This window comes from Paenibacillus sp. (genome assembly GCF_031177825.1).
In the GTDB taxonomy this organism is placed as follows: Bacteria; Bacillota; Bacilli; order Paenibacillales; family YIM-B00363; genus Paenibacillus_AE.
In genome coordinates this window covers 400209-442107 of the sequence record NZ_JAPSKE010000002.1, presented here as the reverse complement: position 1 = coordinate 442107, position 41899 = coordinate 400209, and the positions used below count along the sequence as shown (strand labels likewise).

Sequence of the window (41899 nt, the reverse complement as noted above, 5' to 3'; positions counted from 1 at the left end):
GGAACCTCCAATACGGCGAGATCGCGAAAATTTTCCGCGGCGGCTGCATCATCCGCGCGCGGTTCCTGCAGAACATTACGGACGCGTACAACCGCGATCCGGAGCTGAAGAACCTGCTGCTCGACGACTACTTCAAGAATGCGGTCGAGAAGTACCAGGACGCTTGGCGGAACGTCGTCGCGACGGCCGTGCAGCGCGGCATCCCGACGCCGTCGTTCTCGTCGGCGCTGGCGTATTACGACTCGTACCGGACGGAGCGGCTGCCGGCGAACCTGCTGCAGGCGCAGCGCGACTACTTCGGCGCGCACACGTTCGAGCGCGTGGATAAGGACGGGACGTTCCACTACGAGTGGATGGCCGAATAAGGGGAGGTACGGGAGATGGCGAAGCCTTTTCTGAATGACGACTTTATGCTGCACAACCCGACGGCGAAGGCGCTGTACCGAGAATACGCGGCGTCCATGCCGATCATCGATTACCATTGCCACCTGAGCCCGCAGGAAATTTGGGAAAACAAGCAGTATAAGAACATTACCGAGCTGTGGCTGTACGGCGATCATTACAAGTGGCGCGCGATGCGGGCCAACGGCTACGACGAATCGTTCATTACGGGCGATGCGAGCGACTACGATAAATTCCTCGCGTACGCCGCGACGGTGCCGATGACGATCGGCAACCCGCTGTACCACTGGACGCACCTCGAGTTGAAGCGCTACTTCGGCGTCGACGAGCTGCTGAACGAGAAGACGGCCCCGGCGATCTGGGAGAAAGTGAACGCCCTCCTCGCCGGCGAAGGCTTTCGCGCGCGCGACTACATCGTGAAATCGGACGTGAAGGTGATCTGCACGACGGACGATCCGATCGATTCGCTCGAATACCATCGATTGATCAAGGCCGACAAGACGTTCGACGTCGCCGTATTCCCGGCGTTCCGCCCGGATAAGGCGTTCGGCATCGATAAGCCGACGTACGTCGATTACGTCGGCAAGCTGTCGGCCGCGAGCGGCGTCGACATCCGGTCGTACGACGATCTTCTGGCGGCGCTCGAGTCTCGCATCGATTTTTTCCATGCCAACGACTGCCGCGTCTCCGACCACGGGCTCGATTACTTGCCGTACGCCCCGGCGACGAAGGAGGACGCCTCGGCGATCTTCGCGAAGGCGATGGCCGGCCGGCCGATCTCGTTCCAAGAGGAACAGCAGTTCAAGACGGTTACGCTCGTCTTCCTCGGCAAGCAGTACGCGGCGCGCGGTTGGGTCATGCAATACCATATCAACGCGCTGCGCAACAACAACACGCGCATGTTCGAGGCGCTCGGACCGGACACCGGCTTCGACTCGATCAATGACGCCCGATTGGCGGAGCCGCTGTCCCGTCTGCTCGACGCGATTCACAGCGACGGGGGGCTGCCGAAGACGATCCTGTATTCGCTCAATCCGGTGCAAAACCATATCATCGGCGCGATGATCGGCAACTTCCAAGGCGGAGGCGTCCCGGGCAAAATCCAGTTCGGCTCCGGCTGGTGGTTCAACGATACGAAGGAAGGCATGATCGCCCAGATGAAGGCGCTCGCGGAGCTCGGATTGCTCAGCCGCTTCGTCGGCATGCTGACCGATTCGCGCAGCTTCCTGTCGTACACGCGGCACGAGTACTTCCGCCGCATCCTGTGCAATTTGCTCGGCGAGTGGGTCGAGGCGGGCGAGTTCCCGGACGATCGGGAGCTGCTCGGCGAGATCGTACAGAACATCTGCTACAATAACGCGAAGAACTATTTCCCGTTCCCGACGGCCTAATCGGATCTCCTATTCAAACAAAGAACGGCGCCCCCGGAGCAATCCGCGGGACGCCGTTTGTTTTTCTGAACGGGAATTTTTCCACGTAAGAAGGAGGTTTTCCCGTTCGGTAAACGGATGCCGCCTCCTCGCCCGCTTAAACGATAACGGAGGGGCGCGGCTACTTCGCTCCCTGCTTGCCCCGGAACGGATTGCGGAATCCGACCTCCATCGAGCGAGACGGGAATGCATCCTTCGCGAAGATGCCTTCCTGCCACTTCTGATACACGTAGATGATCAAGGAGATGCCCATCATCAACAAGAACACATGAACGTCGTTCAAGCGGACGAGGCGATAGACGCGGCCTTCGAACAGATTATCGAAGACGAATGCCTGCAGCGCGTCGACGGCGGCGTTCGTAGCCAGGTACATCCAGAAGTTTCGGTACGTGAAAAAGAAAATCCAGATCGTTCCGACGGCGAAGGTGCCGTAGACGAATGACACGTTCGTGATATACCCCCAAGGCACGATCCACTCGAGCATCTTCCACCACTTTAACGCGTGAGCGATTTCGAACACGACGGTTACAATCAGGACGGTGAATACGGCCACGGGCATATATCGTTTGATGACGTTTTTCTTCAGGAAAAACAAGGAAAACCAAGGGACGACGAGCGCGATCCAAAGCAGGAATTTATCGGTCATGGCGGATTACCCTTCTTGTAGCGAAATAGTTTTTGCGACATAGTTTTTCCATTGAATGTAAGACTATTCGCGAAGAGAAGGTTGCCGCGCGACGCTTCCCGCTTGCGCGCTCGGAGTTATTGCTCGGCCGAATAAACAATCCGGGCGTCTGCCCAGTAGGCCTTCCTTCCCGAACAAGCAGTCGAGATCCGCGGATCGTGCTTTCGCTTGTTCGCCGAATCGGGCGGAGTGTACAATGAAGGGAACGACAGCAGGACGAGCCGAAGCGCATCACATGATTTCCCACAAAGCTGCGATACGTTGTCCGCAATCGTCCGCTATCGTCTAGACATGGGGAACGAACGCGGTTCTCCGAAACCTAGACGATGATCGGAGTGTTGCAGAATGGAAGTACGTAAGAACCGGAATTGGAAAACGATGCTCGCCGCCGCCGCGCTGCTCGGCGTCACCGCGACGAGCGTCAACGGAGCTTCGGCCGCGGAGGATACGTCTCCCGGACGGTCGAGCTTGTCCGTGGACGCGGTCCAGGCGGTCGTTCCGGCGGATGGCGCGCCGGTCGTGCGCAGCTTCGTCGGGGCGGCGGGGAACTTGCTGGCGGAGCCGGCGCACGAGCGGCTGTATTGGAAGCTGCTGGCCGCGACGTACGCGCCGGAGCTCGCGGACGAGTGGGCGACCGCGCTGGCGGAACGCAAGGAAATCGAAGCGAAGCTGCCGAAGGGGAAGCCGTACGTCGTCATGCTGCGCGAAGGCGAAGCGAAGGCGGAGATCGCCGAGCCGTTCACTCTGGAATTCAGCGAGAACGGCCGGACGCTCCGCATGTCCGGCAAGCCCGGGGCGCTCGCGCTCCCGCCTCTGCCGGAAGGCGAAGGGGACGTCGTCTTGAACCGCGAGCCGACGGAGGAAACGCAGCGCCGCATCGAGTTGGCCGCGGCGGTGGAAGCGGAGGACGGGGCGGCGATCGCCGCGCTGCTGCCGCAGCTGCTGGAAGATTTCCGGAAGCGGACCGAGTCGCTGCGGACGATGGTCGAGACGCTGGACGAGGCGTCGCAGGCGCAGGAATAACATTACCTATATCGAGCTGGAACGTCTTAGCCGAAGCGGCGCGAACCGCTTCGGCTTCGCGCGCGTCGAGGAGGAGCTGCCGATGTACCGTATCTATTTGGTGGAAGACGAAGAACCCTTAAGCCATGTGTTGTCCGCGTATCTGGAGCAGGAAGGATGGACCGTCCGGGCGTTCGCGGACGGGGCTTCCGCGCTGGAGCGCATTTCGGATCGTCCCGACTTATGGGTGCTTGACATTATGCTGCCGGGCGGGGTGGACGGCTATCGGCTGCTGCGCGACATCAAAGCCGACCGCCCGCTGCTGCCGGTCGTCTTCATCTCCGCGCGGGATGCGGACATCGACCGGGTCCTCGGCCTCGAGCTCGGAAGCGACGATTACGTGGCGAAGCCGTTCCTGCCGAGGGAGCTCGTCGTTCGCGTGCGCAAGCTGCTGGAACGCGTGTACGGAAAGACGGACGAGCGGGACGGATCGAACGGGCGGCCGGCGAGGGCGATCTCGCTGCCCCCGTACACGATCGACGAACGGTCGCGGACGGTAAGAGACGAAGCGGGGGGGACGTACGAGTTGACGTCGAAGGAGTTCGACCTGCTGCTCTACTTCGCGTCGCACGGCGGCCAGGTGCTGAAGCGGGAGCAAGTGCTCGATGCGGTATGGGGCGGCGATTATTTCGGATCCGACCGGGTGGTGGACGACCTCGTCCGCAGGCTGCGTCGCAGGCTGCCGTCCCTTCGACTGGAGACCGTGTACGGATTCGGATACCGGGTGGTGAGAGGATGAATCGTCGTCGGTTTCCGTTGTCCTTGAAGCTGTGGGGCGTCTTCGCGGGACTGACCCTCGTCGTCTTCGCGCTGCTCGCCGTCTTTCTGCCTTGGCTGCTGAGGGGCTTCTTCACCGATCAAATCTACGATATGCTCGTCGACTCGCAATCGAATATGCAGCTTCGGGTGTCCGCGTCCGTTCCGTTAGACGTCGCCGGGGAGCTAGGCCGGTTGTCGACGAACGCCGTGCCGGCGGAGCCGGCGGACGTCGGGGAGACGTCTTCGCGGATCGAAATCAACGTCCGGCCGAGCGTCTCGATATCGTCGGGCATCGTCGTCGCCGGTACGGAGGATCGCGTCATCCGCGTCTCCCCGGACGATCGGACGATCCGGATCTCGCCGGGGGACGCGCCGACGACCTCCGCGGCGCCGGTCATTCATCACTTCGTGCTGGAGCCGTCCGCGTCGGCCGATCCGATCGTCGCCGCGATCGAGCGGAACGCCGAGGCGCAGGAGGCGCCCGTCCAGCAGTACACGCTGAACGTCGAAGACCGGCATCTGTTCTACGTCGTCCGCAAGGAGACGGTCGACGAGAAAACGAATTATATCGTGTCTTACGCCTGGGGCAATTACCGGAACGACCTGGTGAGAGGGATGTACGGCAGGCTGCTGCTGCTCATGATCGGCATCATCGTCGCGAGCTGGCTGCCTTGCCTGCTGCTCGCCCGTTATTTGACGCGCCCGCTCGTCGAGATGGAGCGTCACGTCGGCCGGCTGGCCGAGCGGGACTGGCACGAGCCGCTGCCGGCGCACGCGAGCCGAACGGACGAGATCGGACGGCTGGCGCGGGCGATCGAGACGATGCGGGAGCGGCTCGTGCGGCAGGACGAGGCGCAGCAGTTTTATCTGCACAATGTGTCCCACGAGCTGAAGACGCCCGTGATGGTCATCCGCAGCTACGCGCAGTCGATTCGCGACGGCATCTTCCCGAAGGGAGATCTCGAGGGGAGTCTGGGCGTCATCATGAAAGAGGCGGAGCGGCTGGAGCGCCGCGTCCGCGACTTGCTGCTGCTGAACAAGCTGACGTATTTCGCGTCCCGGAACGGGGCGTCCAAGCGCGAAGGGGCCCCTTCCCAAGCGAAGCCGGAGCCGTTCTCCCTCGCGCCGATCGTTCGCGAGACGATCGAACGGCTGCGGGTGCGGCGGCCCGGCGTCGTCTGGGACGTGAACGTCGATCCGCGCGCCATGCTGTCCGGCGACGTCGAGCAGTGGGGCATCGCGTTCGAAAATTTGCTCGACAACCAAATTCGCTACGCTAGGTCGAAGATTCGTCTCGACGCGGAGCCGGCGTCCGGCGGCGTCTGCCGCGTGCGCATCGCGAACGACGGGCCGCCGCTGGAGGGCGGAGCGGAGGAGCGGCTGTTCGAGCCGTTCGCCTCCGGCGCCGGCGGGCAGTTCGGCCTCGGACTCGCGATCGTGCGGCAGATCGCCGCGAATCACGGCATGTCCGTTCGCGCGGCGAACGAGGAAGAAGGAGCGGCGTTCTACTTGGAGCCGGCGGACGCCCGCCGGAAGGCCGGTTGAGCGTGGACGTCGCGCCGGCTTTTCACGAGCCTCGGTGCGCCGATGATCCGGAACTCTTCTGCGCGTACTGGAACAGATCGGCCAGCCACTTGCTTAGCAATCCGCCGACGAGGTAGAGAAGGAAGAGTTGAAAATAGTTGGATTCGACGAAACGGAACAGCTCCAGGTAGGACAGGAGAGGTTTGAACAAAAAGGTAAAGGCGGCCGCAAGCAATCCGATGTAAAGATAGTAATTTTTCCTGCGATTCAGCGTCCATTGATACACGAACATATAGGCGACGGGAATCAAGGCCGCGTCTAACCCGAAGCTGAAAGGGAACAACGGCGAGAGATTGTACGGGTATTCCCACATCCGGTGGGACGTCGCGTACATGTCGACGTAAACGGCGATCATATGCGTCGCCAAGCCGTAAAATCCGAGCCGGAACGCGCGCTTGCGATCCATGAAAAGGACCAGCGCCAGGAGCGGCAGCGCGAAAATCGCGACAATGAACCAAAATTGCCATGTGTCGTATCCGGAATAGGACTTCCAATACGCGGACCATTCATGGGTTAATGCGGAGGATCGATTCGTCAACTCTCTCAGGAGCTCCGACTGTTTATCCGGCATGTGCTTCGCCTTCCTTTTCTACTGCGTTTATGCTTTCGCCAAAGCGACCTGGTCCACCGCCTGCGGGGGCTTCTCCAACCAACCGTTCTTAATCATCAGATTGGCTCCGTCGTCCGCGTAATTGGCGATCTCCAAGGATAACCTGCTGTAGGCGGTCGCCAAATCCGCTCTAGGACTTACCGACGTGGAAGATCCGTATTGTCCCCAAGCGGATGCGATCAATACGGTAATATGATACGTCATCAGCTTGTCCGAAAACGGCGGCGTCGTCGCGTCCGTCACTTCCGTATCCCACGTCGCGGGGACCGGCAGGTGTTCTCTTTTCAAGAACGATCCGAACACTTCTACATGCTTCTGGGCCATGTCGCGCCCTCTCTCGAAATATCGGCGGACTTCCTTGTCTCTCGCCGTCTGGCTAAACCCCATAATTAACGGCTTGCCCAACAGATTGCGTTCGATGTTGTAAGTCAAGTTGCTGATTTCCTGTCCTAGGAGAGGTCTCTCCCTCCCGATGTTCAGGAAATTGCCGAGGAAGTTCTGATCATGCACGAATTCGACTTGCCGAGGCTTGGGGATTTCCGGCGATCGGAGGTGCAACCCCTTTTCCAACAACGATTCCAGAGACCTATTGAATAGCTCCGTCGCGGATGCCATGCACTCGGAATAATAGGCGCGGATATCCGCTCTGGACGAGGTGGCGAGGGCAAAACTGTAGGCGGTGAGACCGAATTTCCCCATATTTCCTATGTACAAAAGGAAGAACGTATCCGAGTACAGACGCGGCGCATTCAGGTCTACGTCTTTGTCCGTAAAGCCTTGGGGAACGGGGCATTCTTCTTCCGTAAGGAGATGCGCGACGCGCCGTACATGCTTCGCGGACAAGTCGTAGGCATATTGCAGGACGCTTCGGATTTGCGGATCTTGCGCATGGGCGAGGAAATACGAAAGCGTGCAGACCGATAGGGAGTCGTTCATGTAGGACGTCCAGAGATTCGCCATTTCGCCGGAGGTCAACCGGATGCGGCGTTCTTGTACCGCCTCGTTCATGGGAGTTCGTTCCTTTCTTGAACCGATGTCGTCTTTTGCGATTAGGATGTACAAAGTTGCGCGATATATCCAATATTTATCATCGGATTTGCGAATCGCGTTCGCGGAGAGGTAGTATATAGCTATGTAGAAGCGAACGGAGGTCCGGACCATGAGTCGACGTTATCGCATTACGAGAGAATTCCAACAAGACGTTCCGTCGCCGCGAACGATCTCCTTGGAGGAGTGCAAGGCGTACTTCTCCTCGAAGCCCGACTTTACGTATACACCGGTGTATACGGTGACGGGCACTGGCGGCGCCGCGACGATGTCGATCGAAGGAGACTTCTTCCTCTGGAGCTTCGGCGACGCGCCGATTCCGTTCCGTCATTACGACGGGGATCTCTATGTGTCGGGCGCCAACGACGCGGTCATCCCGAAGATGCTGGAGGTCGCGAGCGAGCTGAAAGCGGACGTGTCGGACGGGTAGGAAACGAGAAAGCGGCAATCCGGGACGAGAGGTCCGGGATTGCCGCTTTTTTTCGCATATGTTTACCACTCTCTCGACAACCCCGCGATCGGGGGATGCCACTTCGCGGTCGTGCCGGTCGCGAGCGCCTCCCCGATGAGCTTCCGCTCTCGCTGGCTGCGGAGCACGTCGACTTCGATCCGGTCGAAGTCGACGAGGCCGTGCAGCCGCTCGCGAAGCCGGGCCGCAGTATGCTGCAGCGCCGGGTCGTCGATCGCGTTCCGGCGCTCGTCGGGGTCGAACTCCAGATCGAAGAGCAGCGGCTCGTGCCCCTGCACGTGCACGTACTTGAATCGCCCTTGGCGCACGAACGCCATCGGCCGGAGCGCGCCCTCCCCGTAATATTCGCAGACGACCTCGTCCTTCCATTCCGCGCCTTCGCGGACGAGCACCGGAAGGAAGCTGCTGCCGTCGGTTTCCCCGATTCGCTCCGCATCCGGCACTCCCGCCAGGTCCAGGAACGTAGCCGTCAGGTCGACGAGCGAGACGGCTTCCCGCGCGACCGCGCCGGCGCGGAACCGCCCTGGGCAGGACAGCACCAGCGGCACCTTCGCGGAAGGGTCGAAGTAGGTCCGCTTGAACCACATGCCGCGCTCCCCGAGCATCTCGCCGTGATCGCTCGTCAGCGCGACGACGGTGTCGTCGAGGAGCCGCAGCCGCGCCAGCTCGTCCACGAGCTGGCCGACCTTGTCGTCGACGTACGTCACCATGCCGTAATACGCTCGGCGATTCGCGATGAGCTCCTCCTCCGTCAGCGGGAACGCGTCCGCCTCGTGATGCTTCTGGATCCATTGGTCGAACGGGTGCATCTCCTCCGGAGCCGTCGCGGGGACGCGCGGCGCGGGGACGTCCGCGTCCTTGTACATGTTCCAATACTTCTCCGTAATGACGAACGGATCGTGCGGGTGGAAGAAGGAGGCGCATAAGAAGAACGGCCTCCGTTCCTCCGCGGGCACCCCGCCGAGGTCGCGGATCTTCTCCAGTGCGCGGCTCGCGACCTTCTCGTCGTACGCGAGATGATTGTTCCACGTCTCGAGCCCCGCGCGCGCCTTCAGCCGCCGAACCCCGGTTCCCGGATTCGGGTATGCTCCCCGCGACCAGTCGGGCGTCAACTCGAAGCCGGTCGCGTGGATATCGCGCGTGAGCCGATGTTCGAAGCCGTGAAGCTGATCCGGCCCGACGAAATGCATCTTTCCGGAAAGGATCGTCTCGTAGCCGGCTCTGCGCAGCGTATGGAGGAACGTCGGCGTCGACGCCGGCAGCTCCGATCCGTTGTCGTATGCGGCGATGCGGCTCGGCAGCTTCCCGGTGACGAACGAAGCGCGGGACGGCGCGCACAGCGGCGAATTGCAATAGGCGTTCGAGAAGGCGACGCCTTCTCGAACGAGCTTATCGATGTTCGGCGTCTTCACGACCGGATGGCCGAGCGCGCCGATGCAGTCGTATGCCATCTGATCGACCATAATCATAACGATATTCGGGGAACGACGGGCCATGGGAGGACCTCCTTCAGGAAACGTTCGGATCGGTGACCCGATCATACCACAAAAAGGCGCATATTCGCGATAAGAATCCCACAACATCTCACAATCGCCCCTTCGCGGAAGCAATAGAAAACCCCCGGGCTCCATGCCCGGGGGTTCGTCATCCGTTATACCGCTGCGCCCGTCGCTTTCGGTTCGCCGGTCGGCGAGCCGGAGCCGCCTCCATGCTTGAACAGCGGAACGAGCAGCATCGTGCCGAAGGCGAACAAGATACCGCCGAATGCGTACACCGCGAACAGCGATACCGCGTCCATGATGACGCCGGCCGCCGACATGCCGACGACCATCATCCCCATGAACATCGGGTTGAGCACGCCGTTGACGCGCCCGACGAACGATTCCTCCGTGTTTTGCAAGATCATCGTGTTGATCCCGATGTGAATGCAAGGGAAGAACAGCCCGTTCAGCACCTGGAAGCCTATCGTGAGCGGAACGCTGGTGGACCAGCCGATACCGACGGTGCACGCCGCGCCGGCGATCATGCCGAGCGCGAGCAGCTTCGGAGCGGATATTTTCTTCGAGAGGGCGAAGATAAAGCCCCCGCCGACGAGCATCGCGGCGCCGTTCGCCGCCAGCAGCCATTGCAGGAATCCCTTATCCATGCCGAGATTGTCGGTCGTCACGAACAGCATCAGCGGTTGGATGAGACCGACGGCGAGGCCGGCGAGCGCGAACGTGCCGCCGAGCGTCTTTAGCGCCTTGCGCTGGAAGACGTAACCGAAACCTTCCTTGAATTCGCGTTTGAAATTTTTGTCGGCCGCCGCTTCGGCTGGAACGACGACGTCCTTCGGCAGGAACGACAATGCCAGCGCGGACAAGAGGAACATCGTGCCCATAACGCCGATCGAGACGAAGATGCCGTAGTTTTGGTATACGAACGTTCCGATCATCGGGCCGATGACCATAAATATGGCCATAAGCGTCTGGAACATCGCCATGACCGGCTGCAGCTGCGATTCCGGTACGTGGCGCTTCAGCAGCTTCATCGCGGACGGCATCGAAAACTGGGACAGGATGGCCGAGACGAGCGTGGCGAAGAAGATCGTCTGCCAAGAGCCGAACATGAGCGTCAGCAGCACGACGAAGACGGACACGGCCGACAGCAGGTCGCACCAAACCATCGTGCGCTTCGGACGCCACCGGTCGGCGAACGTGCCGCCGATGAACGAAAACAGGAAGATCGGGGCGAATTCGGCGACGGAGATGAGCGAGACGTACTTCGGGTTGTCGTGCGTGATGTCCGTGACGTAGAGCAAGATCGCGAAGTTGCGCACCCAGATGCCGAGCTGCAGCAGCAGGTTGGAGGCGATGATCGCCTGGACGTACGGGTTGCGGAACATCGAGCTCGCCGGCTTCGAAGCCGACGGCCCGCCCGAAGCTGGGAGCTCCGGTTGTTGGGGGGTATGCATGGTTTCACTCCTTGAAATATTTTGTTTCTGTGTCATGCGCGAGATGCGGTGTTCCTATTGTAATGAATGACGGTAGGGGAAGGTCAAGCAGAAAGTTTAATATAACGATTTTTTCTGCAATGAAGACGCAAGTCGTCAAAGAAAACGGCGAAGCGTAATCGCTTCGCCGCAAGCCTTCGTCAGATCACTCTCTTCGCCGAGATGAAGCGGTCCGTCCAATTTTTGTCGAGCTGCGTCACGGTGACGCCGATGCCGACGCGGAACGTGTGCAGCACCTTGCCGCCGCCGACGTAGATGGCCACATGCCCCACGCGGTCGACGCCTTCCTTGTTCGCGCGCTTCGGCGTCGTAAAGAACAGTAAATCCCCCTTGCGTAAATCCTCGAACGCGACGGTCTTTCCAAGCCCGCTCTGCTGCCGCGAATTGCGAGGCATGTCCATGCCGTGCATCTCGTACAAATAATTCACGAACGATGAGCAGTCGAACGTTGCCGTCTGCCCGAGATCGGCGTCGAACTCGTACGGCGTGCCGAGGTAGGCGAGACCTGCCTCGATGATCGAATCGGCGGTCCGCTCCCAGGCGGGACGCTCTGCGAAAGGCACGTAATCGGTGACGTTCGTTCGGGCGTACCCGATCCGCCCGTCGGCGACGACCTTCAGCCAGCCGCCGGCTTCGGACAACACGACGACCGATTGCCCGGCTTTGAGTCCGCTTGCGACGACGGCGCCCTTCTCGTCCATGTTTTGGTATAACGCCGCGTTCTTGACGAGCTTCGCCGACACCGTATAGGAAGCGTTCGGGTACTTGCCCGGCACGTCCGACACGGGGTCGTCGTCGTTCTCCGAATCGACGAGCGTCGCGGTGGACGTCTTCCCGTCCCATTGCACCGTCAAGCCGAGCGCCTCGGCGGCCATGCGGATCGGTATGTAGGTCGTTCCTTTATAATTCATGCTGCCCGGTACGCGTTCCGTGCCGTTATGGAACGTCGCGCTTGCCGAGAACGACTGCCCGTTCGCCGACCAACGGAACGGCGCGAGCACCGCTTCGACCGCTGCCGGGGCCGCCGATGCGACGAAGCTCGTTCCGCCGACCGCGACGACCAGTACCGCCGCGGCGCCTGTCATCCATTTCCTCATGCTGCATCATCTCCCACACTCCTAGACTTACATCGATAGGGAAAAGTTTCGCGAAATAGGGTGGGAATTGTTTCCAAAACGGGCGATGTCGGCTCGATTCGTGCTATGATGAAGGAGCGAAACCTCGAAATCATGGAGCGTAAAGATGAAAGTATTCCTTCGCCACAGCGCGAGAGATTTGCAGCGCGTCTGGAAGCAGATCCTCGTGTTCGAGTCGATCTATATGGCGGCGACCAGCTTGTTGTTCGTGCCGGCGCTCGCCTTCCTCTTCAATCGAATCCTGCTCGCGTCCGGCGGCAACCTGCTGCTGAACGGCGACGTGTACCGATTGGCGCTCAGCCTGAAGGGAGGGGCCGTGCTCGCCGTCGTCGGCTTCGCGGCCGGGCTGATCGCGTTTCTCGAATTCGGCACGGTCATCGTCGTCGCGCAGCAACGCTTATTCGGCCGCGACACGTACCTCTCCGACGCCTTCGCCACGGCGGCTCGCGCCTTGCCCCGACTGCTCGGACTCGGCTTCATTCAGTGGGTGCTGCTGCTGTTCACCTTCTCGCCTTGGGTCGATACGCCGCTCGCCGGACTGTTGCTCGGCAGCGTGAACGTGCCGATCGTGCTCGTGAATCATCTATACGAATCTAAGTTTCTCTTATTCTTGTATTCCCTCGCGCTGGCCGCCGCGGCATATTTATTCCTGCGGTGCATCTTCGCGATGCATTACATTTTGATCGAAGGCCGGACGACGGCGCACGCGATCCGGAACAGCTTCGCGTTGACTCGCAGGAACATGGGCACCTTGATCGTTCATATCGCGCTATTGAACGCGATCCTGTACGCGGCCGCGGCGATGGCCGTGTACGGGGCTACGTTCGCGATCGAGCGATGGGAATCGCCGCTCCGTTTCGTCGTCGCCGACTGGTACGTTCCCGTCGCGAGCTTGCTGGCGCTCTTGTTCGCCATGCTGACCGTACCGGTCAATCTCGTCGTGCTGACGAGGTTGTTCTACGTCATGCGCCGAGCGGCGGGGGTTCCGTTCGAGAACCGCCTCCGGCTCGTCCGCAGCCGCTTGCTGCGGCATCTCGAGTTCGCGCTCAAGCGGTACTTCCGCACGCGGACCGTGCGATACGGGATCGCGCTCTTCGCGCTCGTCTACGCCGCGGGCGTGCTCGCGCTGCATCAATCGTACGCCGACCGCCTCATCTATTTGGATTGGCACGTGAAGGTGATCGCGCATCGCGGAGACCTCCACGCCGCGCCGGAAAATACGATCGCGAGCATACGCGCCGCCATCGATAGCGGCGTCGACGCGGTGGAGATCGACGTACAGCTGTCGAAGGACGGCGTCGTCGTGTTGAACCACGACTATACGCTCGAACGGATGGCGGGCGTACCGCTCGGCGTCCACGAGCTGACGTATCCGGAGCTGGTCGCGCTGGAAGTGAAGGGCGCATGGACGGGCATGCCGACGGAGCGCATCGCGACGCTGGAGGAGGCGCTGCAGGAAGCGAAGGGACGTACGAAGCTCGTCATCGAGCTTAAGCCCTACGGCGACGCGGACGCCTTGGCGCGAACGACGGCGGAGCTCGTCGCGGCGGCGGAGATGGTTGCCGAGGTGTATCTTCAATCGTTCGAATACGAGGTGCTGCAGACCGCCAAGCGCGTCGTTCCGGAGCTGAAGACGGGACAAATTTTGTTCGCGGCCGCGGGAGACGTCTCGTCCCTTGATGTAGATTTCTATACGATCAGCCAGACGATGCTCTCCGAACGATTCATCGAACGGGCGCACCGGCTCGACCGGGAGGTATGGGTGTGGACGGTGAACATCGAGCGCAACATGCGCGAAGTGCTGAAATACGACGTAGACGGCGTCATTACGGATTTTCCGGATAAGCTGCAGCAAATCGTCGGCGTCGAATAAGCCCGAATCGGCGAGGGGGGTTGCATTCTTGCCCGATGATCGTATAGAATAAGTCAAAGCAAAATCGTTCATCGCTATGATCGGAAACAGTAGCGTGCAAGCAGTCGGAGCAGAGAGTCGGCGGGTGGTGCGAGCCGAACCGAGGTTTACGCGCGAATTACGTCCGGGAGCATCTCGCCGCGAAACCGCCGAAGGCGGAAGTGCGAGACGGGGGTCGCCGTTATCCGACATGAGAGTGGAAGACGAAGGCGGCTTCATGCGGCGCGTCGTTTTCAAGCAGGGTGGTAACGCGATGACTCGTCCCTTGATAGGGGGCGGGTCTTTTTTGCGTATCAACATAACATCTGACGATAAGGGAGTGAGTGTCATGGCGAACGACATCGCGAACAGACAGACGACGGATTTATTGGTGGACTTGGAGTACCGCGGACTGATTCAGCAATCGACGAATCGCGAAGCGCTGGACGAGAAGCTGAAGAAGGAGCGGGTCGCCTTGTACAGCGGCTTCGATCCGACGGCGGACAGTCTCCATATCGGACACTTGCTTCCGGTCCTGACGTTGGTTCGCTTTCAGAAAGCCGGGCATCTGCCGATCGCGTTGGTCGGCGGCGGCACGGGCCTGATCGGCGACCCGAGCGGCAGATCGACGGAACGGTCGCTGAATACCGACGACATCGTCGCGCAATGGACGGACCGTTTGAAGGGACAGCTGTCGCGGTTTCTCGATTTCGAATCGAAGGACAATCCGGCGAAGCTGGTAAGCAATTACGAATGGCTGAAGCCGCTTGACGCGATCTCGTTCCTGCGGGACGTCGGCAAGTACTTCACCGTGAACTACATGCTGGCGAAGGATTCGGTCCAATCGCGCCTCGCGAACGGCATCTCCTTCACGGAGTTCAGCTACATGATTTTGCAGGCGTACGATTTCTACAAGCTGCAGCAGGACCACGGCTGCTCGCTCCAAATCGGCGGCAGCGACCAGTGGGGCAACATTACGGCGGGCCTCGATCTCATCGGCAAGCTCGGCGGGGGCGACGCGTTCGGCCTCACGCTGCCGCTCGTCACGAAGAGCGACGGCAAGAAGTTCGGCAAGTCCGAGTCGGGCGCGATCTGGCTCGATCGGACGAAGACGCCGGTGTACCAGTTCTACCAGTTCTGGATCAATACGGACGATGCGGACGTGGTGAAGTTCCTGAAGTACTTCACGTTCTTGTCTCCGGAAGAGATCGCGGCGCTCGAGGAAGACGTGAAGACGCGTCCGGAGCAGCGGAACGCCCAGCGCACGTTGGCGCAAGAGGTGACGCGCCTCGTGCACGGGCAGGAAGCGCTCGACAGCGCGGAGAACATTACGCGGGCGCTGTTCTCGGGCGACTTCGCGTCGCTTAGCGAAGCGGACCTCGTCGAGGCGCTCGCCGAGATGCCGACGACGACGTTCGAAGGCCAGGCGGAGACGAGTCTGATCGATCTGGTCGTCGCGGTCGGCGCGGCGCCGTCCCGCCGTCAGGCGAAGCAGGACATCGAGAGCGGCGCGGTGCACGTCAACGGGCAGAAGCAGACGGCGATCGACTTCGTCGTCGGTCCGGAGCAGCGGTTGTACGGCACGTACGTCGTGCTGCGGCGCGGGAAGAAAAACTACTACCTGGCGAAGTTTCATTGACGAAGAAGGAGCTGGCCCCAAGTCTTTAAAGACGGGGACAGCTCCTTTTTTTGTTGACCGCCGGGGCGCTAAAGCAGCAATTTATCGACTTTACATACATAGATTTGCGATGCGTATGAATACGAGGTACAATAGTTGCAAATGGATCTGGCGAGGGTGTGACGAATGCGCATAAACAAAGAGCTTCTGAAGGGAAGCACGGGCACGCTGCTATTGAAGTTGCTGGATAAGGAAGATCAGTACGGCTATCAGTTGGTCAAGGAGCTGGAGCGACAGTCGGACGGTACGTTTGCACTGAAGGAAGGGACGTTATACCCGCTGCTGCACGGCATGGAGGCCGAACGGTGGGTGGAGTCGTACTGGGAGGAAGCCGAGGGGCGTAAGCGCAAGTATTATCGAATTACGGAGAGCGGCCGACGGCAACTGGAGGAGAAGCAGCGCGAATGGCGGCTGTTTCGCGGCGCGGTCGATCGGGTGCTGGGGGAGGGATCGGTTTGAACGGTATCCATCCCGACCTTCGGCGTTATGTCGAGGAGATCGCGCGCCAGCTCCAAGCGAAGGAATGTCGGGACGAAATTATGGAGGAGCTGTCCGGCCATCTCGAAGAGCTTATGGAGTCCCGGAAGGCGGAGGGGGCGAACGACGAAGAAGCGGCGCGGTGGGCCGTCGCGCAGATGGGCGAGACGCGGGAAGTCGCGCACGGTCTGAATCGAGTGCATCGTCCACGGGTGCCATGGTCGATGCTGGGCGCATTGGCGGCGGTGCTCGCGATCGCGATCGTCAGCTTGTTTTCGGTGCAGACCAGCTTCCAGGGAAGAGGCGGCATGGAAGGAGTCGACTTCGTCGGACGCCATGCTTTGTTTATCGGGATCGGTTCAGTGCTCCTCTTCGCGTTCAGTCTCATCCGGTACCGACGGTTGCTGTGCGCTCCATTGGCGCTGTACGGCGCGACGGTCGCTCTCATGGCAGCTGCCTTCGTTTGGGGACCGCAAATCAACGGCGCCTCCAAGTATCTACAAGTAGGCCCGATTCTCCTGAACGTCATGCAGGCTAGTCCGTATTTGCTGATCGTTTCGGCGGCGGGGGCGCTGGTTCGGAGCCAGGACCGTTGGCGGGACGTCATCCGGCATACCGTCTGCTTTACGGCGGTTCCGATTGCCTTGCTCGTGAAGGCTCCGTCCTTCTCGGATCTGTTCCTGTATTCGTCGGCGTACGCCTTCCTGCTGCTCGTTTCCGGCAAAAGCCGGCGGTGGGCCGCAGCGCATATCCTCCTGTCGGCGGGAGCTTTCGCCGCTTATCTCGCAGCTTCCTGGCACGGTCGGCTCCGGCTGGAAGCGTACTTGGACCGTTACGACGCCTCCTCGGATGCGGCTTATATGTACATTAAGATCGATGAAGCGCTTCGTTCCGCCGGATGGCTTGGACACGGATTCGGCGCGGCGGCGCGTCAACTCCCGTATATTTATTCGGAAACGATTCTAACCTACCTGATTTACAGCCTCGGCTGGGCATTCGGCCTTCTCTCGCTGCTGGTTATCGCGTGGTTCGTCGCGCTATTGATTCGTGCGGCGTCGTCGGTGAAGGATCCATTCGGCAGGCTGCTTGCCGTCGGTCTCGGAGCCGTGTTGACGATCCAATTCGTCTGGAGCATCGGGATGTCGCTCGGTTTGCTGCCGATCATCGGGGTTACGTTGCCGCTGATCAGTTACGGCGGAAGCGCGCTGTTGGCGCAATTCGCGGCGATCGGCATCATTTGCGGCGTATACGTAAGGAAAGATATGGTGCCGTTCGCCGCCTCGCATTGAGCGTGTGGAAGAGCGCACGAAAGAAGGCCGCCGAAGGACTTCCCGAATACGGGAAATTCCTCGGAGGCCTTTGACGTTACAACGCCTTGTCGTCGATGCCGCGCAGCCAGCCGTCGATGTCGCCGATGATCGACGAGACGCAGCCGTCTTCGAACGGCGAACGCAGGCCCGCGAGCCGCACGAGCGAAGTGAACGATTCGCTGCCGCCGGCGCGGCACAGGGTGACGTAGCTCGCCCACGCCTCGCCGCGATCGTCGTTCGCGCGCTTCCAATATTGCAGCGCGCAAATTTGCGCCAGCGTGTAATCGATATAATAGAACGGGCTCTTGAAAATGTGCTGCTGCTGATGCCAAAACCCGCCGCGCGCGAGGAACGGCATATCGTCGTAGTCGCGATTCGGCAAGTATTTCCGCTCGATGTCCCGCCAAGCCGCCTTCCGCTCCGCCGGCGTCATCTCCGGATTCGCGTACACGACATGCTGGAATTCGTCGACCGCGACGCCGTACGGGATGAACGTGATCGCTCCGGCCAGATGCGAGAACTTGTATTTCGCCGTATCCTCGAGGAAGAACGACTCCATCCACGGCCACGCGAAAAATTCCATGCTCATGGAATGGATTTCGCAGGCGTCGAGCGTCGGGTGAATGTATTCCGGCACGGCGAAGTCCCGGCTTAAGTATGCCTGGAAGGCGTGCCCCGCCTCGTGCGTGAGCACGTCGACGTCGTGCGCGGTGCCGTTGAAGTTCGAGAAGATGAACGGCGCCTTATGCGTTCCGATGAACGAGCAGTAGCCTCCGACGCGCTTCCCCTTCTTGCTTTCCAAATCCATCAAGCCGCCTTCGAGCATAAATCCGAAAAATTCGTCCGTCTCCGGGGACATGTCGGCGTACATCGCCTTGGCTCGCTCCACGATCCATGCCGGGTCGCCCTTCGGCTTCGGATCGCCGCTGAGGAACGAGATGCCGTCGTAATACCTCAGCTTGTCGAGGCCGAGCCGTTCCCGGCGGCGTTCGTGCAGCGCGGAAGCGACCGGCACGATATGCTCCAGCACCTGCTTGCGGAAGGCCGCGACCTGCTCGGGACCGTAATCGGTGCGGTCCATGCGCGCGTACGCGAGCGCCGTGAAGTCGCGGAAGCCGAGCTTCCGCGCGATGTTCGTGCGCAGCTTCACGAGGTCGTCGTAGATCGCATCGACCGTCTCCTCGTTCGACTCGAAGAAGGCGTACCGGGCGTCGGCGGCGCGCCTCCGCGTATCGCGGTCCGTCGATTGAAGGTACGGCGCGAGCTGCGAGAGCGTCCGCTCCTCGCCGTCGAATTCGATGCGGGCCGAGGCGACGAGCTTGATGTATTCGCTGACCTTCTTATTTTCTTCTTTCAGCTCTTCGACGATCGACGGATCGAACGTCTTCAGCGCCAGCTCGGCGGCGTCGAACAGCTGACGTCCCCACTGCGCCTCCAGCTGCGGCCGATAGGTCGACGCGATCAGCGACTTATAGAAGTCAGTAATGAGTCCTTGGTAGACGGGGGACTGTTCGTCGATGAACTCCTGTTCCCCCTTATAATACGGGTCCGTCGTGTCGATCGTATGCCGGATGCGCGCGATCGCGAGCATCGAGGACACCTCCACCCGTGCGGCGTTGATCGCCTCGAAGGCGGCGGCCGCCGACTCGAGCGTCTCGGCGCGCTCGAACGCGTCGAGCAGCGTACGGAATCGGTTCTCTAATGCGGCGAGATCGGGGCGGACGTACGGATACTCTTGAAATTTCATGAACGTTCCTCGCTTCCCTGGGAAAGAGTGTAAGGCGAATCGCGAATCTGCGTATAAGTATACCGATTTCTCCGCCGCTAGACCAACCCTTGCCAAGATTCCTTGCGGACTTGCGACGGCGATTTCCCCATTCGCTGCTTGAACATTCTGGCGAAATGGTACGACGTCTTGAACCCGCACCGCGACGCGATCTCGCCGACGGACAGCCCCGTGTGAACGAGCATGTCGTTCGCGGCGAGCACGCGGTACTGCCACACGTACCGCATCGGCGTCGTGTTTTCGTGCCGCTTGAACAACCGGACGAGATGCTCGGGCGAGACGCCGGCCGCCTTCGCCAGCTCGTCGAGCGTCAGCTCTTCGCCGTAGCGCCGATGCGCGGCCGCCTTCGCCGCCGTCACCGATTCGTGCACGGCGGCCGCTCTCGGCGAGCGCGACGCCATCTCGGCGAACATCCGTACGGCGGCGAGCCCGAGCGCCTTCGCGACGTCGTCGGTCAGCCGCTGCTTGTCCCGAAGCGACAGCAGCAGGTCCGCGAGCCGATTGAACTCTTCCGTCAGCGGTTGGACGCGGGGGAGCGGCTCGAGCAGGCGCGCGGCTGCCGCGGCGTCCGCCACCTCGACGGCGATCCAGCGATGCCACGTCGGCTTCGTTCGGTGGAACGCGAACGTCTCCGTCCGGCCGGGCAACAGCATCGCGACGTGGCCCGGCGGGCAGTCGAGCGAAGCGCCGTCGATCTCGACCCGCATCGTCCCGGTATGGAGCAGGACGAACTGCACGTCGAGCTGGAGGCGCGGGCCGAACGTGCCTCCGGGATTGTAGATGACGGTGCCGGGGGAGGCGCCGCGGACATGTTCCATAGGGAACGGCTCCATTCGCATCCTCCTCGTCGCCGATGATCAATTCTAGACACAATCATATCAGATGCAGCCATTGTTCGTCTGCGAGTTCTTCCTTATGATGAATGCAAACGAATCCGGGAGAGGGGTATCGGTCATGCAGAAAGAAGCGGTATTTCCGGCTAGAATGGAGCCGTTGTCAGAGGAACAGGTGGAGTTCTTCCACGAGCATGGCTATGTCTTAGTGAAAAGAGGCTGCAGCGCGGATTTGATCGATGCCTTCAACGGACACATCCGGGACATTCGCTCCGGGGACGACATCCCCGAGTGGGCGCTGCCGCGGAAGGGAGGCGGACCGGTGCAGGAGAAGGATCGGTTCTCGGTCCGTCTCTTTAACCCGCATATCCACGACGGCTTCTCCCGTCAGGTCATGAAGCTTCCGATCGTCCGCGGCGCGCTGGCGCAGGTGATGGGGGATGAGGCGGTTTGCGTCCAGAGCATGTACTTCTATAAGGAGCCGGGCTCCCCGGGGCAGGCGGCGCATCAGGATTACTATTATATTAAGGACGACCCGAAGTCGATGGTGGCGGCTTGGATCGCGATGGAGGAGCTGGTGGACGAGGAGAACGGCTGCCTCTGGGTCATCCCCGGGACGCATCGTCTCGGACTGCTGCCCCACGGGAGCGTGACGAATCTGGAGGAGCACGAAGCGTGGACGCACCAAACCGAAGGGGTCGACTTGCGCAACCAGATTCCGGTCGTGATGGAAAAGGGGGACATTCTCTTTTTCCACGAGCTTCTTATTCATTCTTCCAACAAAAACCGCAGCAAGGACCGCTGGCGCCGCTCGTACGTGTGCCATTACATCCGGCACGATTCCACCGTGCTGCACCGGGAGGATCTGCGGGTGAAGTATCCGTTGTATTGACCGGCCGCAAGAAAGAAGCCCGCTCGGAGCGATTCGCTCCGAGCGGGCTTTGTTTACGCTTCGGGTCGCATAACCTGCGGCGACCGGGTACCGTCTTGCAAAGACGGCAAAGACGTTTCTCCTTGAATATGGTATTCTTTTTCCAAGGAGGTTGGGTCATGACATTGCATTCGTTGCTCGTGAAGGACGCCATTCAGATCGTGTACGACGACGCGAAGCGTCACGTCCTGCTGGAGCTGTCGTCGGGCGGCTACCGGGAACGGTACGTGGCGACGCATATCGACGATCCGGGCGAGATCGACGACATCGTGGCCGCGCTGCTCGAAGCGAAGCGGCGGCTCGCGGGGAACGCGTAGCCGGAATTATTTTCGGGTATGGATGACCTCCGACACGACGAACGCCAGGTCGTCGTTGCCGAAGACGGACAGCATATTCAGCACCGTCTCGTCCGCGATATCGCCGGCTTCCTCCTTGGGGACGGTCAACTCGAGCGCCGCGAGCAGCTCGGGATTGTTTTTCTGTCCGGGGTACGCCCGCTCGTACAACGCCTGAGGGTCGAGACCGCGGTTTATGCTCCATTGCGCGAACGCCAAAATCATCATTCGCTCGTCCTTGCGGTAATTTTCTATGATTTGATCTTCCAGTTCTTTGCGGTTCATTGATACGGGCTCCTTCGTCGCGGTAATATAGGTTCATATATTATAGACACGCGATTGGAGTTAACACAATGATCAAGAATGAAAAAATCAAGGCGTCGGAAGTGGCGCTGACCGGCGTCGACGGGGAAGACCTCGGCGTCATGAAGACGACGGAGGCGCTCGCGCTGGCGAAGCGGCTGAAAGTCGATCTCGTTTGCGAATCGCTGTTCAGCAGCCCGCCGCCGTGCCGGTTGATCGGCGCGGGCGCGGCTCGGGACGCGAAGCAGCGGGAGAAGCGGAAGGAGCGCGCGTCGAAGGTGAAGGAGATTCGCCTCACTCCTACAATCGAAGCGCATGACTTCGATACGAAGAAGACGCAGGCCGAACGCATCTTGAAGAGCGGGGACGCCGCGCTGTTCGTCGTGAAGCTGTCGGGCGCGAAGGAGGGCGAGGCGGCGAAGCGGCTGCTGGAGGATTTGATCAAGGCGCTCGCGCCGTTCGGCGCGAAGAAGACGGGCATCCAGCTTAGCGGCAAGCAGGCTGCGGTGCAGCTGGACCCGAAGACGGATTGAGTAATTTCTATATAAGGAAGCGAGGCGTCCGTAGCGCATGTCGAATAGAATCGTAAATACGTTCGTGAAGGTGTCGGCCGACTGTCCGGCGGAGCGCGGGATCGTGCCCGTGTCCAAGAAGGAAACGAAAACCGCGCATGAGGTGCAATACGAAATTCTGTCGGAGCATCCGTATACGTACGACCTCGACGGGCTGATCGTCGAGACGTACATCCGACATAAGCTTGCCGGGGAACCCGTCGACGAGGCGAGGCGAGCCCAGGTGCGGGACGAGCTCCTGTCGAAGGGCCAGCCGTGCATGCGGGCGTCGATGCTGCCGAAGAAATTCGGATGGGGCGTCCATTACGACGAAGCCGGCCGCATCGCGATCGTTCCGATGGAGTCGGAGGAATACCAAAAGTTCTTGGAACGCGCGGATTTGAAGCAAGAGTTCGCGATGCGAAACAAGAAGGCGGGGAGCGCGAAATGATGAACGCAGAAAGATTAGGCCGCACGATCGAAGCGATTCGCCGGAACGTCGGGGCCGTCGTCGTCGGGAAGGCGGAGACGGTCGATTTATTGCTTGCGGCGCTGCTCGCGAACGGGCATGCGCTCTTGGAAGACGTGCCGGGCACGGGGAAGACGCTGCTCGCGAAGACGCTCTCCCGCTCGCTCGGCTGCGACTTCAAGCGAATCCAGTTTACGCCCGACTTGCTGCCGTCCGATGTAAGCGGAATCAATTTTTATAACCAAAAGAGCGGGGAATTCGAGTTTCGTCCCGGACCGTTGTTTACGAACATCCTGCTTGCGGACGAGATTAACCGCGCGACGCCGCGGACGCAGTCGAGTCTCTTGGAATGTATGGAGGAGCGGCAAATTACGATCGACGGCGTGACGCATCGGCTTACGGCGCCGTTCCTCGTCATCGCGACGCAAAACCCCGTCGACAACCAAGGGACGTTCCCGCTGCCGGAAGCGCAGCTCGACCGGTTTCTAATGCGCATTCCCGTCGGGTATCCGTCGCATGCGGAGTCGCTGTCGATGCTGCACCGGTTCCGCGAGGACAACCCGCTCGAGACGCTCGAGCCGGTCGCTACCGCCGCCGACGTCGTCGAAGCGCAGCGGTTCTCGCGTTCCGTCGCCATCCGGGAGGAGCTGCTCGATTACATCGTGCGCCTCGCCGAGGCGACGCGCGCCGACGCGGACGTCCTGCTCGGCGTCAGCCCTCGCGGCTGCCAAGCGTTGATGCGGGCGTCGCAGGCGCACGCGGCCGTCAAGGGACGGGACTACGTCTCGCCGGACGACGTCAAGGCGGTCGCGGTGCCGGTGCTTGCGCACCGCATCTTGACCCGCGGCGCGGCGCGCTCGCGCGATTCGGGCGGCGCCGACGTCGTACGGAAGTTGTTGAACGGCCTGGAAGTGCCGTCCGAGCCGGCGCCGTCGGCCCGAGGGTAGCGAGCGATGCTCGCCTGGATGTTGGTCAACGCGGTCGTCCTGCTCGGACTGATCGCATGGGTGTACGGTAAGTTCTCTTTAAATCATGTCGGATACGCGCGGTTTTTCTCGAAGCACGCGGTGTTCGCGGGAGAAGAAATCGAGATGGTCGAACGGATCGTCAACCGCAAGCTGCTGCCGCTGCCTTGGGTGCGGCTCGAGTCGATGATGGCGCAAGGGCTCGTCTTCGGCGAACAGCAAAATCTCGACATTCGCGGCGGGGAGAAGTTCCAAAACCATATCAGCCTCTTCAGCCTGCGTTCGTATCGCCAGATCGTCAGGCGCCACCGCGTCGTCGCCGCGAGGCGCGGATATTACGTGCTCGATTCCGCGACGATGACGGCGGGCGACCCGGTCGGCTTGACGCGGCCGTCGCGCCGGTTCCCGCTGGCGCTTACGCTGACCGTCTATCCGGAGGTCGTTCCGATGCGCGAGGTGCCGCTGCCCGCCCATAGCTGGCTCGGCGACGTGACGGTGCGGCGCTGGATCGTCGAAGACCCGTTCCTGACCGCCGGCACGCGCGAATACCGTTCGGGCGACGCGCTTCGGTCCGTGAACTGGAAGGCGACGGCGCGGACGGGGCGGATGCAGGTGCATCGGAACGATTACACGGCGGACCATCGGCTCATGATCTGCATCAACCTGGAGACGCACGACCGCATGTGGAGCGCCGTGCTCGAGCCGGAGCGCATCGAACGGGCGATCAGCTACGCGGCGTCCGTCGCCGTCTACGCGATGCGGCAGGGCGTCGAGACGGGGCTGCTCTCGAACGGTTGGACGTTCGGCGGACCGAAGCTCCCGGTGCGTCACGATCCGGGCGGCGGCGAAGCGCAGCTGACCGCGCTGCTCGAGACGATGGCGAAGCTGCAGCTCGAGACGGCGGTGACGATGCATGCGCTGTTCGACGACGAATTGTCGGGAGACCCGTCGGACACGGACTACTTGATCATTTCTTGCCATCGCGGAGCCGAGCTCGAGGAGCGCGTCGACGCGCTGCGCCGCCGAGGCAACGGCGTAGAATGGCTCTACGTCGAGGGAGAGGGGGACCGTCGTCGATGAACGCGATCTTGCGTCTGCGAACGTTGTGGATCTCCTCTTCTATCGAGCTGCTGCTGCTGCTTCCCGTATGGCTTGCGTTGTACGCTTGGCTTCGTCCGCCCGGGGTCGCGTGGGCCGCGGTCGGGATCGCGGCTGCGTCCTTCGCGGGCGCGGCGGCGAGCTTGCGCTGGAATCGCCGGTGGCAGCAGCTTGGGCTCGGGCTGTTGATCGGAGCGGCTTTCTTCGGATCGCTCCTGCTCGCGGGCGCCGACGAACGGCTCGCCGCCGTCGGGGCGGGCGTAGGCTTCATCGCGGCGCTGCAGGGGTTGACCGTTCGGGAACGGAACGAAGCCCCGCAATGGCTGTGGTACGGCTTGGCGCTTTATTTCGTCGCCGCGATCGTTTACCCGCGCGTCGACGCGCTGCGGGATACGGTGACGGCGCTCACGATCGGCGGCGCCGTCAGCCTCGCGGTCGCGTTGTTCGCATCGAACGGCACGTTCCTGCGCGGCGCGTCGCTCGCTTCGAGCCGTACGCGAAGCGTGCCGGCGACGCTGCGGCGGCATAACCGCGCCATGATGGCCGCGGTGCTGCTCGTCGTCATCGCGCTGACCGCCGCTTTCGGGAACGCGTTCGGCAAGCTGTTATTCGCGTTCTTCCGATGGCTGTTCGGCCTGTTGCCGAACGAAGCGCCGGCGGAAGAGGCGCCCGCGCCCGAGCCGCCGCCGCAGACGATGCCGGAAGGACTGCCGGCGGCCGAGGGGGAGCCCGGGTTATGGGCGCAAATCCTCGACATCATCGGGTATGCGATCGGCATCGCGGCGGCGCTTGCGCTGCTGTTCTGGCTCGGGAGATGGCTGTACCGCAACGCCGGCGAGCTTCTTCGCGAATGGCTGCGCAGACTGGCGGCGTTCCTGACCCGGTCGGGCCGCGCGCCGGAAGACGCGGCTTACGTGGACGAAGAGACGACCGTCTTCTCCTGGGAGTCAGCATTCAAGCGCGTCCGCGAATCTTGGCTCGGCCGCCTCGTCGCGCGCAGCCGCGCCGAGCGGTGGGAGGATCAGCGCACGAACGCGGAGCGGGTGCGGTACTTGTACCGCCGTTGGCTGCGGACGGCGGTCGACGCCGGATACGAGTCGCGCCGCCATCTAACGCCCCGCGAAACGGAGGCGGACGTGATCGCCTGGGCGGCTTCTCGGCCTACCGGTCGAAGCGGGATGCCGGCGAGCGACGGGGACAAGGCATCGGCGCTCGTCGAGCTGTACGACCGCGTGCGGTACGGCGACGCCGTTCCGAGCGACGGGGACGTCGAACGTACGCGCCGCTCGCTCGAGTCCAAAAAGTAGAGTTCTAAGTCTTCGCGCACCGCTTATCGACCTTATGCTTGACGGCGGTTCGTATTTCCGCGCAGGCAGGACGTTCGGTATCCGAGGTTTAAGTATTCCTTGGAAGGAATATTCCCGTTAATGTATATTATGAACATCAGGTCTGCAAGTATCATCTATTACTCTTGAGAGGCGGCTTACTCCTATGGAAACAGAAAAGAAAGTAACGATCACCGTAGAAACCACAGTACATACCCCGGTCGAAGAAGCGTGGAAGCACTGGACGGAGCCGCAGCATATCGTGAAGTGGTCTTTCGCCTCGGAGGAATGGCACGCGCCTAGAGCCGAGAACGATGTAAGAGTCGGAGGAAGCTTCGTTACGAGAATGGAAGCGAAGGACGGCAGCTTCGGATTCGATTTCGGCGGCGTATATGACGACGTAAGAGTCAACGAGCATCTCGCTTACACGCTCGGAGACGGACGAAAGGTCACGATCGATTTCATTCGCCAAGGAAACGACACGAAGATCGTGGAAACATTCGAAGCGGAAGGCACCAATCCCGTCGAAATGCAACAAGCAGGCTGGCAGGCGTTCATGGACAACTTTAAAAAATATAGCGAATCCTCCAAGTAAGGATATAAATAGGGACCGCCTCAAGTCGAATGACTTGAGGCGGTCCCTTCGTTCCATCGAAGAGAAGGTTACAAGCGGAAGCGGGAGGAGGCGTCCTTCAGCTGCCGCGCCAGATCGGCAAGCGAGCGAGCCGACTGCTCCATCGTCTCCATGACGGCGAGCTGCTCCTGCGAGGCGTCGGAAATTTCCTGCGTCGCCGCGGCGGATTTGGAAGAGATGTCCGCGATCTCCTGGATCGACGCGGCGATTTCCTCGGAGCCGGCCGACATCTGCTCCGACGCGGCCGTCGTCTCCTCCACTTGGCCGAGCACGAGCCGCGCCGCGGCGTCGATCGTGCGGAACGACTCGCCCGTCCGGACGACGAGCTCGGCGCTCTCCTGCACCTCGCGCTCGCTCGCCGTCATCGACGCGACACAATACTGGATGTCGTCGCGAATCTTCTCGATCACCTGGCGAATGTCGTCGGTCGAGCGGTCGGACTGTTCGGCCAGCTTCTTGATCTCGCCGGCGACGACGCCGAAGCCGCGGCCGTGTTCTCCGGCGCGAGCGGCTTCGATGCTCGCGTTAAGCGAGAGCAGGTTCGTCAGGCGCGCGATGTCCGAGATCAGCTCCAAGATCGTCGCGATCTCCTCCGAGCGCCGTTCAAGCCCGTGGATCGTCGACGAAAGCTCGCGCACCGCGCCGACCGCCTTCTCGATCTGCCGCACGGCTCGTTCGACGGCTTCGACGCCGTTAGCGGCGGTAGACGTCGCTTGTACGGAAGAGTCGTACGCGACGGACGACGTCTCGGCGATGCGCTGGATGCCCGAGGTCATCTCCTCCATGGCGCGCGCGCTTTGCGCCGCGGCGGCGGACTGGGAGTCTACGCCGTGCGCGATATTGCGGATCGACAGCGCAACGCCGCGCGTCGCCTGCGCCGACTGACCGGCGGAAGCGGCCAGCCGATGAGAGGCGTCAAGGACGTTCGCAGCGCCGTTCGACACCTGCGACACGAGCGCCCGAAGATTGATCGCCATCGTGTTCGTATCCTCCGCGAGGAGGCCGGATTCGTCGCGCCGCTTCACGCGAAGCGGCGGGGCGTTCAGCTCGCCTTGGGCGATGCGGCGCAGCTGCGCGGAGACGAGCGAGATCGGGCTTGTTATGTAATAGGCGAACGCGACGGTCGCCGCGAGACCGACGACGAGCGCGACGGCGACGGTGACGGCGATCGCCTGCTCGATACGCTGTTGTCCTTCGTTAAAATCCTGAATATACGAGCCGGCGCTGACGATCCATCCCCAGTGAGGTTCTTTCTCCGCGTAGGTAATCTTCATCGCTTCCTCGGTTACGCCTTCGCCCGGCAGCGGCCAAGCATACTCGGTAAAGCCGCCGCCGTTCTGCGCCTTGGCGATCAAGTCTTGAATAAAGAAGAACCCGTCCGAAGATTGCTCCTCCCATAAGCTTTGCCCTTCGCGCTTCGGGTGGGCGACCGCCGTGCCGTCGTCGGCGAGCACGAAGAAGTACCCGTTCGCCCCGAGATCGAGGTTTGCGTTGATGGGCCGCGTACCGTCCGCTTGGCGGGTCCCGAGGAGCATGTCTTTCATCTGGGATTGCGCTTGTTCGAGCGGCAGCAACCCGGACTTCACTTGTTTGTCCAATAGTCCGATCGACTCGACGACGAGACGAACGTTGTTCTTCAGATTGTCTTCCATCAGGGCGTCCGTTTCCGTCATCGTGGTTTGGAAGGCGATCGTGCCTAACGATAGCGTGGGGACGGCCATGAGCAGAATGGAGACGATCAACAATTTCCAGCGAAGCGAAAAGCGGGGGCGTAAGGCTTGCATGCAACGGTTCTCTCCCTTAGGTTGGATACATTTTCCTAACAGTATAATAGATCGATAGGCCCGATAGAAGAGGGGGGATATGAATATTTTATTGCGTTAACAGTCCGACAAAAGGATTGACAGGCGATGGAAACGAATGCGAAAATGTACACGTGTACATTCAATCGTCGGGAGGGATGGCTTACGTCGAAACGCAAACAAGTGGCGGAGCTCGCCGGCGTATCCGAAGCTACCGTGTCTCGCGTCATGAGCGGCGTCGGCCCGATTCGCGAGGAGACGAAGCGCCGGGTTCTCGAAGCCGCGGACCGGCTCGGGTATACGCCCAGCGCGATCGCCCGCAGCTTCGTGACGCAGCGAAGCGGGAACGTCGGCGTGATGCTCCCGGTCGTGCCGAAGGTGCACCTGTTTTCCGCGTATTATTTTTCCGAAATATTATCCGGGATCGGCCATGCCGTAGAGAAGCGCGGATACCACCTTCTCCTGCAGTTCCGGCAAGCGGATGCGGCGCCCGACTATGAAAGCGCCTTCCGCATGCGCAAGGTCGACGGCTGCCTCATCCTCGGCGCCAAGTCGGACGTATCCGAAGCCCGCGCGCTGCGGAAGCTGCACGAGCGAGGCTGGCCGTTCTGCGTCGTCGGCCAGCGGTTCGACGAGCCGTACGACCAGGTCGACGCGGACCACAGGGAAGGCGGGCGACTCGTCGCCGAGCATCTGCTCGACTCCGGGCGAAAGCGCATCGCGCTCGTGAACGGGCCGGCGTCGTTCTCGAACAGCGTCGACCGGCGGGACGGCTTCGTCGAGCGGCTTCGTTCGGGCGGCGTCCGGTTCGACGAATCGCTCGAGTTCACGGGCAATTACAGCCGCAAGAGCGGGTATGCGTTAGCCGAGACTTTGTACGAGCGCAGGAAGGAATTCGATGCGGTGTTCGCAGCGAACGACCGGATGGCGATCGGCTTGATGCAGGGGTTGAAGGAGCGAGGCTTGCGGGCGGGAGCGGACTACGCCTTGGTCGGCTACGACGATTCGGACGCGTCCCGGACGACCGATCCGCCGCTCTCGACGGTGCATGTGCCCTTCTTCGAGATGGGCTTCCGCGCGGCCGAGCGTCTGCTCGACGCTATCGCGGGAGACGCGGAAGGGGCCGGGCCGAGCGCGCAGCGACTCGAGACGAGGTTTGTGACGCGGGAATCTTCCCGCTTGTCATAAAGGAATCATTTTTCCAGAGGAGGAATGCGTTGTGGGCGAAATTCGCGTAGGCATGATCGGGTATAAGTTTATGGGGAAGGCGCATAGTCACGCGTACCGGGATTTGCCGATGTTTTTCCCGGAGACGACGAAGCCGGTCATGGCCGCCTTGTGCGGCCGCGACGAAGCCGGCGTAAGCGCGGCGGCGAAGCAGTTCGGCTGGGACGGCTATACGACGGATTGGCGGGAGCTCGTGAAGCGGGACGATATCGACTTGATCGACATCAACGCGCCGAGCGACGCGCACAAGGACATCGCCATCGCGGCGGCGGCGGCCGGGAAGCATCTGTTTTGCGAGAAGCCGCTCGCGCTGACGCTGGCCGACTCCCGCGAGATGCTGCAGGCGGCGGAGCAAGCGGGCGTGAAGCATATGGTCGGCTTCAACTACCGGTTCGCGCCGGCGGTGCAGCTCGCGAAGAAGCTGGTGGACGAAGGCCGGCTCGGTCGCATCTTCCACTTCCGCGCGTGGTTTCTGCAGGATTGGATCATCGATCCGGACTTCCCGCTCGTCTGGCGGCTGCAGAAGGAAGTGGCCGGCTCGGGCTCGCATGGCGATCTCGGGGCGCACCTCATCGATCTCGCGCACTACCTCGTCGGCGATATGAACGAGGTGATCGGCATGAACGAGACGTTCATTAAGGAGCGCCCGATGCCGTCCTCGATGACGGGCCTCAGCGCGAAGGGCAGCAAGGACGCGCCGCGCGGCCCGGTCACCGTCGACGACGCGACGCTGTTCATGACGAAGTTCGCGAACGGCGCTCTCGGCAGCTTCGAAGCGACGCGCTTCGCTGCGGGACACCGCTGCACGAACTCGTTCGAGATCAACGGCAGCAAGGGCAGCGTCAAGTTCGACTTCGAGCGGATGAACGAGCTGCAGGTGTACTTCACGGACGATGCCGACGACGTGCAAGGCTTCCGCCGCGTCCTGGCGACGGATCCGTCCCATGCGTACGCCGCTGCGTGGTGGCCTCCGGGTCACACGATCGGTTACGAGCATACGTTCATCCACGAGGTGCACGAGCTGATGGAAGCGTTCCGCGAAAATCGCCAGCCGGTGCCGAACTTCCACGACGGCGTGAAGTGCCAGTCGGTGCTGGAAGCGGTAGACCGATCCATCGACGAACGTCGTTGGGTAGCGATCGAAGAGATGTAATCCGGCGTTCGGCGTTTTCGACAATACGGAGGAGGAACCATACCATGGGCACGAAGAAAGCGTTAATCGTCTGGGGCGGCTGGCTCGGACACCAACCGGAGGAAGTCGCAGGCTTGTATAAGGGGATTCTCGAGCCGGAGGGCTTCGAGGTCGAAGTGTCGGATACGCTCGACGCGTTCGCCGATCCAGAGAAGCTGAAGGCGCTCGACTTGATCGTGCCGAACTGGACGATGGGACAAATCGAGGGCAAGCTCGCGGGCAACGTGCTGGCGGCCGTTCAATCGGGCGTCGGCATCGCGGGCACGCACGGCGGCATGTGCGACGCGTTCCGGACGAACGTCGACTGGCAGTTCATGACGGGCGGCCAGTGGGTGGCGCATCCGGGCAACGACGGCGTGGAGTACACGGTCAACGTGAAGTACAGCTCTAGCCCGCTGCTCGAGGGCATCGAGGACTTCGAGGTGAAGAGCGAGCAATATTATATGCACGTCGATCCGGCGGTCGAGGTGCTCGCGACGACGCGGTTCCCGAATCCGAACGTGCCGGGGCCGCATTCGCCGAACAAGGCGGTCGATATGCCGGTCGTCTGGACGAAGCGTTGGGGCGCAGGGCGCGTGTTCTATTGCACGCTGGGGCATCAAGCGAACATTATCGCGATGCCGCAGGTGACGGAAATGATGCGCCGCGGCTTCCTGTGGGCCGCGGAAGGCAAGGCGAAGGCGACGGCCGCGGCGGCGGGATCGTATACCGGCATGCAGGACAACATTTTGTAAGAGGAGCCCTAGACGAGACATGACAAAGATTCGGGTAGGCATTATCGGAACCGGCAATATCAGCGGGATTTACTTTAAAAATTTGCAAGCGTTCGAAGGCGTCGAGGTCGTCGCCTGCGCTGATCTCGACATCGAGCGGGCGAAGGCGAAGGCGGCCGAGCACGGCGTGGCGAGAGGCTGCTCCGTCGACGAGCTGCTGGCGAGTCCGGACGTCGACCTCGTCGTCAACCTGACGATCCCGGCGGCGCACGCGGAGGTATGCATTCGCGCGCTGGAAGCCGGCAAGCACGTGTACGTCGAGAAGCCGCTCGCGGTGTCCCGCGAGGACGGTCGCCGCATCGTCGAGCTCGCGGCCGCCAAGGGGCTGCGAGCGGGCGCCGCGCCGGATACGTTCCTCGGCGCGGGCATTCAGACATGCAAGCGCCTGATCGACGAAGGCGCGATCGGCGAGCCGTTGTCGGCCGTCGCGTTCATGATGAGCCGCGGTCACGAGCATTGGCATCCGGCGCCGGAGTTTTATTATCAAGCCGGCGGCGGCCCGATGTTCGACATGGGTCCGTACTATTTGACGGCGCTCGTCGCGCTGCTCGGACCGATCGCGGAAATTTCCGGCATGACGCGCATCACGCATAAGGAGCGCACGATTCTGAGCGAGCCGAAGCGCGGCCAGACGATTCAAGTCGAGGTGCCGACGCACGTAACGGGGACGCTCCGCTTCTCGAGCGGCGCGATCGCGACGATGATCACGTCGTTCGACATTCCGGCGGGCAGCTCGCTGCGAAACATCGAAATCTACGGTACGAAGGGGACGCTCGCGGTGCCGGATCCGAATACGTTCGGCGGTCCGGTGCGGCTGCGCCGCTTCGGCGAGACCGAGTGGGAGGACGTTCCGGTTACGCTGCCGTACGACGGCAACTCCCGCGGCGTCGGCGTGCTCGATATGGCGAACGCGATCCGCGAGGGACGTCCGCATCGCGCGAACGACGCCCTCGCGTTCCACGTGCTCGAAGCGATGCACGGCTTCCACGACAGCAACGACCAGGGCACGGTGTACCGGATGAGCAGCTCCTGCGCATCCCCGGCGCCGCTGCATCCGTAACGAAGAGAACCCCGGCCGGGCCGGCGAGCGGATCGATTCCGCCGCCGGCTCGCGGCCGGGGTTTTTCTTTGGTTACCCTCCGGAGGCAAGTCCGTCGTCCCGCCCTTGTTCTTCCCTCGCTCTCGTCAGCGACAGCCGTAGCGCGAACATGACCGCGAAGCCGATCACAGTAAGGCCCGAGCAGAGCAGGTACAACGTATGCGGTCCGAGCCGCTCGTACAAGTAGCCGCCGAGCGACCCGGCGATCGCCATCGAAAGCGCCCCCTGCACGAGCGCGTACATCGTCTGGCCGCTGGCGCGGAACGACCGCTCGGTCAAGTACTCGACAAGCTGCGCGGCCGTGTAAATATAAAACCCGAACGACAAGCTGTGCATGCATTGAATGAGCACGATGTGCAGCGGGGTCGTCGCGAAGCCCATGAGCAGCCAGCGGACGACGTACATGACCGTGGCGAACAGCAGCAAGTTGAGCATCGAGCGGGCGTTCGGTTTGGACCAGCGGTCCAGCAGCAAGAACAGCGGCACCTCCAGCACCGCGGCCGCGAACATCGACCAGCCGATGCTCGAGGGCGTGCCGCCGAGCTCCTCGATGAACAGCGACAAATACAGCGCCGTTACCCCGTTCGGGATGAAGATAAGCAGGCTGGCCGCCAGGAACAACGCGAATCGCCCTTGCAGCAGCGAGCGGATCGTCTCGCGGAACGTAATCGTTCGCCGGGCGGACCGCCCCTTCGGAGGCGCGGGACGGTGCAGCAGCAGGCCGAACAGGATCGCGACCGCCATCGCGCCGCCGTACACCCAGCCGAGCTGCCAGATGCCGAGCGCTTCCATGATCGGGCCGGCGGCGAGCACGATGACCGCGTACCCGAGCGAACCCCAAATCCGGAAGCTGCCGAAGCGCAGCGGCGTGTTCTCGATCGTCTGGAACACCTGCGACGTGTTGATCGGGTTGATCGACGTATTAAAAAAGTAAAATAGCATCATCGCGGCGAACACCGCCCAGAACGGCCGGAAGTGGAACAGGAACTGGCTGGCCGCGAGCGAGCCGAGCATCAAAATCAGAAGCACCAGCTTTACGTTCTGCAGCCGGTCGCTGACGTATCCCCACACCGGATTGGCGAGCAAAGCGACGACCGGTCCGATCGTCAGCAGCCAGCCGATTTCCGCAGGCGTAAACCCGTAGTGCTGCAAGTACAACGGCAAATAAGGCAGAAACAAGGCCACCGGGCCGAACATGAAAAACATGAACGACCGCAGGCGAAAGTAAATCATCCGATCCGATTTCCAGACCGTACTCCATTTCGACATCAAGGCGCATCTACTCCAGCTGTAAAAAAAGGATACTACAGGTCTATCATATTTCGTTGCGGAAAGGAACCCTTTTTTACTGGAACGGCGCCGATGCATCGATGCCGAGCGGTCTGGCGCTGCCGAGCGCCGGCCGCCGGCTCATCGCATCGTTCGTCGACGCGCGATGCTCGGCAGCGTCGCCGCGGACGTCAAGCCGCTTACGGCGCCGTAACGCGAAGCCACACCGTCATCTCCCCGACGCCTCTGTTGCCCCATACCGCGTAGGGCACCGCCCGAAGCGCGACCGGCCGGATCTCGCGGCGGAACGGACGATACGGCTCGTCGTCCCAGCCGTCCGCGGCGTCGCGGAAGCCGTCGCCCTCGAGAACGACGACCCCGCCGAGCAGGTCGGGGTCGTACCGCGGCGTCCAGACCGCGCCTTCGCGGATCGACAGCGCCGACACCAGCGCGCCGTTGTCCGCTTCTTCGAAGCAGTACACGAGCGGACCGCGCTGCAGCGCGGCTTTGCCCGCGTTCGCCCGCACGTCCGGGCGAGCTTCCAGCAGCAGGACGGGCGTCGCGAGCGTCCATTCGACCGTATCCCCGCCCTGCCAAACGCGCTCGACGTAAGCATAGCCGTCGCGCGCTTCGTACGCGGCGGCGACGCCGTTCACGCGCAGCGCCGCGTCCCCGCCGCACCAGGACGGCACGCGCAGCGCCAACGCGAACCGCCGCTCCGGGGCTTCGGGCGACACGATGAAGCGGACGTCGCCCGTCCGCGGCAGCGATGCCGTCTGTTTGAGCGTCACGCGGCCGCCGCCGACCTCGAAGGACGCCTCGCTTCCGATGAATAGATGAACATGGACGGTGTCTTCCGTCGAAGAGTAAATGTATCGATCCAGCGAACCGAGTAGACGAGCGACGTTCGGCGGGCAGCAGGAGCAGCCGAACCATGGCTGACGGACCGGTTTTACGTGCCGCTTCCCGGGATTTCGCTCGCAAGCCTCCGGCCACACCTCGAGCGGGTTAACGTAGAAGTAATGCTTGCCGTCCAACGCCATGCTGCCGATGACCGTGTTGTACAGCGCCCGCTCCATCGCGTCGGCGTAAGCGGCGCGCGCTTCGAGGCGCAGCATGCTGGAAGCGAAGAAGATGAGCCCGATCGAGGCGCAGGTTTCAGCATAGGCGGTATCGTTCGGCAAGTCGTAGTCGAACGTGAACGCTTCGCCATGGTGCGTCGAGCCGATCGCGCCGGTCACGTACATCTGCTTCCGCGTCATGTTGTCCCAGAGCGTACGGCAAGCGGAAAGAAGCGACGCGTCCCCCGTCTCCCGCGCGACGTCCGCCATGGCGGCGTACATGTAGACCGCGCGCACCGCATGTCCCGTCGCGACCCGCTGCTCGCGTACGGGCAGATGCGCCTGGTGATATTCGGGATTCGGTTGACTGTGGTTGCCCTTCCAATAGGAGACGCGGCCTCGACGCTCCCATTCCTCCACGAGGAAATTCGGCGATCGCCCGCGCTCGTCGAGAAAGTACCGGCTGAGCCGGAGATATGTCTCGTTCCCCGTGACGCGATACAGCTTCGCGAGAGCGAGCTCGATTTCTTGATGCCCGTCGTAGCCGCGCCGCTTGCCTGCTTCGAGTCCGAACGTGCGGTCGATATGATCGGCGAGGCGGCAACACACGTCCAGCAGCCTTCGCTTGCCCGTCGCTTCGTAGTAGGCGACGCCCGCTTCGATGAGATGACCCGCGCAATACAGCTCGTGGCAATCGGTTAAGTTCGCGTACCGGTTCTCGGGTTCCTTGACGGTAAAGTACGTATTAATATAGCCGTCCGGCCGCTGCGCGCCGGCGATCAGATCGATCGCTTCTTCTGCCCATCGCTCAAGCGCGGCGTCCGGCGCTTCGGCCAGGGCATAGGCGACCCCTTCCAACCACTTATAGAGGTCGCTGTCTTGGAATACGAACCCGCCGAACGTCCCTTCGGCGAGTCCGGCCGCGATTCGGAAATTTCGGATCGCGTAGCTCGGCTCCGCGCCGGGCACCCGATCGTTCAGCGCCTCCCATTGATAAGGGAGCACCGTCTCTCTCACTAGCTTCCTATACTTCGACCAATAGACGTCTTGAATCGTGACCTTACTCGATTGCACCTGTTCCATCCGAACCCCTCCGCCGCGGTACATATTTTGGAAAACCTTTTGTCATCTTGCATTGTACCGTTTACGATAGAAGGGGAGAACGCATGCTTCTAACTTCTTTTTTATAAAATTTCACACAAAAAGGGATGGGGAATCGCGATGGAAGAGACGGCGTACGTTTCGGTGGAGGTGCCGCCGCTGCCTTATTTCTTGGAGTGCGGCCGCACCGCGTACGAGCCGGGGGAGCAGCACCCGGCCCGCAGCGGCTTCGCCGTCTTCGATCTGCTCGTCGTCGACGAAGGCGTCCTTTACATGGGCGAGGAGGGCCGGCATTGGAACGTAGAGCGAGGGCAGTCGCTCTTGCTGCTGCCCGGACGGCATCACTACCCGGTCAAACCGTGCGACGTTCGGACGTCGTTCTACTGGATTCACTTCGACGCGCCAGGCGCATACGTCGAAATTCGGAACGGGAACATCGCTTGGGAGGACCCGCGCCGCGCGCACAAACCCGGCTGGCACGATTGGTTCGCCCCGCGCGCGCTGCGCCTTTCGAAGAGCGGCCCGGTCCCGCTGCCGGAGGAGACGTTCCGGGCGCTCAAGGAGCTGTACGACGCCTCCGCTCAGGGACGATACGTGTCGTTCTGGAACGATCAACGGCGGTTCCACGACTTGCTGCGGTTGCTGGAGCTCGGGCGGCCGCCCGAGACCGGCGCGAACGTGTGGCGGGTGGCGGAACGCATCGAAGCTTATATCAAACGCCATTATGCGGAGGACGTTACGAACGGGACGCTCGCCGAAGCGCTGCATTTCCATCCGAATTACTTGCTGCGCTGCATGAAGGAGACGTTCGGGTGCACGCCGCTCGCCTACCTGCAGCGCTATCGAATCGAACAGGCGAAGCTGCTGCTCGCGACGACCGATCTTCGCATCGCGGAAGTAGCCGAACGGGTCGGGTATGCGTACGCGCCGTATTTTACGAATAACTTCAAACGGGAGACGGGAGAGACGCCGATCCGGTTCCGAAGCCGCTTCCGCGAGCGGGGGCGCGTGTAGCGCGAGCAGCATGCATGGAATGGCTCCCGTTCCAAAATTCGGCCGTTCCCAGAAAGGCGAGCGAGCGGTACGCTTAGATGAGAGCATAATTTCTAGCGCTTGTCGGCAAGGAGGGGATCGCTATATGGAGACGACTCGGTTTTACGATCGACTCCCGCAAGACGTGCAGACTTTCGTCGACCGTCAATACCGTGACGCGTACGCCTTGGTCGACGCCTGCCGCAACCCGCGCACCGGGTTGTACGGCGACGCGTACATGACGATGGGCGTCAACCCGGAGTCGCGTTGCTCCATCGCGGCGACCGGCGTCGGGCTGATCGCGTTGTGCGTCGCCGATTTGGAGGGATGGGACGACGAGGCGATGGCGAAGGCGATCGTCACGCTGTGCGGCGCGACGGGCCGCGTCGAAGGCTGCCGTCCGGCGAGGGACGCGGCGACCGGATTTTTCGCGCACTTCGTCGATATGGAGACCGGCGAAAATTTGCATTCCGAAATCTCGACCATCGATACGTCGCTGCTCGTGGCCGGAGCGTTGTTCGCCGGGCGGCATTTCCAAGACCGGACGCCGGTCATCGCCGAGATGGCGGACGCGCTGCTGCGGTCGATCGACTGGCGCGTCGTCGTCGCCGATAAGCACGCTGGAGCGATCCATATGATCGTGAGGAACGGTCGCGGTACGGCGCCGCTTCCGGCGTTTAACGAGTACGTGCTCGTCTCGTACCTCGCGCTGCTCGGCCGGCCGGACGACGCGGACATTCGAGAGCTGTGGGAGCGCAGCTTCGCCGAGCACCGCATCCCTGAGCTGCCGCAAGCGCGTTACCGCGACATTCCGGTCTTGACGGACGCGACGAGGGAAGGCGCGTTCCTATCGTCGTTCGTGCATCAATTCCCTTTCTACTTGGTAGGAGATTACGCGAAGAGCCCGAAGTATCGACAATTTTTCGAAAATGCTTGCATGGCCGACCGGTTGAAGTGGAAGGAAGCCGTCGACGTTCCTTCGTACGTGTGGGGGTACGGGGCCGGGGCGAACGACGGGCTGTACCCGACGTATCATGCGGACAAAATCAACGACGCGCCGGGCGACATCGCGTCGGCTTATATCGTCGCTGGATTTCTGCCGGTGTATCCGGCGGGCGTCTTCGACTTGTATGCGCTGTATAAGCTTCATATCCCGTACGACCGGTACGCGAACCCCGAACGACCGGAGGACGAAGCCGACTTCCGGGCGGCTTACAAGTACGGACTGCATCGGTATTCGTGGCGGCATCTGGAGCTGCCGAACCGGTGGTATCCGGAGAAGGTGACCGTGATCGATTGGAGCTCCATGCTATACGGGTTCGCCGCGTTTAAGCGAGGGATGGCGTTCTTCGCGGAGCGGCTGCCGGAAGCGGCTTCGATCGTCGCCGGCTTCGACGACGAGATGGCGGGGTAAGCCGGCCGACGCTCCCGAACGCGACTTCGCGCGGGCGGCGGCCCCGACTTAGGTCGCTTGCCTTTTCCAGTGCGAGGGCGTTATCATTATCCGGTCAAGCCTCGTACATAAGGAAGGAGCAATGGAGAATCAATGGACTTTTTTACGATTTTAAAAGCGATCATTCTCGGACTGGTCGAAGGGATGACGGAATTCGCGCCCGTCTCGTCCACCGGACATATGGTGATCGTCGACGACTTGTGGCTTCGCTCCGACGAGTTTCTGGGTAAATACGCGGCGAACACGTTCAAGGTCGTCATCCAGCTCGGCTCGATCTTGGCCGTCGTCGTCATGTTCCGCAATCGGTTCATCGACCTGCTCGGGCTCCGGCGGTTCGTCGGAGGGAAGGCGGCGTCCTCCGCGCCGGCCGGCGAGCGACTGAAGCTGGCGCAGGTGATCGTCGGCTTGATCCCGGCGGGCGTACTCGGCGTATTGACCGAGGATTACATCGACGAGCACTTGTTCAGCGCGGAGACGGTGCTCATCGGCCTCGTGCTCGGCGCCGTGCTCATGATTATCGCCGACCGCTTCCGTCCGAAACGGCCGAAGACGGAGACGCTCGACCAAATCACCTACAAGCAGGCGCTCATCGTCGGCTTGATCCAATGCTTTTCGCTCTGGCCGGGCTTCTCCCGGTCGGGCGCGACGATCTCCGGCGGCGTGCTGATCGGCATGAATCATCGAACGGCGGCCGACTTCACGTTCATCATGGCGGTGCCGATCATGGCCGGCGCGAGCCTCATCTCGCTCGTGAAGAACCTCGAATATTTCACGGTCGACGCGATCCCGTTCTTCATCGCAGGCTTCGTAAGCGCGTTCGTCTTCGCCATGATTTCGATTCGCTTCTTCTTGAAGCTCATCAACCGCGTCAAGCTCGTGCCGTTCGCGATTTATCGGCTCGTGCTGGCGGCCGTCATCTATTTCGTGTTTTTCTTCTAAGCTTCGTCTTCGGGAACGAAGAAGCCGCCTCGTCCATTGCGACGGGGCGGCTTTTATTCTGAACGGCCGGCTCGACCGCTTCGCGCGAACGAAAGAAGCCTCCCGCGGCGATTGCGGGAGGCGATTCGGCTTTCAGCAGGAACGGCTGTACGCCGCCAACGGCCCTTCGTACACGGGACGAAGCCCCTGCGCCGCCATGAAATCGTGAGGGGCCGTCGCGTTCGGCGGCTTCTTCAGCAAGTCGATCCCGCCGTTTCGCAGCACCGTCGCCACGAACTCCGAGCAGAAATACGAATTCCGATTGCGGAACTCGCAAGGAAACAAGAAATTAAGCAATCCGAGAAAATTATACCCGTATCGGTCGGCCTCGCTTTCGAAACGCCGGATTTCCCGGACGACCCGCTCATATCGTTCGTCGTCGAGACGGAGCTCGTAGACGACGCAGGTCGTTCGCTTCAGCACCACGTAGATGCCGCCGTCCCGCCGCTCCCTTACGAATCCCGCGTTCCACGGCAGCCGCAAGCTCTTGCGGCCGAAGCTGTAGATGTCCCCGAGCTCTCCGTCCAGCGCGATCGACGCATGGTTGTAGGGCGCTTTCGTGAACCGCTTGATCATCCGCGTGAACAACGTGCCCGTGTCCGTTAATACGATGTATACCGCCTTCATTGCCGTTCCTCCAACCGATTAAATCTGTTGTACTCATTGTATGAGGTTGGAGCGAACGAATCTAGGGCTTTGCGATGGGAACCGAAGCCCGACTTAAGTCTGGGTTTCCAAGCAGGCCGCGCGTGCTTCCCGGTCGGACAGCTTGCCTAGAATCGTCGCGGCGAACAAGATCATGCCGAGACCGACGGCAAGGAACACGCCGCCGACGCCGATCCAGGACGCGAGCGCGGCGCCGAGCAGCGGAGCGACGAGCATGGAGCCCGTCTGGAGCGCGTTCGCCAGCGCCGACACCGGCGCGATCGTCGCATCGGTCGTCTCCGTCTGGAGTACGTAGCCGTACGGCACCGCGTCGAACCCGCCGAGGAAGCCCAGGACGACGAACACGGCGCACCACAGCCACAGCGACGCCGGCAGCCAGCCGAACGCGCCGATGCCGACGACGGCGATGAACGCGCCGGAGACGATGCCGAGCCGGCTCATCAGCTTCAGCGGATACGCCTTCCAGAACGTCCACCTCCCGGCGGCGAGCGAGCCGAGCACGCTGCCGATCCCCACGCCGCTCATAAGCACGCCGAGCGACGCTTCCCCGAGCCCGAGCCGCTCGGTGAACAAGACGAACAGCGCATCGTACAAGAAGACGAAGAACATCCATACCGACAGGTACATAATCGCGTACAGCAGCGCGGGCCGTCCCCGCACGTACTTCAGCGCGTCCTTCATGTCGTCCTTGAACCGCGTCTTCGCCCGTTCGGCGGCCTCGCCGATCAGCCGCGGGAGCCCCGCCAGAATGACCGCGGACAGGAGATACAGCCCCGCGCCCAGCCAAAACGGGGAGAAGGCGCCCCATAGGGCGATGCAGACGCCGCCGACCATCGGCGCGATAATTTTCGTCCCGTTCACCAGGACTTGGCTAAGCGAGCTCGCCTCGGCGATACGGTCCTCGGGCACGAGGCGCTTAATGGACGCTTGCCGGACCGGATCGAATACGGAGGAGGCGCACATCTTGATAAACACGAGGGCGAAGAGCGCGGGCAGCGACTCCGTCCACAGCATGGAGATCACGGCCGCGAATCGAAGGACGTCGCAGAAGACGAGTACCGCTCGCGCGTCGAGGCGCCCGATTTTCAAGCTGACGAACGGGCCGACGGCGACGTAGGGAAGGCCGATGCAAACCGAAAGCAAGGCGAGCTCGAGCGCGCCGTGCCCCCAGACGTACACGACGACCGTGCTTAACGCCAGAAAATCGGACCAATTGGCGAAGTCGGACAGCGCTTGCCCCGCGAACAACCGACGGAAGCCGGGCAGGCGAAGGGGGGACCATAAGGTAGACATGAAAAAAACCTCCTGAGTTCTATCTCTGTACGCGTATCGTATCGCGCGAATGTCAGAGAAAGATCAGAAGGCTTTCGCGTATCGAAAATTTACAGCAGCTTTCGAAGCTCCGCCTCGATCGCCGGAAGAACGTCGAGCATCTCCGTGTCCGACAGCAGCCGCTCCCACTCGGGGCGGTATCGATTCGCGAG

At 61.8% G+C, this 41899-nt stretch carries 39 protein-coding genes, 1 pseudogene and 1 other annotated feature (1 of these 41 running past the window's edge); of the genes and pseudogenes, 25 read left to right on the top strand and 15 right to left on the bottom strand.

What is annotated here, in order from left to right; genetic code table 11:
• Together RIN49_RS04210 and uxaC are read left to right on the top strand one after the other, a co-directional pair.
• Window positions 1-365, top strand: a pseudogene (locus tag RIN49_RS04210) (NADP-dependent phosphogluconate dehydrogenase); the annotation flags it as partial.
• Between the two features lie 15 nt (window positions 366-380).
• Window positions 381-1793, top strand: a complete 1413-nt coding sequence (gene uxaC, locus RIN49_RS04205) for a glucuronate isomerase (protein WP_309118900.1) — start codon at window positions 381-383, stop codon at window positions 1791-1793.
• A gap of 160 nt (window positions 1794-1953) precedes the next feature.
• Here the strand turns inward: uxaC and RIN49_RS04200 are convergent, their stop codons facing one another.
• On the bottom strand, window positions 1954-2478 hold the full coding sequence (locus tag RIN49_RS04200) for a hypothetical protein (protein WP_309118899.1): 525 nt from the start codon (window positions 2476-2478) through the stop codon (window positions 1954-1956).
• A gap of 384 nt (window positions 2479-2862) precedes the next feature.
• Here RIN49_RS04200 and RIN49_RS04195 point away from each other — a divergent pair, with 384 nt between their 5' ends.
• From RIN49_RS04195 to RIN49_RS04185, 3 genes are all read left to right on the top strand, one after another.
• Complete coding sequence (locus RIN49_RS04195; protein WP_309118898.1) at window positions 2863-3540, top strand: hypothetical protein; 678 nt, start codon at window positions 2863-2865, stop codon at window positions 3538-3540.
• Window positions 3541-3622: 82 nt separating this feature from the next.
• Complete coding sequence (locus RIN49_RS04190) at window positions 3623-4318, top strand: response regulator transcription factor (RefSeq protein WP_309118897.1); 696 nt, start codon at window positions 3623-3625, stop codon at window positions 4316-4318.
• The gene (locus RIN49_RS04185) at window positions 4315-5883 is read left to right on the top strand and encodes a sensor histidine kinase (RefSeq protein ID WP_309118896.1); all 1569 of its coding nucleotides are present in this window, start codon (window positions 4315-4317) and stop codon (window positions 5881-5883) included. The genes RIN49_RS04190 and RIN49_RS04185 overlap by 4 nt, the downstream gene beginning before the upstream one ends.
• A gap of 22 nt (window positions 5884-5905) precedes the next feature.
• Here RIN49_RS04185 and RIN49_RS04180 read toward each other — a convergent pair whose 3' ends face one another.
• A complete protein-coding gene (locus tag RIN49_RS04180; protein ID WP_309118895.1) occupies window positions 5906-6493 on the bottom strand; it encodes a CBO0543 family protein in 588 nt (195 codons plus the stop codon).
• A 27-nt stretch (window positions 6494-6520) separates the two neighbouring features.
• Window positions 6521-7540, bottom strand: coding sequence for a DUF3231 family protein (locus RIN49_RS04175; protein WP_309118894.1), 1020 nt, complete (start codon window positions 7538-7540; stop codon window positions 6521-6523).
• Window positions 7541-7691: 151 nt separating this feature from the next.
• On the opposite strand from RIN49_RS04175, the gene RIN49_RS04170 reads away from it, so the two are divergent.
• Window positions 7692-8009, top strand: coding sequence for a hypothetical protein (locus RIN49_RS04170; protein WP_309118893.1), 318 nt, complete (start codon window positions 7692-7694; stop codon window positions 8007-8009).
• Window positions 8010-8071: 62 nt separating this feature from the next.
• On the opposite strand, the gene betC is transcribed toward RIN49_RS04170, so the two are convergent.
• The 3 genes from betC to RIN49_RS04155 form a co-directional block, all read right to left on the bottom strand.
• Window positions 8072-9544: a choline-sulfatase gene (gene betC / locus RIN49_RS04165; RefSeq protein WP_309118892.1), complete on the bottom strand. Its 1473-nt coding sequence runs from the start codon at window positions 9542-9544 to the stop codon at window positions 8072-8074.
• 155 nt (window positions 9545-9699) lie between these two features.
• Window positions 9700-10932, bottom strand: coding sequence for an MFS transporter (locus tag RIN49_RS04160; protein ID WP_309118917.1), 1233 nt, complete (start codon window positions 10930-10932; stop codon window positions 9700-9702).
• A gap of 248 nt (window positions 10933-11180) precedes the next feature.
• Complete coding sequence (locus tag RIN49_RS04155) at window positions 11181-12137, bottom strand: C40 family peptidase (RefSeq protein WP_309118891.1); 957 nt, start codon at window positions 12135-12137, stop codon at window positions 11181-11183.
• Between the two features lie 145 nt (window positions 12138-12282).
• On the opposite strand from RIN49_RS04155, the gene RIN49_RS04150 reads away from it, so the two are divergent.
• From RIN49_RS04150 to RIN49_RS04135, 4 genes are all read left to right on the top strand, one after another.
• Window positions 12283-14049 carry a glycerophosphodiester phosphodiesterase family protein gene (locus RIN49_RS04150; protein WP_309118890.1) on the top strand — a complete coding sequence of 589 codons (1767 nt, stop codon included), beginning with the start codon at window positions 12283-12285 and terminating at the stop codon, window positions 14047-14049.
• A gap of 67 nt (window positions 14050-14116) precedes the next feature.
• Window positions 14117-14357, top strand: a binding site (T-box leader).
• 59 nt (window positions 14358-14416) lie between these two features.
• Window positions 14417-15706, top strand: a complete 1290-nt coding sequence (gene tyrS / locus RIN49_RS04145) for a tyrosine--tRNA ligase (RefSeq protein ID WP_309118889.1) — start codon at window positions 14417-14419, stop codon at window positions 15704-15706.
• A gap of 165 nt (window positions 15707-15871) precedes the next feature.
• Window positions 15872-16204: a PadR family transcriptional regulator gene (locus RIN49_RS04140; RefSeq protein WP_309118888.1), complete on the top strand. Its 333-nt coding sequence runs from the start codon at window positions 15872-15874 to the stop codon at window positions 16202-16204.
• Window positions 16201-17511, top strand: coding sequence for an FtsW/RodA/SpoVE family cell cycle protein (locus RIN49_RS04135; RefSeq protein ID WP_309118887.1), 1311 nt, complete (start codon window positions 16201-16203; stop codon window positions 17509-17511). Before RIN49_RS04140 ends, RIN49_RS04135 begins: the two co-directional genes overlap by 4 nt.
• Window positions 17512-17587: 76 nt before the next feature.
• Here the strand turns inward: RIN49_RS04135 and RIN49_RS04130 are convergent, their stop codons facing one another.
• Window positions 17588-19279, bottom strand: coding sequence for a M3 family oligoendopeptidase (locus tag RIN49_RS04130; protein ID WP_309118886.1), 1692 nt, complete (start codon window positions 19277-19279; stop codon window positions 17588-17590).
• Window positions 19280-19356: 77 nt separating this feature from the next.
• Window positions 19357-20151, bottom strand: coding sequence for a helix-turn-helix transcriptional regulator (locus RIN49_RS04125; protein WP_309118885.1), 795 nt, complete (start codon window positions 20149-20151; stop codon window positions 19357-19359).
• A 121-nt stretch (window positions 20152-20272) separates the two neighbouring features.
• Between RIN49_RS04125 and RIN49_RS04120 the strand changes: the two genes are divergently transcribed.
• Together RIN49_RS04120 and RIN49_RS04115 are read left to right on the top strand one after the other, a co-directional pair.
• Window positions 20273-21043 (top strand): phytanoyl-CoA dioxygenase family protein, encoded by a 771-nt coding sequence (locus RIN49_RS04120; protein WP_309118884.1) that lies wholly within the window; start codon window positions 20273-20275, stop codon window positions 21041-21043.
• A 158-nt stretch (window positions 21044-21201) separates the two neighbouring features.
• On the top strand, window positions 21202-21399 hold the full coding sequence (locus tag RIN49_RS04115; protein ID WP_309118883.1) for a hypothetical protein: 198 nt from the start codon (window positions 21202-21204) through the stop codon (window positions 21397-21399).
• Between the two features lie 6 nt (window positions 21400-21405).
• Here RIN49_RS04115 and RIN49_RS04110 read toward each other — a convergent pair whose 3' ends face one another.
• Window positions 21406-21702: a hypothetical protein gene (locus RIN49_RS04110; RefSeq protein WP_309118882.1), complete on the bottom strand. Its 297-nt coding sequence runs from the start codon at window positions 21700-21702 to the stop codon at window positions 21406-21408.
• A gap of 68 nt (window positions 21703-21770) precedes the next feature.
• On the opposite strand from RIN49_RS04110, the gene infC reads away from it, so the two are divergent.
• The 6 genes from infC to RIN49_RS04080 all read left to right on the top strand — a co-directional run bounded on the left by infC (window position 21771) and on the right by RIN49_RS04080 (window position 26723).
• A complete protein-coding gene (gene infC / locus RIN49_RS04105) occupies window positions 21771-22253 on the top strand; it encodes a translation initiation factor IF-3 (protein ID WP_309118881.1) in 483 nt (160 codons plus the stop codon).
• A 37-nt stretch (window positions 22254-22290) separates the two neighbouring features.
• Window positions 22291-22722, top strand: coding sequence for a DUF6157 family protein (locus tag RIN49_RS04100; protein ID WP_309118880.1), 432 nt, complete (start codon window positions 22291-22293; stop codon window positions 22720-22722).
• Window positions 22722-23687 carry an AAA family ATPase gene (locus RIN49_RS04095; protein WP_375295205.1) on the top strand — a complete coding sequence of 322 codons (966 nt, stop codon included), beginning with the start codon at window positions 22722-22724 and terminating at the stop codon, window positions 23685-23687. Before RIN49_RS04100 ends, RIN49_RS04095 begins: the two co-directional genes overlap by 1 nt.
• Before the next feature lie 6 nt (window positions 23688-23693).
• Window positions 23694-24785, top strand: coding sequence for a DUF58 domain-containing protein (locus RIN49_RS04090; RefSeq protein ID WP_309118878.1), 1092 nt, complete (start codon window positions 23694-23696; stop codon window positions 24783-24785).
• The gene (locus RIN49_RS04085) at window positions 24782-26110 is read left to right on the top strand and encodes a DUF4129 domain-containing protein (RefSeq protein ID WP_309118877.1); all 1329 of its coding nucleotides are present in this window, start codon (window positions 24782-24784) and stop codon (window positions 26108-26110) included. The genes RIN49_RS04090 and RIN49_RS04085 overlap by 4 nt, the downstream gene beginning before the upstream one ends.
• 184 nt (window positions 26111-26294) lie before the next feature.
• A complete protein-coding gene (locus tag RIN49_RS04080; protein WP_309118876.1) occupies window positions 26295-26723 on the top strand; it encodes an SRPBCC family protein in 429 nt (142 codons plus the stop codon).
• A gap of 68 nt (window positions 26724-26791) precedes the next feature.
• Here RIN49_RS04080 and RIN49_RS04075 read toward each other — a convergent pair whose 3' ends face one another.
• Window positions 26792-28546 (bottom strand): methyl-accepting chemotaxis protein, encoded by a 1755-nt coding sequence (locus RIN49_RS04075; protein ID WP_309118875.1) that lies wholly within the window; start codon window positions 28544-28546, stop codon window positions 26792-26794.
• A gap of 126 nt (window positions 28547-28672) precedes the next feature.
• On the opposite strand from RIN49_RS04075, the gene RIN49_RS04070 reads away from it, so the two are divergent.
• Genes RIN49_RS04070 through RIN49_RS04055 form a run of 4 tightly spaced genes read left to right on the top strand, consistent with a single transcriptional unit; the run spans window position 28673 to window position 32816 of the window.
• Window positions 28673-29752, top strand: coding sequence for a LacI family DNA-binding transcriptional regulator (locus tag RIN49_RS04070; RefSeq protein WP_309118874.1), 1080 nt, complete (start codon window positions 28673-28675; stop codon window positions 29750-29752).
• Between the two features lie 31 nt (window positions 29753-29783).
• Window positions 29784-30944: a Gfo/Idh/MocA family protein gene (locus RIN49_RS04065; protein WP_309118873.1), complete on the top strand. Its 1161-nt coding sequence runs from the start codon at window positions 29784-29786 to the stop codon at window positions 30942-30944.
• A gap of 44 nt (window positions 30945-30988) precedes the next feature.
• The gene (locus tag RIN49_RS04060) at window positions 30989-31717 is read left to right on the top strand and encodes a ThuA domain-containing protein (protein ID WP_309118872.1); all 729 of its coding nucleotides are present in this window, start codon (window positions 30989-30991) and stop codon (window positions 31715-31717) included.
• Between the two features lie 19 nt (window positions 31718-31736).
• Window positions 31737-32816, top strand: a complete 1080-nt coding sequence (locus RIN49_RS04055; RefSeq protein ID WP_309118871.1) for a Gfo/Idh/MocA family protein — start codon at window positions 31737-31739, stop codon at window positions 32814-32816.
• A gap of 72 nt (window positions 32817-32888) precedes the next feature.
• Here RIN49_RS04055 and RIN49_RS04050 read toward each other — a convergent pair whose 3' ends face one another.
• Together RIN49_RS04050 and RIN49_RS04045 are read right to left on the bottom strand one after the other, a co-directional pair.
• Entirely contained in the window at window positions 32889-34124 is a 1236-nt protein-coding gene (locus RIN49_RS04050; RefSeq protein ID WP_309118870.1) for an MFS transporter, read from the bottom strand.
• Between the two features lie 200 nt (window positions 34125-34324).
• Complete coding sequence (locus RIN49_RS04045) at window positions 34325-36268, bottom strand: glycoside hydrolase family 127 protein (RefSeq protein WP_309118869.1); 1944 nt, start codon at window positions 36266-36268, stop codon at window positions 34325-34327.
• Window positions 36269-36406: 138 nt separating this feature from the next.
• On the opposite strand from RIN49_RS04045, the gene RIN49_RS04040 reads away from it, so the two are divergent.
• The 3 genes from RIN49_RS04040 (at window position 36407) to RIN49_RS04030 (ending at window position 39710) form a co-directional block, all read left to right on the top strand.
• A complete protein-coding gene (locus RIN49_RS04040) occupies window positions 36407-37300 on the top strand; it encodes a helix-turn-helix transcriptional regulator (RefSeq protein WP_309118868.1) in 894 nt (297 codons plus the stop codon).
• Between the two features lie 124 nt (window positions 37301-37424).
• Window positions 37425-38732 carry a hypothetical protein gene (locus RIN49_RS04035; protein WP_309118867.1) on the top strand — a complete coding sequence of 436 codons (1308 nt, stop codon included), beginning with the start codon at window positions 37425-37427 and terminating at the stop codon, window positions 38730-38732.
• Between the two features lie 132 nt (window positions 38733-38864).
• Window positions 38865-39710, top strand: coding sequence for an undecaprenyl-diphosphate phosphatase (locus RIN49_RS04030; RefSeq protein WP_309118866.1), 846 nt, complete (start codon window positions 38865-38867; stop codon window positions 39708-39710).
• Between the two features lie 132 nt (window positions 39711-39842).
• Here RIN49_RS04030 and RIN49_RS04025 read toward each other — a convergent pair whose 3' ends face one another.
• The 3 genes from RIN49_RS04025 to RIN49_RS04015 all read right to left on the bottom strand — a co-directional run.
• A complete protein-coding gene (locus RIN49_RS04025; RefSeq protein ID WP_309118865.1) occupies window positions 39843-40376 on the bottom strand; it encodes a hypothetical protein in 534 nt (177 codons plus the stop codon).
• A gap of 93 nt (window positions 40377-40469) precedes the next feature.
• On the bottom strand, window positions 40470-41708 hold the full coding sequence (locus tag RIN49_RS04020) for an MFS transporter (protein WP_309118864.1): 1239 nt from the start codon (window positions 41706-41708) through the stop codon (window positions 40470-40472).
• An 89-nt stretch (window positions 41709-41797) separates the two neighbouring features.
• Window positions 41798-41899: the final stretch of a winged helix-turn-helix domain-containing protein gene (locus tag RIN49_RS04015; protein WP_309118863.1), read on the bottom strand. 1035 nt of this gene lie beyond the right edge of the window; 102 of the gene's 1137 nt are visible here — the last part of the coding sequence; its start codon lies beyond the right edge, outside the window; it ends in the stop codon at window positions 41798-41800.

What these genes read in the sequence shown, in the direction of transcription:
- uxaC (WP_309118900.1), top strand. Translation starts at nt 381, where the DNA reads ATGGCGAAGCCTTTTCTGAATGACGACTTTATGCTGCACAACCCGACG.
- RIN49_RS04200 (WP_309118899.1), bottom strand. Translation starts at nt 2,478, where the DNA reads ATGACCGATAAATTCCTGCTTTGGATCGCGCTCGTCGTCCCTTGGTTT.
- RIN49_RS04195 (WP_309118898.1), top strand. Translation starts at nt 2,863, where the DNA reads ATGGAAGTACGTAAGAACCGGAATTGGAAAACGATGCTCGCCGCCGCC.
- RIN49_RS04190 (WP_309118897.1), top strand. Translation starts at nt 3,623, where the DNA reads ATGTACCGTATCTATTTGGTGGAAGACGAAGAACCCTTAAGCCATGTG.
- RIN49_RS04185 (WP_309118896.1), top strand. Translation starts at nt 4,315, where the DNA reads ATGAATCGTCGTCGGTTTCCGTTGTCCTTGAAGCTGTGGGGCGTCTTC.
- RIN49_RS04180 (WP_309118895.1), bottom strand. Translation starts at nt 6,493, where the DNA reads ATGCCGGATAAACAGTCGGAGCTCCTGAGAGAGTTGACGAATCGATCC.
- RIN49_RS04175 (WP_309118894.1), bottom strand. Translation starts at nt 7,540, where the DNA reads ATGAACGAGGCGGTACAAGAACGCCGCATCCGGTTGACCTCCGGCGAA.
- RIN49_RS04170 (WP_309118893.1), top strand. Translation starts at nt 7,692, where the DNA reads ATGAGTCGACGTTATCGCATTACGAGAGAATTCCAACAAGACGTTCCG.
- betC (WP_309118892.1), bottom strand. Translation starts at nt 9,544, where the DNA reads ATGGCCCGTCGTTCCCCGAATATCGTTATGATTATGGTCGATCAGATG.
- RIN49_RS04160 (WP_309118917.1), bottom strand. Translation starts at nt 10,932, where the DNA reads ATGTTCCGCAACCCGTACGTCCAGGCGATCATCGCCTCCAACCTGCTG.
- RIN49_RS04155 (WP_309118891.1), bottom strand. Translation starts at nt 12,137, where the DNA reads ATGAGGAAATGGATGACAGGCGCCGCGGCGGTACTGGTCGTCGCGGTC.
- RIN49_RS04150 (WP_309118890.1), top strand. Translation starts at nt 12,283, where the DNA reads ATGAAAGTATTCCTTCGCCACAGCGCGAGAGATTTGCAGCGCGTCTGG.
- tyrS (WP_309118889.1), top strand. Translation starts at nt 14,417, where the DNA reads ATGGCGAACGACATCGCGAACAGACAGACGACGGATTTATTGGTGGAC.
- RIN49_RS04140 (WP_309118888.1), top strand. Translation starts at nt 15,872, where the DNA reads ATGCGCATAAACAAAGAGCTTCTGAAGGGAAGCACGGGCACGCTGCTA.
- RIN49_RS04130 (WP_309118886.1), bottom strand. Translation starts at nt 19,279, where the DNA reads ATGAAATTTCAAGAGTATCCGTACGTCCGCCCCGATCTCGCCGCATTA.
- RIN49_RS04125 (WP_309118885.1), bottom strand. Translation starts at nt 20,151, where the DNA reads ATGGAGCCGTTCCCTATGGAACATGTCCGCGGCGCCTCCCCCGGCACC.
- RIN49_RS04120 (WP_309118884.1), top strand. Translation starts at nt 20,273, where the DNA reads ATGCAGAAAGAAGCGGTATTTCCGGCTAGAATGGAGCCGTTGTCAGAG.
- RIN49_RS04115 (WP_309118883.1), top strand. Translation starts at nt 21,202, where the DNA reads ATGACATTGCATTCGTTGCTCGTGAAGGACGCCATTCAGATCGTGTAC.
- RIN49_RS04110 (WP_309118882.1), bottom strand. Translation starts at nt 21,702, where the DNA reads ATGAACCGCAAAGAACTGGAAGATCAAATCATAGAAAATTACCGCAAG.
- infC (WP_309118881.1), top strand. Translation starts at nt 21,771, where the DNA reads ATGATCAAGAATGAAAAAATCAAGGCGTCGGAAGTGGCGCTGACCGGC.
- RIN49_RS04100 (WP_309118880.1), top strand. Translation starts at nt 22,291, where the DNA reads ATGTCGAATAGAATCGTAAATACGTTCGTGAAGGTGTCGGCCGACTGT.
- RIN49_RS04095 (WP_375295205.1), top strand. Translation starts at nt 22,722, where the DNA reads ATGAACGCAGAAAGATTAGGCCGCACGATCGAAGCGATTCGCCGGAAC.
- RIN49_RS04090 (WP_309118878.1), top strand. Translation starts at nt 23,694, where the DNA reads ATGCTCGCCTGGATGTTGGTCAACGCGGTCGTCCTGCTCGGACTGATC.
- RIN49_RS04085 (WP_309118877.1), top strand. Translation starts at nt 24,782, where the DNA reads ATGAACGCGATCTTGCGTCTGCGAACGTTGTGGATCTCCTCTTCTATC.
- RIN49_RS04080 (WP_309118876.1), top strand. Translation starts at nt 26,295, where the DNA reads ATGGAAACAGAAAAGAAAGTAACGATCACCGTAGAAACCACAGTACAT.
- RIN49_RS04075 (WP_309118875.1), bottom strand. Translation starts at nt 28,546, where the DNA reads ATGCAAGCCTTACGCCCCCGCTTTTCGCTTCGCTGGAAATTGTTGATC.
- RIN49_RS04070 (WP_309118874.1), top strand. Translation starts at nt 28,673, where the DNA reads ATGGAAACGAATGCGAAAATGTACACGTGTACATTCAATCGTCGGGAG.
- RIN49_RS04060 (WP_309118872.1), top strand. Translation starts at nt 30,989, where the DNA reads ATGGGCACGAAGAAAGCGTTAATCGTCTGGGGCGGCTGGCTCGGACAC.
- RIN49_RS04055 (WP_309118871.1), top strand. Translation starts at nt 31,737, where the DNA reads ATGACAAAGATTCGGGTAGGCATTATCGGAACCGGCAATATCAGCGGG.
- RIN49_RS04050 (WP_309118870.1), bottom strand. Translation starts at nt 34,124, where the DNA reads ATGTCGAAATGGAGTACGGTCTGGAAATCGGATCGGATGATTTACTTT.
- RIN49_RS04045 (WP_309118869.1), bottom strand. Translation starts at nt 36,268, where the DNA reads ATGGAACAGGTGCAATCGAGTAAGGTCACGATTCAAGACGTCTATTGG.
- RIN49_RS04040 (WP_309118868.1), top strand. Translation starts at nt 36,407, where the DNA reads ATGGAAGAGACGGCGTACGTTTCGGTGGAGGTGCCGCCGCTGCCTTAT.
- RIN49_RS04035 (WP_309118867.1), top strand. Translation starts at nt 37,425, where the DNA reads ATGGAGACGACTCGGTTTTACGATCGACTCCCGCAAGACGTGCAGACT.
- RIN49_RS04030 (WP_309118866.1), top strand. Translation starts at nt 38,865, where the DNA reads ATGGACTTTTTTACGATTTTAAAAGCGATCATTCTCGGACTGGTCGAA.
- RIN49_RS04025 (WP_309118865.1), bottom strand. Translation starts at nt 40,376, where the DNA reads ATGAAGGCGGTATACATCGTATTAACGGACACGGGCACGTTGTTCACG.
- RIN49_RS04020 (WP_309118864.1), bottom strand. Translation starts at nt 41,708, where the DNA reads ATGTCTACCTTATGGTCCCCCCTTCGCCTGCCCGGCTTCCGTCGGTTG.